The 56519-nt window shown below is 63.9% G+C and carries 52 protein-coding genes (1 of these 52 running past the window's edge); 22 read left to right on the forward strand and 30 right to left on the reverse strand.

From position 1 onward, the window contains the following. Positions 1–766: 766 nt before the first annotated feature. On the reverse strand, positions 767–1354 hold the full coding sequence (locus tag MRBLMU1_RS16185; protein ID WP_363503136.1) for a chromate transporter: 588 nt from the start codon (positions 1352–1354) through the stop codon (positions 767–769). Further along, the gene (locus tag MRBLMU1_RS16190; RefSeq protein WP_363503138.1) at positions 1351–1929 is read right to left on the reverse strand and encodes a chromate transporter; all 579 of its coding nucleotides are present in this window, start codon (positions 1927–1929) and stop codon (positions 1351–1353) included. Before MRBLMU1_RS16190 ends, MRBLMU1_RS16185 begins: the two co-directional genes overlap by 4 nt. 172 nt (positions 1930–2101) lie before the next feature. On the opposite strand from MRBLMU1_RS16190, the gene MRBLMU1_RS16195 reads away from it, so the two are divergent. Continuing rightward, positions 2102–2329, forward strand: coding sequence for a hypothetical protein (locus MRBLMU1_RS16195; protein WP_363503140.1), 228 nt, complete (start codon positions 2102–2104; stop codon positions 2327–2329). A 254-nt stretch (positions 2330–2583) separates the two neighbouring features. Here the strand turns inward: MRBLMU1_RS16195 and MRBLMU1_RS16200 are convergent, their stop codons facing one another. After that, positions 2584–3477 carry a PAS domain-containing protein gene (locus MRBLMU1_RS16200; RefSeq protein ID WP_363503142.1) on the reverse strand — a complete coding sequence of 298 codons (894 nt, stop codon included), beginning with the start codon at positions 3475–3477 and terminating at the stop codon, positions 2584–2586. Between the two features lie 332 nt (positions 3478–3809). Next, positions 3810–4193: a hypothetical protein gene (locus tag MRBLMU1_RS16205; protein WP_363503144.1), complete on the reverse strand. Its 384-nt coding sequence runs from the start codon at positions 4191–4193 to the stop codon at positions 3810–3812. A gap of 212 nt (positions 4194–4405) precedes the next feature. Between MRBLMU1_RS16205 and MRBLMU1_RS16210 the strand changes: the two genes are divergently transcribed. After that, positions 4406–7429 (forward strand): sensor histidine kinase, encoded by a 3024-nt coding sequence (locus MRBLMU1_RS16210; protein ID WP_363503146.1) that lies wholly within the window; start codon positions 4406–4408, stop codon positions 7427–7429. Here MRBLMU1_RS16210 and MRBLMU1_RS16215 read toward each other — a convergent pair. Continuing rightward, positions 7426–7839 carry a hypothetical protein gene (locus MRBLMU1_RS16215; protein WP_363503148.1) on the reverse strand — a complete coding sequence of 138 codons (414 nt, stop codon included), beginning with the start codon at positions 7837–7839 and terminating at the stop codon, positions 7426–7428. The genes MRBLMU1_RS16210 and MRBLMU1_RS16215 overlap by 4 nt on opposite strands. 135 nt (positions 7840–7974) lie before the next feature. Here MRBLMU1_RS16215 and MRBLMU1_RS16220 point away from each other — a divergent pair, with 135 nt between their 5' ends. Next, positions 7975–8661 carry a hydrolase gene (locus tag MRBLMU1_RS16220; RefSeq protein WP_363503150.1) on the forward strand — a complete coding sequence of 229 codons (687 nt, stop codon included), beginning with the start codon at positions 7975–7977 and terminating at the stop codon, positions 8659–8661. 183 nt (positions 8662–8844) lie between these two features. Here MRBLMU1_RS16220 and MRBLMU1_RS16225 read toward each other — a convergent pair whose 3' ends face one another. The 14 genes from MRBLMU1_RS16225 to MRBLMU1_RS16290 form a co-directional block, all read right to left on the reverse strand. Further along, positions 8845–9468, reverse strand: a complete 624-nt coding sequence (locus MRBLMU1_RS16225; RefSeq protein ID WP_363503152.1) for a response regulator transcription factor — start codon at positions 9466–9468, stop codon at positions 8845–8847. Then, the gene (locus MRBLMU1_RS16230) at positions 9447–10295 is read right to left on the reverse strand and encodes a sensor histidine kinase (RefSeq protein ID WP_363503154.1); all 849 of its coding nucleotides are present in this window, start codon (positions 10293–10295) and stop codon (positions 9447–9449) included. Before MRBLMU1_RS16230 ends, MRBLMU1_RS16225 begins: the two co-directional genes overlap by 22 nt. A 2-nt stretch (positions 10296–10297) precedes the next feature. Continuing rightward, positions 10298–10843, reverse strand: coding sequence for a Dps family protein (locus MRBLMU1_RS16235; protein ID WP_363503156.1), 546 nt, complete (start codon positions 10841–10843; stop codon positions 10298–10300). 225 nt (positions 10844–11068) lie between these two features. Then, positions 11069–11911, reverse strand: a complete 843-nt coding sequence (locus MRBLMU1_RS16240; RefSeq protein ID WP_363503158.1) for an alpha/beta fold hydrolase — start codon at positions 11909–11911, stop codon at positions 11069–11071. A gap of 90 nt (positions 11912–12001) precedes the next feature. Beyond that, positions 12002–12172, reverse strand: a complete 171-nt coding sequence (locus tag MRBLMU1_RS16245) for a hypothetical protein (protein WP_363503160.1) — start codon at positions 12170–12172, stop codon at positions 12002–12004. 31 nt (positions 12173–12203) lie between these two features. Then, positions 12204–13181 carry an MBL fold metallo-hydrolase gene (locus tag MRBLMU1_RS16250; RefSeq protein WP_363503162.1) on the reverse strand — a complete coding sequence of 326 codons (978 nt, stop codon included), beginning with the start codon at positions 13179–13181 and terminating at the stop codon, positions 12204–12206. A 91-nt stretch (positions 13182–13272) separates the two neighbouring features. Then, on the reverse strand, positions 13273–15591 hold the full coding sequence (locus tag MRBLMU1_RS16255) for a tetratricopeptide repeat protein (protein ID WP_363503164.1): 2319 nt from the start codon (positions 15589–15591) through the stop codon (positions 13273–13275). Positions 15592–15639: 48 nt separating this feature from the next. Then, on the reverse strand, positions 15640–16464 hold the full coding sequence (locus MRBLMU1_RS16260; protein WP_363503166.1) for an alpha/beta fold hydrolase: 825 nt from the start codon (positions 16462–16464) through the stop codon (positions 15640–15642). A 92-nt stretch (positions 16465–16556) separates the two neighbouring features. Next, a complete protein-coding gene (locus tag MRBLMU1_RS16265; RefSeq protein WP_363503168.1) occupies positions 16557–17060 on the reverse strand; it encodes a GNAT family N-acetyltransferase in 504 nt (167 codons plus the stop codon). Then, entirely contained in the window at positions 17057–17623 is a 567-nt protein-coding gene (locus tag MRBLMU1_RS16270; RefSeq protein ID WP_363503170.1) for a GNAT family N-acetyltransferase, read from the reverse strand. The genes MRBLMU1_RS16265 and MRBLMU1_RS16270 overlap by 4 nt, the downstream gene beginning before the upstream one ends. An 8-nt stretch (positions 17624–17631) precedes the next feature. Beyond that, positions 17632–18408: a class D beta-lactamase gene (blaOXA, locus tag MRBLMU1_RS16275; protein ID WP_363503172.1), complete on the reverse strand. Its 777-nt coding sequence runs from the start codon at positions 18406–18408 to the stop codon at positions 17632–17634. Between the two features lie 16 nt (positions 18409–18424). After that, the gene (locus tag MRBLMU1_RS16280) at positions 18425–20146 is read right to left on the reverse strand and encodes an Hsp70 family protein (RefSeq protein WP_363503174.1); all 1722 of its coding nucleotides are present in this window, start codon (positions 20144–20146) and stop codon (positions 18425–18427) included. A 50-nt stretch (positions 20147–20196) separates the two neighbouring features. Beyond that, positions 20197–20469 carry a hypothetical protein gene (locus tag MRBLMU1_RS16285; RefSeq protein WP_363503176.1) on the reverse strand — a complete coding sequence of 91 codons (273 nt, stop codon included), beginning with the start codon at positions 20467–20469 and terminating at the stop codon, positions 20197–20199. 36 nt (positions 20470–20505) lie between these two features. Next, positions 20506–21132 carry a response regulator gene (locus MRBLMU1_RS16290; protein ID WP_315217501.1) on the reverse strand — a complete coding sequence of 209 codons (627 nt, stop codon included), beginning with the start codon at positions 21130–21132 and terminating at the stop codon, positions 20506–20508. A 149-nt stretch (positions 21133–21281) separates the two neighbouring features. Here MRBLMU1_RS16290 and MRBLMU1_RS16295 point away from each other — a divergent pair, with 149 nt between their 5' ends. Further along, positions 21282–21548, forward strand: coding sequence for a UBP-type zinc finger domain-containing protein (locus MRBLMU1_RS16295; RefSeq protein ID WP_363503178.1), 267 nt, complete (start codon positions 21282–21284; stop codon positions 21546–21548). A gap of 14 nt (positions 21549–21562) precedes the next feature. Here the strand turns inward: MRBLMU1_RS16295 and MRBLMU1_RS16300 are convergent, their stop codons facing one another. Next, the gene (locus tag MRBLMU1_RS16300; RefSeq protein WP_363503180.1) at positions 21563–21967 is read right to left on the reverse strand and encodes a hypothetical protein; all 405 of its coding nucleotides are present in this window, start codon (positions 21965–21967) and stop codon (positions 21563–21565) included. 170 nt (positions 21968–22137) lie between these two features. Between MRBLMU1_RS16300 and MRBLMU1_RS16305 the strand changes: the two genes are divergently transcribed. The 11 genes from MRBLMU1_RS16305 to MRBLMU1_RS16355 all read left to right on the forward strand — a co-directional run bounded on the left by MRBLMU1_RS16305 (position 22138) and on the right by MRBLMU1_RS16355 (position 32087). After that, positions 22138–23583, forward strand: a complete 1446-nt coding sequence (locus tag MRBLMU1_RS16305) for an NAD-dependent succinate-semialdehyde dehydrogenase (protein ID WP_363503182.1) — start codon at positions 22138–22140, stop codon at positions 23581–23583. Between the two features lie 91 nt (positions 23584–23674). Beyond that, positions 23675–24205 (forward strand): hypothetical protein, encoded by a 531-nt coding sequence (locus MRBLMU1_RS16310; RefSeq protein ID WP_363503184.1) that lies wholly within the window; start codon positions 23675–23677, stop codon positions 24203–24205. A gap of 51 nt (positions 24206–24256) precedes the next feature. Next, positions 24257–24493, forward strand: coding sequence for a hypothetical protein (locus tag MRBLMU1_RS16315; RefSeq protein WP_363503186.1), 237 nt, complete (start codon positions 24257–24259; stop codon positions 24491–24493). Beyond that, positions 24484–24933: a PIN domain-containing protein gene (locus MRBLMU1_RS16320; protein WP_363503188.1), complete on the forward strand. Its 450-nt coding sequence runs from the start codon at positions 24484–24486 to the stop codon at positions 24931–24933. The genes MRBLMU1_RS16315 and MRBLMU1_RS16320 overlap by 10 nt, the downstream gene beginning before the upstream one ends. Positions 24934–25026: 93 nt before the next feature. Further along, a complete protein-coding gene (locus MRBLMU1_RS16325) occupies positions 25027–25239 on the forward strand; it encodes a hypothetical protein (RefSeq protein ID WP_363503190.1) in 213 nt (70 codons plus the stop codon). Then, positions 25236–26021, forward strand: a complete 786-nt coding sequence (locus tag MRBLMU1_RS16330; RefSeq protein ID WP_363503192.1) for a hypothetical protein — start codon at positions 25236–25238, stop codon at positions 26019–26021. The genes MRBLMU1_RS16325 and MRBLMU1_RS16330 overlap by 4 nt, the downstream gene beginning before the upstream one ends. A 119-nt stretch (positions 26022–26140) precedes the next feature. After that, the gene (locus MRBLMU1_RS16335) at positions 26141–26614 is read left to right on the forward strand and encodes an FKBP-type peptidyl-prolyl cis-trans isomerase (RefSeq protein WP_363503194.1); all 474 of its coding nucleotides are present in this window, start codon (positions 26141–26143) and stop codon (positions 26612–26614) included. A 198-nt stretch (positions 26615–26812) separates the two neighbouring features. After that, complete coding sequence (locus MRBLMU1_RS16340; protein WP_363503196.1) at positions 26813–27301, forward strand: RNA polymerase sigma factor; 489 nt, start codon at positions 26813–26815, stop codon at positions 27299–27301. Further along, complete coding sequence (locus MRBLMU1_RS16345; RefSeq protein ID WP_363503198.1) at positions 27298–28368, forward strand: FecR family protein; 1071 nt, start codon at positions 27298–27300, stop codon at positions 28366–28368. The genes MRBLMU1_RS16340 and MRBLMU1_RS16345 overlap by 4 nt, the downstream gene beginning before the upstream one ends. 72 nt (positions 28369–28440) lie before the next feature. Continuing rightward, positions 28441–30861, forward strand: a complete 2421-nt coding sequence (locus MRBLMU1_RS16350; RefSeq protein ID WP_363503200.1) for a TonB-dependent siderophore receptor — start codon at positions 28441–28443, stop codon at positions 30859–30861. Then, positions 30855–32087, forward strand: a complete 1233-nt coding sequence (locus MRBLMU1_RS16355; RefSeq protein WP_363503202.1) for a PepSY-associated TM helix domain-containing protein — start codon at positions 30855–30857, stop codon at positions 32085–32087. Before MRBLMU1_RS16350 ends, MRBLMU1_RS16355 begins: the two co-directional genes overlap by 7 nt. Positions 32088–32112: 25 nt before the next feature. Here MRBLMU1_RS16355 and MRBLMU1_RS16360 read toward each other — a convergent pair whose 3' ends face one another. After that, positions 32113–32763: a phosphohydrolase gene (locus MRBLMU1_RS16360; protein WP_363503204.1), complete on the reverse strand. Its 651-nt coding sequence runs from the start codon at positions 32761–32763 to the stop codon at positions 32113–32115. A 164-nt stretch (positions 32764–32927) separates the two neighbouring features. On the opposite strand from MRBLMU1_RS16360, the gene MRBLMU1_RS16365 reads away from it, so the two are divergent. Continuing rightward, positions 32928–36020, forward strand: coding sequence for an NAD(P)-binding protein (locus tag MRBLMU1_RS16365; protein ID WP_363503206.1), 3093 nt, complete (start codon positions 32928–32930; stop codon positions 36018–36020). Here the strand turns inward: MRBLMU1_RS16365 and MRBLMU1_RS16370 are convergent, their stop codons facing one another. The 3 genes from MRBLMU1_RS16370 to MRBLMU1_RS16380 are packed head-to-tail and all read right to left on the reverse strand — an operon-like array spanning position 36021 to position 37517. Next, positions 36021–36563 carry a GNAT family N-acetyltransferase gene (locus tag MRBLMU1_RS16370; RefSeq protein ID WP_363503208.1) on the reverse strand — a complete coding sequence of 181 codons (543 nt, stop codon included), beginning with the start codon at positions 36561–36563 and terminating at the stop codon, positions 36021–36023. Then, entirely contained in the window at positions 36563–37144 is a 582-nt protein-coding gene (locus tag MRBLMU1_RS16375; protein WP_363503210.1) for a helix-turn-helix domain-containing protein, read from the reverse strand. Before MRBLMU1_RS16375 ends, MRBLMU1_RS16370 begins: the two co-directional genes overlap by 1 nt. Positions 37145–37199: 55 nt before the next feature. Further along, positions 37200–37517 (reverse strand): hypothetical protein, encoded by a 318-nt coding sequence (locus MRBLMU1_RS16380; RefSeq protein WP_363503212.1) that lies wholly within the window; start codon positions 37515–37517, stop codon positions 37200–37202. 225 nt (positions 37518–37742) lie between these two features. On the opposite strand from MRBLMU1_RS16380, the gene MRBLMU1_RS16385 reads away from it, so the two are divergent. Both MRBLMU1_RS16385 and MRBLMU1_RS16390 read left to right on the forward strand, forming a co-directional pair. Continuing rightward, positions 37743–38825 carry a flavodoxin family protein gene (locus MRBLMU1_RS16385; RefSeq protein WP_363503214.1) on the forward strand — a complete coding sequence of 361 codons (1083 nt, stop codon included), beginning with the start codon at positions 37743–37745 and terminating at the stop codon, positions 38823–38825. 83 nt (positions 38826–38908) lie between these two features. Further along, the gene (locus MRBLMU1_RS16390; protein WP_363503216.1) at positions 38909–39313 is read left to right on the forward strand and encodes a DUF3597 domain-containing protein; all 405 of its coding nucleotides are present in this window, start codon (positions 38909–38911) and stop codon (positions 39311–39313) included. On the opposite strand, the gene MRBLMU1_RS16395 is transcribed toward MRBLMU1_RS16390, so the two are convergent. Further along, a complete protein-coding gene (locus MRBLMU1_RS16395) occupies positions 39310–42219 on the reverse strand; it encodes a hybrid sensor histidine kinase/response regulator (RefSeq protein WP_363503218.1) in 2910 nt (969 codons plus the stop codon). The two genes, MRBLMU1_RS16390 and MRBLMU1_RS16395, sit on opposite strands and share 4 nt — an antisense overlap. Before the next feature lie 170 nt (positions 42220–42389). Here MRBLMU1_RS16395 and MRBLMU1_RS16400 point away from each other — a divergent pair, with 170 nt between their 5' ends. Then, on the forward strand, positions 42390–43031 hold the full coding sequence (locus MRBLMU1_RS16400; protein WP_363503220.1) for a LysE family translocator: 642 nt from the start codon (positions 42390–42392) through the stop codon (positions 43029–43031). Positions 43032–43158: 127 nt separating this feature from the next. On the opposite strand, the gene MRBLMU1_RS16405 is transcribed toward MRBLMU1_RS16400, so the two are convergent. Further along, on the reverse strand, positions 43159–43887 hold the full coding sequence (locus tag MRBLMU1_RS16405; RefSeq protein ID WP_363503222.1) for a YceI family protein: 729 nt from the start codon (positions 43885–43887) through the stop codon (positions 43159–43161). A gap of 483 nt (positions 43888–44370) precedes the next feature. On the opposite strand from MRBLMU1_RS16405, the gene MRBLMU1_RS16410 reads away from it, so the two are divergent. Then, the gene (locus tag MRBLMU1_RS16410; protein ID WP_363503224.1) at positions 44371–45072 is read left to right on the forward strand and encodes a glutathione S-transferase family protein; all 702 of its coding nucleotides are present in this window, start codon (positions 44371–44373) and stop codon (positions 45070–45072) included. Between the two features lies 1 nt (position 45073). Continuing rightward, on the forward strand, positions 45074–45700 hold the full coding sequence (locus MRBLMU1_RS16415) for a glutathione S-transferase family protein (protein WP_363503226.1): 627 nt from the start codon (positions 45074–45076) through the stop codon (positions 45698–45700). Here MRBLMU1_RS16415 and MRBLMU1_RS16420 read toward each other — a convergent pair. From MRBLMU1_RS16420 to MRBLMU1_RS16435, 4 genes are all read right to left on the reverse strand, one after another. Beyond that, the gene (locus tag MRBLMU1_RS16420; RefSeq protein WP_363503228.1) at positions 45697–46719 is read right to left on the reverse strand and encodes a CheR family methyltransferase; all 1023 of its coding nucleotides are present in this window, start codon (positions 46717–46719) and stop codon (positions 45697–45699) included. The genes MRBLMU1_RS16415 and MRBLMU1_RS16420 overlap by 4 nt on opposite strands. An 8-nt stretch (positions 46720–46727) precedes the next feature. Further along, positions 46728–51644 carry a response regulator gene (locus MRBLMU1_RS16425; protein ID WP_363503230.1) on the reverse strand — a complete coding sequence of 1639 codons (4917 nt, stop codon included), beginning with the start codon at positions 51642–51644 and terminating at the stop codon, positions 46728–46730. A 4-nt stretch (positions 51645–51648) separates the two neighbouring features. Next, a complete protein-coding gene (locus MRBLMU1_RS16430) occupies positions 51649–53541 on the reverse strand; it encodes a putative bifunctional diguanylate cyclase/phosphodiesterase (protein WP_363503232.1) in 1893 nt (630 codons plus the stop codon). A gap of 236 nt (positions 53542–53777) precedes the next feature. Beyond that, on the reverse strand, positions 53778–55277 hold the full coding sequence (locus tag MRBLMU1_RS16435) for a CehA/McbA family metallohydrolase (RefSeq protein ID WP_363503234.1): 1500 nt from the start codon (positions 55275–55277) through the stop codon (positions 53778–53780). Between the two features lie 342 nt (positions 55278–55619). Between MRBLMU1_RS16435 and MRBLMU1_RS16440 the strand changes: the two genes are divergently transcribed. Beyond that, on the forward strand, positions 55620–56519 hold the 5' portion of the coding sequence (locus tag MRBLMU1_RS16440) for a CHASE domain-containing protein (protein ID WP_363503236.1). Its footprint extends 2313 nt past the window's final position; 900 of the gene's 3213 nt are visible here — the first part of the coding sequence; the start codon lies at positions 55620–55622; its stop codon lies off the right edge, out of view.

Raw genomic sequence — 56519 nt, forward strand, 5'->3', positions numbered from 1 at the left:
GCCTGCTTCAGGATGGCGATGATTTGGCTGTCGGTGAATCGGGAAGTCTTCATTGCAGAACTTTCAAAAAGCTAATTGAGAAAATTCTACTTCTGATGGCGATCATTTGCAGGGGGGATTACCATGGACCTATATTGTTCGAAAAGGCGCTTTCTAAATTTGACTGAGCGTCCGCTGCTGGCCGAACGCGGCCATCGGCCCCTAGCATAGCAGTTTGCCCTAGTACAAAATCCACCAATTCTCACAGCCGACGGATGGTGCCTGCGGATTCAATCGGTTGCCTCTAACGGCAGAGTAACTGCCGGCCCAGCGCTACCGCATCGTCCAAGGTCTCAAGAACAGAGGGCCCCTCCCACTCGCGCCAGCCCGCAGCTGTGCGCTCATAAACGGTGAGCCGATGTGAACCGTCACGGGGTTGCGTGGCTCTCGCAAAGCGCAACCCATCCGATGAATAGTTGCGACCACCGCTCAGGCTCTTTCCGGTTGCTGATGAACAGCGCGCTGCCGTGAATCTCGGTCCACATTTCGTAATCGCGCGAATCGACTCTCGCATCGAAAGCATGCGCGCCAGACGCACTTGCCCCGGCACGCCGCTCCGCCGCATCTGCTCTGATTTTAAGCAACCATCGTATGGGTTCATTTAGAATGAGCGTCGGCTTGATTTGTTTTCTAGAAGCGCAAAGCCATGGGCGACTAACTGCAGCATCTGCCTGATCGCTGTTGATTGCACGCCGACTCCTGGCCGGAATACGTCAGATAGATTAATTCACACCAGGCCATACCATCCCAGCGCGGCACCCGCGCCCAGCAGCCACAGCAAATGCAGCTTGGTGCGCCAGATGATCACACCAGCCACCACCGACAATAGCCACAACGGCCAGTCGGTGGTCCAGTTGCTGTTGGCGCTGCCCAGGATAATCCCCACCGACACCATCAATCCCACCACCACCGGCGCCATGCCTTGCTTGAACGCCCGCACGCCCAGCAGTTCGCGGTTGCGATGGCCCCAGCGCGCGGCCAGATAGGTCAGCGTGGTGCTCGGAAGCATAATGCCGAACATCGTCACCGCGACCCCGGCGAATGCCGCCGTATAACTGCCGGCGTTCAACCCCACATTCCATCCCATCAGCGCGACGAACAGCACGTTCGGTCCCGGTGCCGCCTGGGCGATGGCGATCGAGTCGTTGAATTGCGATTGGGTCAGCCAATGATGCTCCTCGACCAGAAAACGGTGCATCTCCGACGTGGTCGAAATCGCGCCGCCGATCGACAACAGCGATAGCAGCATGTAATGGCCGAACAGGTTCAGCCAGTCGGTGAAGCTCAGGACGATATGGATGGGCGCCGCGCTCATGGCCGCTTTCCTTTCATGGTGCGGTAGGTCAGCGTGACGGCGATGCTGCCGAGGATCAGCAAGGTATAGGCCAGCGGCAGGCGCATGACCACGACAAAGCCGACGCACAGCAGGGCGATCAGGCCGGTCAGCCACATTGGCAGCGGATGCTTGCGCAGCGCCGAGGCCAGCTTCACGCCGGTCGCGGCGATCATGCCGGCCGACACCGCCGCCATGCCGCGCAGCGCGCCCGCCACGCCCGGATGGTTGGCGTATTGCGCATGCAGCAGCGCCAGGCACAACACGACGATCATCGGCACCGTCAACATGCCCGCCAGCGCCGTCATGGCGCCGCGCAGGCCGTAGTAGCGGCCGCCGATCATCAGGGCCAGGTTGACGACGTTGGGGCCCGGCATGATCTGGGCGACCGCCCAGTCCTCGATGAATTCTTCCTGCGTCAGCCAGCGCTTGCGCTCGACCATCTCGCGCTGCACGACCGCGAGCACGCCGCCGAAGCCCTGCAAGGCCAAAATGGTGAACGATAGGAACAAATCAAACAGCGAAGTGGGGCGGGGGAGCGGCGTCTCTGTAGTCATCCGGTCATTATCGCCCCGGTTATTGCCTCGTGTCCATTGCGTTCAATACAGGCAACATTTTAATTCCGGAATGATAGGAACCTGACATTGACTTTGGATCGCTGTCGCTCATACTCTCGTTGCACGTCACTTTGATCGGGATCAAATATCCCTCAACCTCTTGCGAAGGATCATGATGAACGCACTCCTATCCCCCCGTCTGGAATCCGTTCCGAAAGCCGAGTTGAATCAGCAACGACAGGATGAGCAAAGCAGCGCCGTCGTCGAACGTGGCATTACCGTGCAAGCGAGTTTCAATACGATTTGCGCGATCGAGTACATGAAGTCCCATAACGTCGCCCCGCAAGTGATCGAACGCGTGTTGCTGCATCCTGAGCAACGTCGCAAGGAGCATCACTGACCTGGGGGAATGAACCGAGTTTGTGTTTAGTTATGCACACATCATGTTGACAAGAATTTTTTTTAAATAAATTCATGTAACAATCGATGTAACCGTAAGTCGTTGATTTCCAAGGGGTTTAATTTTGCCTTTTGGATGGGCAGTTTGTAGAAAACCGCGTCGTTACAGGCTTCCCGCATTGTCAATGGGGTGTTGTCCACATAGATATCCACAGAGGCTGTGGATATCCGAAAAAGTGCTTAACAATCCGTAGCTTAGAAGGATTTTTTGAGCGGTTGCAAAACGCTGGCCACCATAATGTATGGCGTGGCCGGTTCTTCGAGCGGGCTGACTGTCACCCGCAAGCGCACCTCCTGGCCGTCGCGGCGCCAGGCGGTGACGACGTCGGTCCAGCTTTCCCCCTCTTTGACCGCTCGCAAGGCGTCGGCCAATTGATCCTGCGGGTACGGCGGCGGATGCAGCAGGCGCAGGTCGGCGCCGATCAGTTCGTCGCGGGTGAACTGGAAGACGTTGCTGAACTTGTCGTTGACCGTGGCGATTTTGCCGCGCTGGTTCAGCGTCATGATGATGGCGTGCTGGTCGACGGCGGCCAGCAACCGCTGCGCATGGTCCAGCTCCTTCCGCAATGCCACCGTCTGCCGGTGCGCTTCTTCCAAACCGTTGTAGGCGCGCAGCGAAGAGATCACCGTCGTGAACAGCTTGCGCGTGGTCAGGTCGGTCTTGCACCAGAAATCGTTGATGTCGTAATCGAGGATGATGCTGTGTTCCAGCGCCTGTCCCGGCTGGCCGGTGCGCAGGACGATGCGCACCAGCTGGTTATGCAGCGCGTCGCGGATCTGGCGCGCGACGTTGAGGCCGGCGTCGCTGGTTTCCATGATGACGTCCAGCAGCACCAGCGCGATGTCCGGGGTGTTGCGCAGGGTATTCAGGGCTTCCTCGCCGCTGTAGGCATGCAGGAAACTGAGCCGCCGCCCCAGGAAACACACATTACTAAGCGAAAACTTGGTGACCACATGGACGTCGACGTCGTCGTCCACGATCAGTACCCGCCATGGCGGTGGCGCCGCCGACGCTCCCGCCTGCGGCGCGCCGACCGGAGCTACCTCGTCCTCTATCATCCAATCCGTGTCATCATCATTCTGGTTCATGCATCATTCCCGAGGCGAGTCTAAGAAGGCCATGCGTACCTTCAGAGCCACACTATTCCTCACACGTACTTTTGTCAAAGGATTCCCCTGTGCGTCGTGACATAGTTGTCTTCGACCTTACTTATGCACAGAAAAATATATTTCAAGCGACCTCAAAAAGGCTGGCCGTCAAAAAAATTGATGTTGTAAGTGGTTGATTTTATTGGGTAAAAAATCTGCCTGCGGATTGGGCATTTTATTAAAACCCCCGCCGTTAAAGGCGTTCTCGGCTGTCAAGTGGGGGTTATTCACAACCTTATCCACAGTTGGTGTGGATATCTGCGAAATCCGCTTTAAATACGCTGGCTTACCGCTGTTTCTTGAGAAACAGCGTAGGCTGCGCCCATCAACACGGCCCAGACCAGCAAAGCATGCAACGCCAGGGCGCCGCCGACCACCGCATCGGCCTCGCCGCCGGCCAGTGTCATGTAGGCCAGCAGCGCGATCGCCGGTGGCGTACTGTAGGTGATCAGGCGCTGGGTATGATGAGGCGTACGCCTCGTCAGCATCCGGAGCACTGTCCTGCCGTCCGCCATCATCCACATGAGCGCGCCCACCGCGAATAAGGCCCACCCCAGCATCTCGAAGCCCAGCACGCCCACGGCATAAGCGAGCGCCAGCAGGATGCCGCTGAGCGGAAGAGGACGGACCGACGGGGCTGGCGTGGACTTGTTCATGATCATACTCTTTTACTTGGGTAGGAGTCGTCAGAGTACCGGATGATGGGTGATTGGTATATTTTATTGTTTCTATGATTTCGATAGTTGTTGCCATTGCCAATGCCGCCGATGTGGCTGTCAGGAAAATCGCCTATCATGGCGGGTTGTTAATTTTCCTCTGGGGTATGAATTTTATGTTGCTGTTGCTACGTCGGGTAATGGTGTTGTGCGTGCTCGCGTCGGCACACGCGATGGCGCTCGACGGCAAGGTTCCCCTGGACGAGCTGCATCACGATATCTGGACCGGCAAGGATGGCGCCCCGGCCCAGGTGTCGTCCATGGCGCAGACCACCGATGGCTGGTTGTGGATCGGCAGCGTCGACGGCTTCTACCGCTTTGACGGCATGCGCTTCCGCCGGTTCGAGGCATTGAACGGCGAGACCGCGCCCAAGCGTCCCGTCACCGCGCTGACGGCGCTGCGCGACGGCGATTTGCTGATCGGTTATCTGTTCGGCGGGCTTAGCCGGCTGCACGGCGGCCACATCACCCATTACCCGGGCATGGTGGGCAAGGCGCCGATAGGGCCGGTGACGAGCGCGACGACCGACGAGCGCGGCGAGCTGTGGGTCGCCACCACCAGCGCGCTGCTGCAACTGCGCGGCGGCGCCTGGCACAACGTCGGACCGGAGCTGGGTTTGCCTGCGGGCGAGGTGTCGAACGTGGTCGCCGACCAGTACGGACAAGTCTGGGTCGCCGTCGGCCACGCGCTGTATGTGATGCCCGCCGGTGCTAAAAGCTTCCGGCAGGTGCAGCGACAGGATGTGCATACGGTCAACCTGATCGAGTCGCCCGATGGCCGGCTGTGGCAGGACCTGCACGACAGGCTGATACCGGTGCCGCCCCAGCATCGCGGCCCGCTGACGCCGCGTCCGGCCTGGCTGGCGCAATCGCAGGGTCAGGAAAACGGGTTGTTCGACCGCGACGGCAATTTCTGGTCGCTGGCCTGTCCGGTCGGCGTTTGCCGGACCGAAGGCGTGGGCGCCATGCCCAGCCGCCTGATGACACCCAACGCCGGACCGCGAAGCCGGCTGGACCAGCCTTGGCAGCTCAGCAGCCTGACCGGCAACATCCTGTTCGAGGACCGCGACGGCAGTGTCTGGATCGGCACCCAGGCCGGTGTGGAAAGGTTCCGCCACAACCGCCTGGCGCCGGTCAAGCTGGCCGGCGGCGGGCGCGCCTTTAAATTGGCGCGGGACGATTCCGGTCATGTGCTGGCGCTGAGCCTGCCGTCGGGGCAAGTGTGGCGCCTGCGGGCCGACGGCGCCCGCCCCATCGATGAACATTACCCGCCGGGCAATGTCGGCGCCGTCGGCAACGCCCGCGACGGCGCCTTGCTGCTGGCCCGCCCGGACGCGCTCGAACGGCGCTATCCGGACCGCTCGGAGCGTATCGCCTATCCGCCGGACCCGGTTGACACGGGCGACCCGGTGGACGTGGCGCGCGTGTTCGATGACGGCGTCGGCTTGTGGGTGTCGATCGCGCGGCGTGGTTCGTTCCGGCTGGTGGACGGTAAATGGACCAATCAGGTCGCGCTGGGTTTGCCTCCTGGTAACTTCGTGGCCGAGGCGGGCACCCGCATGGGCACGCTGTGGCTCTGTTACGACGATGGCGCTATCGTATATTTCGATAATGGCCGCGTCACGCGGTACCCGGCGTCAGCGGACAACGACATCGGCCCGGCCACCCATCTGCACGTGGCCGGCGACGAGGTCGTGGCGGGCGGCATCGGCGGCCTGGCGGTGTTGCGCGACGGCGCGTTCCATCGCCTGGCCGCCGCCGATCCCGATGTGCTGGCCGGTGTTTCCGGCACCGTGGTGGGCGCCAACGGCGACCGCTGGCTCAACGGCAGCAAGGGCGTGGTCCACGTCAAGGCGGCGGACTGGAAAGCTGCAACGGCCGCGTCTGGCGTACAGCTGAAATACATCCTGTATGGCGTGCTGGACGGCTATCCCGGTTTCGCCGATACCAGCACCCGCCGGCCCTCGGTCCTGGGCGACGTCGACGGCCAGCTGTGGTTTGTCGGCGCCACCGGCATGGCCCGTCTGGACACCACCAAATCCTATCCGCCGCCGCATGCGCCGCGGGTGCTGGTCGAAACCCTGGTGGCCAAGGGCAAGCGCTACCTGGACTTTTCGAACACCGTGCGGCTGGAACCGGGCACGACTTCGTTCCGCATCGAGTTCACCGCCCTCAGCTACAGCATGCCGGAGATGGTGCGGTTCCGGTACCAGCTGGAGGGCGTCGACGCCGACTGGCAGGAATCCGGCAGCCGCCGCGCGGTGTCGTACACCAACCTGGGGCCGGGCGACTACCGCTTCCGCGTCGCCGCCGTCAACGAGCTGGGGCAGTGGAACGAGCGGGACACCTCGATCGCGCTGACCATCCTGCCGACCTTTAGACAGACGCCGTTGTTCTACGGCCTGTGCGTGCTGGCGGCGGCCGGCGTGCTGTATCTGCTGTACCGGCTGTGGGCGCGGCAGGCGACCTTGCGCATCGCCGCGCGCATGGCCGAACGCGAGCGCATCGCCCGCACCTTGCACGACACCTTCCTGCAAAGCGTGCAGGGGCTGGTGCTGGGCTTCCAGAATGCGATGAGCGCGTTGCCGGGCGACTCGTCCACCCGCGCGCGGCTGGAGCGCATGCTGCTGCTGGCCGACCGCGTAATCGAGGAGGGACGCGACGAGGTGCAGGACCTGCGTTCGAGCGCGATGAGCGACGGCGATCTCGAGCGCGGGCTGACGATCGTCGGCGAGGTGTTGCAGGAGAGCCACCACGGCGTCTTCACCCTGCGCAAGGAGGGCGGCGCCATGGAGTTGACGGAAGAGGTCAGCTGCGAGGTCTACAGCATCGGCCGCGAGGCGCTGATGAACGCCTTCCGCCATGCCGACGCGAAGTCGATCCAGGCGACCTTGAGCTACGGCGCCGACCAGTTTGTGATGCAGGTGGCCGACGACGGCAAGGGTATTCCCGCCGAGATTCTGTCCAGCGGCAATCGCGCCGGCCACTGGGGTTTGCCGGGCATGGCGGAGCGCGCCGCGCGCATAGGCGCTAGCTTGATGATCGACAGCCCGTCGATCGGCACGCGCGTGAGACTGACGATTCCGGCCGCGCTGGCCTACGTCGGCCAGTCGCGGTGGAAGCGTCTGGTGCGGCGCTTGCGGCGGCGCGGCGGGGTGGAGTCAAACGCAGGCTAAGCGGCCGGCGCCGTGCCGATCGCGCCCAGCAGCTTGCGCACCGCGCCGTGCGCCATGACCACTTCCGGCGCGTCGTGCAGCAAGGCGTTGTACTTGGCGCGGAATTCCATGTCGCCTTCCTCGGACGGGCCGATCAGCGCCTCCACCGCGCGGCGGAACACCAGCGCGTCGGCAACGGCGACGGGTTCGGGTTCGTCGAGCCGTTCATCCATCTGCGCCATCAGGCCGGACAGCTTTTGCAGCCAGGCGAAATGTGGATGGTTCGTCACCAGCTGCAACAGCTCGAGCGGACTGCCGACCGCGCCGAAGTACTGGGTTTCAATGTGCAGCAATTGCTTATGCAGGTCGCGCAATCCGCGCGCCAGCGCGGTCAGCTGCGCGCGTTGCGCGGTGTCGTCCGGAGTGGTCATGTCAGGTCCATTATGTGATCTTCAGCGGCAAGCTTAGCAGACTTGCCACGTCGCCGGCGCCTACATTTAGATAGTGGTGCCCGTCCGTTTCAGCGCCTAACATGATCGTTCCCCTTACACACTATGGAAGCCATCATGATGAATCCAAAACTCGAAGTCCTGACCCCGACCAACTGCCAGCTGATCTTCATCGACCAGCAGCCGCAGATGGCGTTCGGTGTGCAGTCGATGGACCGCCAGGCACTCAAAAACAATACCGTCGCGCTGGCCAAATCGGCCAAGATCTTCAACATTCCGACCATCATCACCACCGTCGAAACCGAATCGTTCTCGGGTCATACGTATCCGGAACTGCTGGACGTGTTCCCAGGCAAGGACATTCTGGAACGCACGTCGATGAACTCGTGGGACGACCAGAAAGTGCGCGACGCGCTGGCCGCCAACGGTAAGAAGAAAGTGATCGTTTCGGGCTTGTGGACCGAGGTGTGCAACAACAGTTTCGCGCTGTGCGCGATGCTGGAAGGCGGCTACGAGATCTACATGGTGGCCGATGCGTCGGGCGGCACGTCGAAGGAAGCGCACGATTACGCGATGCAGCGCATGATCCAGGCTGGCGTGGTGCCGGTGACCTGGCAGCAAGTGATGCTGGAATGGCAGCGCGATTGGGCGCACCGCGAGACCTATGATGCCGTGATGGCCGTGGTGCGCGAGCATTCGGGCGCGTATGGCATGGGCGTGGATTACGCTTACACGATGGTGCACAAGGCGGCACCGCGGACCACCAGCGACCACAAAACGCTGGCGCCTATCGCGGCCAAGTAAGAAGATTTACCAGGGGGATACATAGGGCGGATTGGGCGGAACGCCGTAATCGGCCATTGAGGAGCCGTCGGCGGCGCATACATGGCCGATTACGGCTTCGCCTAATCCGCCCTACGTGTATCCTCGTTGTTTTTGAGGTTGATGGCCGGGTGGGTTTCCCCGAGCGATGGATTGGCGCGGTGGTCAGAACACGCTGAGCAGGCCGCGCCTTGCCGCGACCGTCGCGGCCTCCGTCCGGCTCGCAACATTCAGCTTGGCCAAGATATTGTTGACGTGGAACTTAACCGTCCCCACCTCGATCTCCGCACTGCGCGCGATCATCTTGTTGCTCTTTCCGGTGGCCAGATGCGCCAAGATCTCCAGTTCCCTGCGCGACAGCCTGGTCGTCTCGGCCCGCTCGGCCAGTTTGCCCGCCACCTCCGCCGGCAAAAACTTCTGCCCGGCCGCCACCGTCCTGATGCACGTGGCCAGCTGCTCCGAACCGCTATCCTTCAACAGATAAGCCCTCGCTCCCGCGCGCAAGCCACGATACACATCCTCATCCCCCTGATACGTCGTCAGGATCACAATACGCGCCTCCGCATCGAAGGCGCGGATATGCCCGATGGCGTCGACGCCGTGCATCTCCGGCATGCTCAAATCCATGATCACGACGTCCGGCCGGTGCTGCCGGTACAGCTCCACCGCCTGCAGGCCGTTGGCCGCCTGCGCCACCAGCCGGAACTCCGGCATCGAATTGATCAGGGCGCTAAGCCCGGCGAGGATGAGAGGATGATCGTCGGCGATCAGGATGGAGATGGTGTCCATGGCGGATTTCCCTTCAGGCTGATGTGAAAAGCGGTGCCGTGCGGCTGGCGCGAGGTGCTCCAGATGCGCCCGCCGTGCGCGTGGATGATCGTGCGGCAGATCGACAGGCCCAGGCCGGTGCCGCCGGGCTTGGTGGAGAACAGCGGGTCGAACAGCCGCTCGGCCAGCTTGGCGGAGACGCCGACGCCGTTGTCTTCCACACTGATGCGCAGGGTGCCTGAGATGTCGGCCAGCGCCGAGCGCAGTTCCAGCTTGCGGGGACGGTCGTGCACGTCCTTCATCGCTTCGATGGCGTTGAGTACCAGATTCATCATCACTTGCTGCAACTGGACGCGGTCCGCGGACAGTTGATGTTCGCCCAGCGCCAGGCCGTCGCAGACTTCGATGCGGTGTTTATGTAACTCCGCGCGCAACAGGCGCAGCACTTCGCGCAGCGCGTCATCGACGGCGAACAAGGTCGGCACAGGGTTGGTCTTGCTCGACATGCCGCGGATGCTGCGGATGACGTCGCCGGCGCTCGCGCCGACGTGCATGATTAGTTTCAAGGCGTCGCGCGCCTGCTCGGGCTGCGGCGGATTTTGCGTCAAGGCGTTGAGGCCGACTTCCGCGTGCAGCACCATCGCCGCCAGTGGCTGGTTGACCTCGTGCGCGATCGACGCGGCGAATTCGCCCATGGAGGTGATGCGGGCCAGCCGTGCCAGTTCTTCCGTGGCAAGCTGCAGCGCTTGCTCGGCTTGCAGCCGGCGCGCCTTCTCCTCCTGAAGGTGGCGGTACAGCTGCTCGTTGTCGAGCGCCGGTACCGCCGCGTTATCCATGGGCTTGGGCATCGCTATTTGGCGGACTGCGTCTGCGCCGCCAGGTGCTCGCCGATGAACCAGCTTTGCAGCTCGTTGCTGCGCACCACCTGGCTGACGATCAGGTCGTTGGTGCCGTCGTCGCCGGCCTCGGCGGCCGCGCGCGCCAGCGGACGCGCTTCGACCAGGATGGTTTCGTGCGAGTCCAGCAGGCGGCTCAGCTGGGCCTGGGCCGACTCGCGGCCGCGCGGGGCGGTGCGCGAGATGGTCGACTCGTCGGCGATGTCCTGCGCCAGCGCGAAGGTCACGCCGCCCAAGGTTTGCACGCGTTCGGCGATGGCGTCCATGATCGCGACCTGTTCGGTGTAGTGCTTGTCGAACAGCAGGTGCAGCTGATGGAAGGTGGCGCCCGAGGTTTGCCAGTGGGCTTTCTTGTAGGCGTCACGCATGGCCATGGTGTGGGCCAGCAGGCGGTTCAGCGCGCGCACGCCTTGCGAGCGCACTTCCGCGCTCAAGCCGATGCGCACGTTGGCCAGCGCGCCGAAGTCTTGCAGGATGTCGGAGGATTTTTCGTTGCTCATGATGTGCTTTCAATAGTTTGAATTCTGGCGTCGTCTACATCACGTGATGCGGATTGGCGGGAGAGGCCCGCCAATCCGCACCACGTGCTTTCGAGGTATTCCGAGGTATTCGTTCAATGGTTTCATTATCCGGCGCGCGGCCGGATAGTCTCATATCCGAAAGAGTGACCCGGAACGTTCATTGGGGAGGGGGGCGGCTAACCCCTTAGGGTTAGCCGGTGACCATCAGGACTTGAGGAAGTCCAGCAGATCGGCGTTGAGCTTGTCCTTGTGGGTGGTCGGCAAGCCGTGCGGCGCGCCTTCGTAGATCTTCAGCGTGCCGTTCTTGACCAGCTTGACGGCGGCCTTGGCGGCGGCGTCGATCGGGACGATCTGGTCGTCGCTGCCGTGCACGAACAGGGTCGGCACGTCGATCTTCTTCAGGTCTTCGGTGAAGTCGGTTTCCGAGAATTGTTTGATGCAGTCATAGGCGTTCTTGATGCCGCACTGCATGCCTTGTGCCCAGAAGGTATCGCGCACGCCCTGCGAAGGCTTGGCGCCGTCGCGGTTGTAGCCGTAGAAGGGCATCGTTAAATCCTTGAAGAACTGCGAGCGGTCGGCCAGCACGGCGCTGCGGATGCCGTCGAACACCGACATCGGCAAGCCGTTCGGGTTGCTGTCCGACTTGACCATCTGCGGCGGCACGGCGCCCACCAGCACCGCCTTGGCGACGCGGGCGGTGCCGTGGCGGCCGATGTAGCGCGCCACTTCGCCGCCGCCGGTGGAATGGCCCACCAGGGTCGCGTCCTTCAGGTCCAGCGCGTTGATCAAGGTGGCCAGGTCGTCGGCGTAGGTATCCATGTCGTTGCCGTTCCATGGTTGGCTCGACAGGCCGTGGCCGCGGCGGTCATGGGCGATGACGCGGTAGCCGTTGCTGGCCAGGAAGATCATCTGGTCTTCCCATGCGTCGCCTTGCAGCGGCCAGCCGTGGCTGAAGACCACGGCCGGGCCGGTGCCCCAATCCTTGAAATGGATGCGGGTGCCGTCTTCGGTGATGACGCTGTCGACTGAGAGTTTGCTGTTAGACATTTGAAGCTCCTTGATGGGTGGGGGGATGCTGCCATAGCAGTGTAGTCAGCGCATCGAAGTAACGCTCCTGCCAAAAGGCCAGTCCGCGGCTCAGCGTTTGGGTGGGCGTTCCTCTTTGGTGATGGTGACGGCGATCGGATCGCTGGAGGGGAAGGTCTCCTCCAGCGCCTCGTCGAGTACGTCCTCCTCGTGGGCGGCCGGGCTGTCGGCCGGCGCCGGCGGGGCGGGGGATGGGGGAGGCGGGGCGTCTGGCTTGCTCATGGTTGTCCTTTCAGGTGGCGATTCACTGCGCTCATTGTGCTACCGCGTTGGGTGCCGGCGCGCCGTCGTAGTTCACGGGCAACCAGTCGTAGCTGCCGCCGCGCTGGCGGATGTGGCCGAGGCCGGGGAAGGCGATATGTGCCGCGCCTACGATCATGGGCTTGCTGGCGGCCATTTGCAACAGGCGCACGCGTGTACCGTGCGCGTCGTCCTCGCTGCTGTCGTATTTGACGGTCGCTTCCGGGTTCGGCAGCTGGATGGCGGAGACGTGGACGATGTCGCCCCAGATCAGCAGTTGCTGGTTTTTGTTTTGCACCAGATACATTGCGTGCCCCGGGGTATGGCCGGGCGCGGGCAGCGCCTCGATGCCGGGTTCGAGCTGGCCGAACTTGTCGTAGGGCTGGTAGCGGCCGGTGGCCTGGTAGGGCGCGACGGCGGCCTTGGCGGCGTCGAAGAAGGTCGACAGGAATTCCGGCGCCTTGGCCTTGTTGGCGGGCGTCAGCCAGTAGTCGGCCTCGGCTTGCGACAGCCGCAGCACCGCGTTGGGGAACGCCGCCGCGCCTTGCGCCATGATGCCGCCGGCGTGGTCCTTGTGCAGATGGGTGATCAGCAGCTCGTCGACCTGTTCCGGCCGGTAGCCGGCGGCGCGCAGGTTGGCCAGCAGTTTGCCGCAGCAATCGCCGTACAGCGCGCCGGCGCCGGCGTCGACCAGGATCAGTTTTTTTCCGGTGTTGATCAGGAAGGCGTTGATCGAGCCTTGCACCGGTTGCGCCAGGTCGGCGTCGGCCAGGTCCTGTTTGATCGCGGCCGGCGCGATGTGCGTCATCACGGTGTCGATGGGAAAGACGTGGCTGCCGTCGGAGAGGGCGGTGATTTCGTAGTCGCCCAGCATCATCCGGTAGTAGCCGGGCGCCTGGGTACCGACCAGCGGCGCGGCAGCGTGGCCGGCCGGGGCCAGCAAGCTGCAAGCGATGGCCAGGGTCGCGGCCAGTAACGTTTTGCGGTTCATGGGGAGTGTTCCTGTATCAACGATGGGTGCGTTGATGCTAGCGGAACACAAGCCGCGCGGCCCCTGTCTTAGTGCAGGGTATGGCCTGGGCTTAAGGCCTCATGCCCATTGCGGCAAATTCGGCGTCGATATCCGGCTGGACCGCGCGCGCGGCCTTCAAGTCGGTGTCGTCGGAGGCCCGCTGCCCGGCGCGCCGCTTGGCGATGCCTCTTCCGAACAAGGATTGGGCTAGCTTGGGCTGGAGTCTTAACGCCTCGTCGTATTGTTCAATCGCCTCACGGTATTGTCCCAATCGCAGCAAGATGAATGCCTTGCTGTCAATTGCGGCGTAGTAGTCGGGCTCTTTCTCCAGCGCTTCGTTGATGATCGACAGCGCGGTGGGCAGTGCGACATTCCGGGTGGCCATTTCCCAGGCCACGCTGTTCAGTTGCGTCGCGGTCTTGGCGGCCTTCCGCGCCTGCTCGAAATCCGCGTTTGCAAGCGGCTGGTTGCCCATTTTTATGTGGACCACACCGCGATCCACCAGCACCAATGTTGGCGGCCCGTATGCTTTGTTGTCCTTGAGGATGTTGGTCAGCGTGGCGAGCGCGTCGTCGTACCTGCCATTGTCCGCCTCCAGTTCGGCGCGCAATCTGTTGGCATAGACGGAGTGCGGCGCCAGCGCGATTCCCGAGTCGATATCTTGTTGCCGGCCAGGTTTGTCGGAGCGCGGCCGCACTTCGGCCCGATACAGGTAGATGGCGGCGTCCGGCGCGGCCACGACGCCGCGATCAAGTAGCGTCCGCGCCAGCTCGCGCTGATTCAGACGCATGTGCAGCTCGGCCGCTGCGATATACGCATCGGTGTCTGCCGGGGCCGCGGCCAGCATCGGTTCGATTTGCGCGAGTGCCCTGGCGTCATTGTTTTGTTTTGAAAATATCTTCATGCGCAGCATATAAGGCGCCGCGCCGGGCTTCTTGGACACCTTCAGCGTTTCATCGATATCGGCGAGGGCTTTGTCCAGCTCGCCGATGCTGGTATACGCTTGCGCGCGGCTGAGCAGCATCATGTCGTGGTTCGGCGCCAGCTCGAGCGCCCTGGTGAAGGCATCGATGGCCTCGTTGTAATGGCCGGTACGTAGCGCTAACACGCCTCGCAAACGGTCCAGCAAGGGATTTTTAGCGTCGAGCGCGGCCATCTTTTCGATGTCCTCTGACGCCAGCCGATCCTGGCCGGTAGCCAAATAGGCGGCGGCGCGATTGCCGTGGGCCTGTGCATCGTCGGGCTTGAGTTCGAGCACGCGGGTGAAGTTGGCGATGGCGCCGGTGGCGTCATCGTTGTTTAGCTGTTGTGTGCCGTGATTGAAGTATTTGCTTGCCTCGTCCGGCCTGGACGCGTCGTCGCCGCCATCGTGCGCCAGGAAGCGGATCAACGCCACCAAGCCCAGCACGATCACCCATCCCCAATTGATGGTGCTTTTTTTCTGGTGCTCGTAGGAGTGCCCGGCCGGCTTGCGCACGCCGGTGAAGGTCAATTGGCGCCGCCATGGCGGCAGTTTGTCGTTCTGTTCGCGCCAGCGCACGATGTTGTCGACGTCGGTGATCAGCGCCAGCCAGGTCGGAAAGCGGGCGATCAGGGTTTCCAAGGTCGCGCTGTTGCGCACCAGCTCGCGCGTGCCGGGTGGTTTCGGATCGCGCAAGCGCTCGATCAACCGGCGCTGATCGTCTCGTTGGGCATCCGGTTGCAGGTCGAAGGTCGCGCGTTCGTCGATGGCGGCGTCCAGTATCGCGCCCGAGCGGCCGAGGCTGAACACCCGCCGCCGGTCGCCGGACCAGCCGAAGGTGTTCACCGCCGCTACCAGCAGCGCCTCAAGGCCGGGCCGCCAGCCGGAGACCAGCAGATCGGCCACGCGCCGCTCGAACGTCTCGCGCGCGACGATGTTGATCAGCCGAGGGTCGTCCAGGCTGGCGCGCAGTTCGCGTTGCCATGGCAAGTCCGGGGTGATGGGGCGCTCGTGCGCGATGGCGGCGGCGCGCCGCAGGAAATCGGCGAAGACGGCCTCGGCCAGCGCATCATGGTCGGTGTCCAGCCGTTCCCGGGGCGGGTTGGCGGGGGGATGATCGGCGGCCGCGTAATCAGGCGGCCGGGGAGCGGGGACCTGGATTGGCGCTGGTTGCGCCAGATCCATCCCGACGGCGGCCTCAAGCTCCGGCTGCGTGGGGGCGTCCGCAAATTCCTCCGCTACAAACTCTTCCTTATGACGCGCCCAGTACAGTGCCGTTTCATAGGCTTCGCGCAGGGATTGGAAACCAGCGGGATCGGCTTCCTGATCGATCAGTTTAAGTTCGCGGGCGTAGGCGCGGCGAATGGCGCGTTCGTCGGCGTCGCCGCTCAGGCTGAGCCGTTGGAGGAAAGTGAATTCGGTGGTCATATCGTTATATGGAGAAATCGGCGCAGCCGCTCCGGCCTCTGTCTGCCGTTACTGGCGGATCGCGCCTAGCGCGTCAAGCACGCCGAGCACCGCGTCGATGATTGCCGCCGGTTGTCCTTCCTTCACGTCGACGACCTTGATATCGCCGAAGGGCTTGCGGGCGGTACGCAGCTGGTTGGCGCTGGTCTCAAGGCCGTCCCACTCGGACGCACGGGCACGCCAATAGGCGGGTTTGGCCGCTTGCGCCGCCTGGGCGGCCGCCAGCGCCGGACCAATTTCTCCGTTGATGGTGGTGGTCGGGTAGACGCAGGTCGAGTCGGCCTTGCCCTGTTCGATCGAGCTCAGACAGGCCAGCGCGCCATCGAGCTGGGCGGCGCGGTCCGCCGGCAGCGCATCTTCATGCATGGGTTGTACCAGGACCAGGCCGGTGACGGCCGCGCCGCGCGACCGCAGCGCGAAATGTTGCGCCACCATGGCACCGTAGCCGGCGCCCACCACGACGAAGGGTGCCTCGAGCCGCGCGTTCTTGATCAGGAAGTTCAAATCCTTGCTAGCGTTGGCCACGGTGGAGGCGCGGATGATCGGATCGCTCGAACCCAGCCCGGCGCGGTCGTAGACGCAGGCGCGGGTGTGTTTGGCGACCTCCGGCAACACCGCCGACCAATCCCATCCGGCACGACCGGCATCGGCCTCAAACAGCACGGTCGGCGACCCCCTGCCGACGCAATACATATTCAGTTTGCGCCCACCCACATCGACCTTGATCTTGGGGCCGGCGAGGGCATCCTGTCCTGCTGGCGGCGCGGCAAGGCTGTTGGCGGCGGCCAACAGGAGGGCGGAGGCGACGATGGCCGGGAGAGTGAATTTGGTCATGGATGAAAATGTGAGTGTTGAAAAAATCCGGGGTCAAGTCTGACATTCGGACACAAGCTCAGGAGCTACTTGGCTGGGTTCGTGTCCGAATGTCAGACTTGACCCCCGCTATTGGTTGCTACGGTGAATAACGGGCCTTGCCAGTGTTCGTCGTTCATTGTCACCGCGTGCTCCTGGCCGGGCCAGTTTACCTGGATGATGTTCTGCCAGAAGACAAACGCCGCCGGATTTTCCTGTATCACCTTGATCTCCCAGCGGCCGGGATGGGCGCCCAGGATCGCCTTCGCCGCGTACTGGCCGACGCCATGGCGACGGTATTTTCTCATCACAAAAAACTCGACGATCGCCGCCGAGTTGTCAGGATTTAACACCTCGTCATTGACCAAGACAAATCCGGCCCATTTTTCGTCCACTTTGATAATGAACGCAGAGAAGTTCGGATTGATCCAGAAGCAGTCGAGGTCGTAGTAGCCATACTGGCCGTGCTCGTCGAGGTCGGTGCCGTCATACTCCGAGAAGTCGTGCTGATACAGCTCCATCATGTGGCGGACCACGAGGCGCTCACTGGTGTGCGCCAGTCGTACGTCGATGTTCATAAATTTTCGACCGGGTTAATTAAGGAGGTCAGGATGTGATCAGCCCAGTGGCCGTTTATCTTGAGATATTTCTTTGCTAAACCCTCTCGTTCAAATCCTAACCGGCACAGTAATTTTGCGCTCCGATGGTTGTTTGGCTGGTAATTCGCCATGATACGGTGCAGCTTTTGGGCTTCAAAAATATGCGATATGGCGGCCGCGAGCGCTTCGTGCATGAGGCCCATCCCTTGGTATTTGCTGCCGAGCGAGAAGCCTAGATGGCAGGCTTGAAAAGGGCCTCGAATAATATTGGTGAAGCCGCACATACCTAAGATTTCTTCACGATCATTTGCATGTATTAGCCAATAAACCGCCGATCGGTCTTCAACCTGTCTTTGCATGTCGCGCAGTTGGTCCTCGACCGCCTGAGTGGCATAGAAGCCTGGCGCACGCTCCGGCTCCCATGGTTGAAGGTGTGGGCGATTCAGTTGGCGATAGGCCAGCATGCCCGCGCTCATGTCCGGTGCCGGGCATCTAAGTATCAGACGCTCTGTTACTAGGAGATCTGTTTTTTGATTTGCCATCCTCTGTGTCACTTTGCCAAGGGCGCCATGATCGCGCCGAATTCCGCGATCAACGCGTCGCGCGCCAACACGCCTGCGGGGATGTCTTTGGGCTGCGTGTCGTCCTTTTGAATCAGCCGCGCGAAGACCAAGGTGCGCGGCCCTTTCGACGCCCAGCCGACGTACCAGCCCCAGCCGGCGGCGGCGCCGGTTTTGCCGTGCAGCTCCCAGTCTGCTGGTGGCTGCGGGAATTTCGTCAGTTCCGCCGTCATGTCGTAGGCGCGCTGGCTCACGCCAAGCCGCCGATTCACGACGTTTGTTAAAAACGCTAGTTGCTCCAAAGGCGAGATCTTTAATGAGGAATTTATCCATGACAGCGTCAATCCGTCATTTTCCGCGTCACCGGAGACATCGGCGTTCCCGAACTGGAATTGCTTGGTGTAGGCGGCGAAGCGCTCTTTCCCCAGCGATCGCGTCACCTGCTGCGAATACCAGACCACCGATTCCCGCATCCATTTGTCCGGCGCGGTCGGATGGCGCCAGGATTCGCGCCAATCGACATAACCCTCCCGGAACGGCAGCAGCGGCGTCCGCGTGTCCTTTAAAAAGCCGGAGTCGTACCCCATCAGGCTGATGGCAATCTTGAACGTGGAGGCCGGCGTCACTTGCCGCGCGCAGTCCCCGCGCTCGACAAGAACTTCGCCGGTGGCCGCATCGGCAACAGCTGTGCAAATATCGCGGCCATGCGCCGCCGGGATGCTCGCGACGGCGCTCAAAACGACGAAAACTATGCTGCGTAAATTCATTTTTTTAAGCGGTTTGTTAAAGCGGGTCGTTGAACGGCAAGGTAAAGCTATCCTGCTCGATATCGTTGAGCGTCGCCTCGAACTGCGCCCGCACCGGGTCGATCACGCGCTTGTCCTGCGTTTCCAGCGCCTGTTCGAAGGCGACGATCCGGCCGCCGAACCATTCCCGGCCCTGTCCGCGCAGTTGCTGGTACAGCCGTTCCGCGCGCGCCAGCAGGGTGCGATGTTCGATGCGGTCGCGCGGGTGGATTTTTAGTTCCGACAACGTGATGAAGCGCGCCGCGATCTCCGCCTCGGACAGCATGCCCGGATTGCCCTCGATTACCAGCGTGTGCGTTGCCTGCGTCCTGACGACGGTGGCCTCGACCTGCAACAAGCCGTTGACGTCGTAGGTGAAACGGATATCGATACCGCTATCCTCGATCGCCAGGGTAGGCAGGGCGATCTTCAGGCTGCCCAGGCGGATGTTGTCGCGCGCCATGCGCGCCTCGCCCTGGTAGACATTCAGTTCCAGATATTTTTGATTGTCGCTGACCGGGTGGTAGCGCTTGACGCGGCTGACCGGCACCGGCGTGTTGCGCTCGATGATGGGGTCGAAGTGGCCCGATGAATAGCTGCGGTCGCCCAATTGCATCGAGACTTCGATGCCGAGCGAGTAGGGCGAGACGTCGGTCATGACGACCTCGTCGAGCGCGGCGTCGCGCATCTTCAGGCCGGCCTGCACGGCCGCGCCCAGCGCTACGACCTCGTCCGGATTGATGTCGCAGGCCGGGAAGCGGCCGAACATGCGCGCGACCAGCCGCCGCACGACCGGCATGCGGGTGGCGCCGCCGGCCAGGATGACATTGTCCAACTCGGTGATGCGCAGGTTGGCGTCGCGCAAGGCGCGCTCGACCGGGTCGCGCAGGCGCTGCAGCAGCGCCGCGCAGACGCGCTCGAGCGCCGCCTCGTCGAGGCTCATCGCATACTCGGTGTCGTTGTGGGCGATCTGGATCGTGGCCGACGGCGAGTCGCTGAGCGCGCGCTTGGCGCGCTCGGTGGCGGCGATCAGGCGCTGCATGAAGTGGGCGTCGCTCTTGAGACCGAGCGGAATCTTCTGCTGCTCGAAGAAATGGTTGATCAGGCACAGCACGAAATCCTCGCCGCCGAGCATGTTGTCGCCGGCGGAGGCGCGCACTTCCATGACGCCCTCGAACAGGTCGAGCACGGAGACGTCGAAGGTGCCGCCGCCCAGGTCGAATACCAGGAAGCGCGTCTCGGCGTCGCGCAGATTGATGCCGTAGGCCAGCGAGGCGGCCGTCGGTTCGTTCAACAGCCGGTCCACGCGCAGCCCGGCGAGTTGGCCTGCGGCGCGGGTGGCCTTGCGCTGGGCGTCGGAGAAATAGGCGGGGACGGTGATGATGGCCTCGGTGACCGGATGGCCGAGGGCGGCCTCGGCGTCTTCCTTCAGCGAGCGCAGGATCAGCGCGGACAGTTCCTCGGGACGGAACTCGCGGTTGCCGAGGCGGATCTGCTTGTCGCTGCCCATGTAGCGCTTGAACACCGAGGCGGTGCGCGCGGGATGGGTTTGCAAGCGTTCACGCGCGGCGCGGCCGACCAGGATGCTGCCGTCTTCGTCGAGGCTGACACAGGACGGCGTCAGCTTCTCGCCCAGGCTGTTTGGAATCAGCCGCGGCGCGCCATCCTCCCACACCGCGATCAAACTATTGGTCGTACCCAGGTCTATCCCGACAATCATTTTTTCTTCCCGGAAAAATTGATTATTTTATCACGGGATTTGGCGCGGGCTTACAGGTCGGTTTCCGCCTCGGCGATGGTCTCGCGCACCTCGTCGGCGAAGCCGAACTGCACCTCGTGGCCGCCGGGGCCGTCCTCGTACATGAAATGCACGGGGCCGTCCTCGTCGGCGACGATCCAGGCGTCGACCTCGGCGCGCTGGTGCGGATCGGCCAAGCTGGCCACATCGATTTTTTCCCGCATGCCAGGCCGCAATTCCTTGACGACGGCCTTGGTCCGTTCCGTGCTGACCGGAATATAAGTTGCTGCGTGACGATCTATCATGATGCCTCCTTGTTGTTGACTATCCAGTCTACCCGATCACGCCAAATGCACCAGTCCGCGACGCGCGGCGACCATGGCGGCTTCGGTCCGGGTGCAGACGTTGAGCTTGGACATGATGCTTTTGACGTGGAATTTGACGGTGCCGACGCCGATGCCGGCCGCGCGCGCGATGACCTTGTTGCTCATGCCGGTGGCCAGGTGGCCGAGGATGTCGCGCTCGCGCGGCGTCAGCTGGTTGCCGTGGATGCGGCTGGCCAGTTTGAGCGCCAGTTCCGGCATCATGTATTTTTTACCGGACAGCACGGTATGGATGCAGGCCATCAGGTCGTCGAGCGGGGCGCTTTTGAGCATGTAGGCGCTGGCGCCGGCGCGCATGCCGCGGTCGGCGTCCTCCTCGCGCTCGTGGCCGCTGAGGATGATGATCTTGGCGTCCGGGCGGCGCGCGCTGATGCGGCCGATGGCTTCGATGCCGTCGCAGTCCGGCATGTTCAGGTCGATCAGCAGCAGGTCGGGCTGCAGGCGTTCGCACATTTCAACCGCCTGGCTGCCGCTGCTGGCCTGGCCCAACAGTTTGAAGTTGTCCTCCGATTCGATCAGCGACGCCATGCCGGCGCGGATCAGCGGATGAACGTCGGCGATGACGATGGATGCGGAAGTGTTCATGTCGAGCTCCTCTGTGTTGTTGATGAGCTCATTTTGCGCAACATTGCGCGGCGCCGATAGTTATACCTTGGTATGGTGCCCGCCAAAAGACCAGGAGGCGGACGGCGGCGGCGCGCGGTAAGATGGCCACATCTTAAGGAGGAGCCACCATGGGCAACAGCTGCGCACACCTGAACCTGATCCACACACGCGGCGCCAACACGTCCGGCTGCGAGGAATGCCTGAAGACCGGCGACAGCTGGGTACACCTGCGGGTGTGCATGATCTGCGGCAAGACCGGTTGCTGCGACGACTCGAAAAACAAGCACGCGAGCAAACATTTCGCGGAAACGGGCCACCCCATCATGCGCTCCAAGGAGCCGGGCGAGACGTGGGGCTGGTGTTATGTCGACCGCAAGATGTTCGATCCGATCTGACGATCACGCCGGCGCTACGTCAGCTTGGGCACGTTGTCGCGCGTTAGCACGACGCCTTGCGGCATCTGATCGGCCGAAAAGAACAGCCAGTCGTGGTTGCCCAGGCTGATGCTGACGCCGGGGACGTGGAAGTGGCCGCTGTAGTTCGCCGTGAAGAACAACTGCGGGCTGTCGTCGTATTTGGCGTTGACCAGCGCGACGTACAGCGACGAGCCGCCGGCGTCGATGTTCAACGCGGTCTCGCTCAGCGCGGTGATGCGGCCGTGCCCGGTTTGCATCAGGCCGCCCAGCGAACGCATATAAAGAAAGGAGAGCAGGGTGCCGGCGCGCTGCCATTCGCGCAGGCTGGCCAGGGATTCCTCGGCGCGGCTGATGGTGGGAAGGGCGGCTAATTTCAGTGTCGCAACATTGGAGTTCATGGTCGGAAAGTCCTTTCACGCGATGGCTCCATTTTGCGCCAAGGACCTGTCCACGGTCCACCAGAATCGGAATGGCAAGCGGCGGGATACCGAGTTGTCGTATTTCTGGCAAAGTAGAGGGTGGAGCGGGCGACCGCGGCACTTATTCATCACCTGATTGGAGATTATCAATGACCAATGCAAGCTATCCCGACGTCCGCCTTCTGATCGACAACGAATGGCGTGAAGCCGCCGGCGGCAAGACCATTCCGGTATTGAATCCGGCCACCGGCCAGGCGATCGGCAATGTCGCCCACGCCAGCATCGCCGACCTCGACCACGCGCTGGCGGCCGCGCAGCGCGGCTTCGACGCCTGGCGCAGGGTGCCGGCCTTCGAGCGCACCGCCATCATGCGCCGCGCCGCCGGCCTGCTGCGCGAGCGCGCCGGCGACATCGCCCGCCTGCTGACGCAGGAGCAGGGCAAGCCGCTGGCGCAAGCGCGCGCCGAGGCGCTGGCCGGCGCCGACATCATCGACTGGTTCGCCGCCGAGGGCATGCGCGTGTACGGCCGCATCGTGCCGTCGCGCAACCCGGCCGCGCAGCAGCTGGTCTTGAAGGAGCCGGTCGGCCCGGTCGCCGCCTTCACCCCATGGAACTTCCCGATCAACCAGATCGTGCGCAAGCTGGCGGCGGCGCTCACCACCGGCTGCTCGTTCCTGTGCAAGGCGCCGGAAGAGACGCCGGCGTCGCCCGCCGCGCTGATGCAATGTTTCGTCGACGCCGGCGTGCCGCCGGGAACCGTCGGCCTGGTGTTCGGCGACCCGGCTGAAATCTCCGGCTACCTGATTCCGCATCCGGTCATCCGCAAGGTCACCTTCACCGGCTCGACGCCGGTCGGCAAGCAGCTGGCGGCCTTGGCCGGCGCCCACATGAAACGGGCGACGATGGAGCTGGGCGGCCACGCGCCGGTCATCGTGGCCGAGGACGCCGACGTCGCGCTGGCCGTCGCGGCCAGCGGCGGCGCCAAGTTCCGCAACGCCGGCCAGATCTGCATTGCGCCGACACGTTTCCTGGTCCACAACAGCATCAAGGCCGAGTTCACCCGGGCGCTGGTGGCGCACGCCGAGAGCCTGACCCTGGGCGACGGCATGGCCGACGGCACCACGCTTGGTCCGCTGGCCAACGCGCGCCGCGTGGCCGCGATGAGCCAAGTGGTGGAGGACGCGCGCAGCAAAGGGGCCGAGGTGGCCACCGGCGGCCAGCGCGTTGGTACTTCCGGCAACTTCTTCGCGCCGACGATTTTGGCCGACGTGCCGCTCAACGCCATGGTATTCAACGACGAACCGTTCGGTCCGATCGCGGCGGTGCGCGGCTTCGACACGCTGGAGGAGGCGATCGCCGAATCGAACCGTCTGCCGTTCGGGCTGGCGGGCTACGCGTTCACGCGCTCGATCAAGAACGCGCACCAGCTGATGCACAACGTCGAAGTCGGCATGCTGTGGATTAACCAGCCGGCCACGCCGAGCGCCGAGTTGCCGTTTGGCGGCGTCAAGGATTCGGGCTACGGCTCGGAGGGCGGTCCGGAGGCGCTGGAGGCGTATCTGAACACCAAGGCGGTGTCGATGGTGGGCGTGTAAGGCTGTAAGGTTCCCGGCGTCGGTGCGGTGCTGTTGGCGGTTTCCGCCGCCGGGGACCGGTTTCGCGAGAGTTGATACGTAAAGAATGCTTATGGACAGATGGGCGCAATACTTGTTTGAACAGCATTCCGAGGCCGAACTCCGGTCTTGGGCGCGACGGCTCAAGTTTTTTCGTTTTTTTCGGGCTTTCGGCGGGCATGCAAATGACGGCGATTCGCTCGATGCAGCGTTTGCGTACCAGACGACGCCGCAACTGGAATCGTGCTTGAAAGACCTTGGCGTCGAGATCGTGAAGTTCGACAGCCAGCCGCCGCAACCGGAGCTTTGGGTATCCTACCGGGGAGACGAGTTTTCCCGGTTTCCATCTTTAGTCAGTGGCACGACCTGGATGAAGCAACCGGGCCGCTGCAAAATAATGGACGTTGACGCCTTTGTCTGGTGCGGAGCGGACAGGATTAAAATCTCCGTCAGCGAAGGCTATGCGGTCACTGAAAAAAATGTCATGGATGCCGAGAAAATCGAGACGGCGCTGGCCCGGCTTGCCCTCGAGCGTATCGACCCGCCCAGAGACACAAAAAACTGCATTTGTCCGAAATACTATCCAGACTATTTCAATAGCTAGTCGGTGATCATCGATCAAAGTCTGTCCTGCCAAGGGGACAGAGGCTTCAGATTGAGCTACACTAACAATCAAATTGAGTATTTGGTGGTGAAAATGGACACTCCAGCAAAGGCCGGTGAGCAGCCCGGACCAGATGTCAAGACGGACCTTGCCTTGGGCCTGTTAGAAGAGCGTCGCAAGCGGCGGTTGGCTGCGCTGAAGGCAGCGGAAGGTCTGTGGAAGCATCGTACCGATATTCCTCAAGATGGTGCCCAATATCAGGATCAGTTGAGAGCCGAATGGCCTTGATCCTTTTTGACACTAATATCTTCATCGACATGCTGAGTGGCGTCCACGAAGCGACTGTTGAGCTTGGACGTTACGATGATCCGGCAATAAGCGTAATTACATATATGGAGTTGCGCTCCGGCGAGTGGTTGCGACCGCAGGACAAATCTATACTCGATGCAGTCCTCGCCGAGTTCACGGTGCTTCAACTAGAGAGACATGTCGTTGAGGCATCGATCGCTGTTCGCGGTGCTGGGCTAGCGGCGCCACCTAAGATTAAGCTTCCTGACGCCATCATAGCTGCGACCGCGCTTTCACACGGAGTCCCACTTGTCACCCGCAACGGGAGGGATTTCGTCAGGGTGCCGGTGACAATTCATACGCCATATGATTATGACTCCCTTACAGGCGCGGTTTCCAATGTAAGGGCGCCTTTTCACCAGGGTATCCCAGGTGGTTGAACTGGCGAGCAGCGGGGGCAGGTCTGACTAGTCTGAGACGGGCTCAGCTATACAATGGCTAATCCGATAGCCTGACGTTTTCTTAATGAGCCTATGCAAGATCGATTTCGCGCCGATGTGCTGGCCAACCGTAACAATAAGGCCATTCTGGCCCGCTGGGCCGCGTTGGCGCTTCCCGACGGTTGGTTGGTCGCGGGCATATTGACAAGCAATCCGCTGACGCCCTACATCGATCTTTTCGACCAGAAGGCGGCGTCGTACTGCACCCGGTGGCCATCGCTGCGGGTCGTACGGGGCGATGTATGAGAAATTCCGTCGATCATAGCCGCGTGGTGAAACTGATGCAAGAAAGCGCGTCGCATGAGGCGTTGTCTGTGCTGGAGCGGTTGTTTAGGGCCGCAGAGCTTGCCGTCGCGCCGACAACGTCGGATATTTTTATGACGATGTTTCAATTGCAACTGCTGGCCGAACAATACGAGCCGGCGCGCGTTTTTTTGCGAAGCATACGTGCTACGCAAGCAGAGCGTCTACTTGCCGGAGATATCCACTTTGGTCTCGATGGCGAGCCGGCCGTGGAAGAGTATCGCCGCATCCGACGCTTTTCGCTGATCGTCGAAATCAACCACATTTTGGAGGACCACGCGTCAACCTGCGAAGTGTTCTCGCAGCTCGATAGCGGTCATAGAGAGTTGGCGCGGCAATATGCCTGGGCAGCGCTTCCAGCCCTGGTGGCGGAAGGACACTTCGAACTGGCCGATCGCTATCGCGATGATCCGTTGAAGTTGCTTGATGTGGTGAACGAAACAGCGCTCGCGCTTCCGTTGTATCCACCGCTACGTCAAGCGCCGAGGCTGGCCGCCGAGTTGAGCAGTCTCGTTCGTGATGTGCGAATCGGCATGGCGGTTTTACGGGGCATGGGAGATAACGGCAAGGCCGACGTGCTGGGTGAAGCACTGGTGGCCGGGCTCGATTCGGATGAACTGAAGGCGCTGGCGCAGCGCGAGCTCGACGCGCCGGGAACGGTCATGCGCGAGGTCGGCGATCGACAAATGGCGCAGGAGGCGGCTGGCGCCCAACCACCGAGCTAAGTCGGCGGTGTCAACTGCGGCCGCCATCCGTTGCCGCCCGCGCGGCTTAGGGTGTTGGCATCCGCCCGCGCGCAATGTATGCTGCGCCATCCCGCACCACAACCACACGAAAGAATCACATGAACAAGCTGTTTTCCACCTGCGCCATCGGCCTGACGCTCACGCTGGCGCTGGCCGCCTGTGACAAGGCCAAGCCGCCGCAGCCTGCCACCACCGAAACCGTGCCGAACGCCGCCAATGTCGCGCCGGCCGTCGTGGCCCTGCAAAAGATCGATACCGTCACCGGCACCGGCAAGGACGCCGTGGCCGGCGCCACCGCCGTGGTCCACTACACCGGCTGGCTGTACGAGCCGAATTCCCCGCAACAGCACGGCGCCCAGTTCGACTCGTCGAGCGGCCGCTCGCCGTTCAGCTTCCAGCTTGGCGGCGGTCAAGTCATCAAGGGGTGGGACGAGGGCGTGCAGGGCATGAAGGTCGGAGGCAAGCGCACGCTGATCGTTCCCGCCGCAATGGGCTACGGCGACAGCGGCGCCGGTCCGATTCCGCCCAACGCCAACCTGATCTTCGACGTCGAGCTGCTCGACGTGCAATAAATCCGCGCGCCCCACGCCATGCCGTGATGGCACTCCCCCCGGCGCCCATTTTGCGCGCCGGGGACTCGACATTCGGCGCGCAGCTCTGCATAATGAGAATGTTTCCCATTCGCAAAGCATCAACAGATCAGCCGCCGCTACGTCTGCCCACCGCATGCTGACAGGGCCCGCAACCGACTTCATGGCTTCGCTTGAACTGTGCTTGAGCGCTATTACCGAGAACTGCTGAATTTTTGCGCGCGCATGGTTAGGGACCGTGACGCGGCCGCCGACCTGGTGCAGGAAAGTTATGCGCGCGTGCTGGCGGTGCGCAATTCGGGCCAGGCGATGCCGGAGCCGCGCGCCTTGCTGTACCAGACCGCGCGGCGCCTGATCATCGACCGCCATCGCCGACAGACGGTTCGCCTGCACGACGATATCGACGATCTGCCCGAGCCGATCCACCCGGCCGCGCCGGCCCATCTGGAGCCGGAGTCGGTCTACGCGCACGAGCAGACGGCGCGCGCCTTCGTCGCGGTGATCGAGGCGTTGCCGCCGCGCTGCCGCGAAGCGTTCGTGCTGAACCGCTTCGAGGGGTTGTCGCATCAGGAGGTGGCCGACCGCATGGGCATATCAAAGAATATGGTGGCGCAGCACATCACCCGCGCCATGCTGGCGTGCAAGGCATGCGAGGATGCCATCCTATGAACCCCTCCCAATCGACACCCATGCCGCCCTTGTCCGACGACGCCCTGTACGCCGAGGCGGCGCAATGGCAGGTGCGGCGCCATGACGGCTTGACGGCCGAGGAAGAGGCGCAATTCCAGGCCTGGCTGGCGCTGGGCGGCGGACGGCAGGCGGCGTACGCGCGCTTCGACACCGTCTGGAATGGCCTGGGTGAATTGCCCACGCAAGCGGTCGCCCGGCTGACCGCGCCGCTGCAGCCCGCGTCCATCCGGCCTGCGCCACCAGCACGCCAGCCCATGCCGCGCGGCTGGCTGTCCTGCTGGTTCGGCCTGGCGCGGCCCATGGCCACGGCGGCGCTCGTCATCACCGTGGCCGGCGGCGGATGGCTGGGCTGGAACCACTGGCAGGCGCAACCGGTCTTCACCGAAACCTTCGCCACTGCGCGCGGGCAGCAGTTGAACGTCGAGCTACCGGATGGCAGTATGCTCGGGCTCGATACCGCCACCCGCGCCGAGGTCACCTTGTACCGCGACCGGCGCGAGGTTCGCCTGCCGGAGGGCCAGGCCCTGTTCGCGGTCAAGGCGGATGCCGCGCGGCCTTTCCACGTGTTGACGGACCGGATGCTGGTGACCGTGGTCGGTACCCGTTTCTCCGTACGCAATACGCGTACCGGGCTGGCGCAGAACGGCGTCGGCGTGCAGGTGGAGGAGGGCCGCGTGCGCGTGAGCATGCTGGACCATGGAAACCCCGCCGGCGCGGCGGTGTTGTTGACGGCCGGACAATGCGTCCAGTCCGACGCGGCGGGACGCTTGGCGCCGATGGCGCCGGCGCCGGCGGGCGCCATGCCGTGGCGCGAGGGAAGGGTGAATTTCGACCGCACGCCGCTGGGCCAGGCGGTGGCCGAGTTCGAGCGCTACGGCGCCACCGGGCTGGTGATCAAGGACCCGGCCGTGGCCGCCTTGCGGGTGAACGGCAGTTTCGACCTGCGCCAGGCCGACGCCTTTAGCCAGACCCTTCCGCTGGTGTTGCCGGTGCAACTGCGGGCGCGCGGCGGCGAGACCGAAATAATTGTGAAAATTTCGAAATAGCACCTCAAGTAGCCTGAATGTGATGCGTCTTCATTGGTAATAGTTCTTATTTACCATTTTGGAGATCTCTGCATGCAGCATCCGCGTTTTTATCCGGCCCCCGTGGTCCTGGCCCTTGCCACCGTGTTCGCCGGCTCGGCCTCCGCCGATCTGTACGCCCAAACGCCAGCGACGGCGACCGCCAACGCACCGTTTTCCGTGTCGCTGCCGGCTCAGCCGCTAGGGCCGGCGCTGAATGAACTGGCGCGCCAGGGCCGCTTTCAACTGATGGTGCATCCGGACCTGGTGTCCGGCAAGTCGGCGCCGGCGCTGTCCGGCACGTTGACGGCGCAGCAGGCGCTGGAGCGTTTGTTGTCCGGCTCCGGCCTGGTGCCGTCGCAGCAGGGCGGGGTGGTGATCATCAGGGCCGCGCCCAAGGACGACGTGAAGGTGTTGGCGCCCGTGACGGTGACGGCCGGCGCCGAGCGCGAGACGCCGACCGGCCCGGTGTTCGGCTACGTCGCCAAGCGCAGTGCCGCCGGCAGCAAGACCGATACCGCCATCATCGACACGCCGCAGTCGATTTCCGTCGTGACCAATGACGAGTTGCGCAACCGCCAGGCCGAAACCCTGTCCCAGGCGCTGAACTACACGCCGGGCTTCACCAGCCAGCCGACCAGCTTCAACCGCACGGCCGACCGCTTCCGCATCCGTGGCATGGACGTCGAGTCCGCGACCAGCGGCTCGATGCGCGATGGCCTTCGCCTGCAAAGCAACTCCTACGACGGCACCCAGGAGCCGTACGGCCTGGAGCGCGTCGAGGTGCTGCGCGGTGCCGCCTCGGTACTGTACGGCCAGTTGTCGCCGGGCGGCGTGATCAATGCGGTCAGCAAGCGGCCGATCCACGACGGGCTGCACGAGATTGCCGTTCAAGTGGGCAATGACAACCGCAAGCAAGTGATGGCCGATCTGAGCGGGGCGGTGCCCGGCTCGGAGACGCTGGACTACCGCATCACCATGCTGGACCGGAAAAGCGACACGGCGCAGCGCTACATTAACGACGACAAGCTGTACATCGCGCCGTCGCTGACCTGGCGTCCGAACGCGGACACTTCGCTGACCTTGCTCTCTTTCTACCAGAAGACGCAGACCCGCTTCTCGGCGCCGCTGCCGTACCAATTGGTGGAAGGCGTCGGCACCGGCCCGGTGCGCATCGGCCGCGAGGACTTCATCGGCGAGCCGGCCTACGACAAAATGAACGGCGACATGCACGCCTTCGGCTACGAGCTGGCGCACCGCTTCAGCGACAACGTCAAGCTGGGCCACAAACTGCGCTACTTCGAGGCGGACGTCAGTTGGCGCTATCTGCAGGCCCAGACCACGGCGGCTGCAATACTGGCCGCCGGCCAGCGCGGCGTGCTGGCGCGCCAGTACAGCGACCGCCGCGAGCGCGCGCGCGGCATCGTCAGCGACACCAGCGTGGAATCGACCTGGCAATGGCTCGGTATGCGCCACACCGTGCTGACTGGTGTGGACGCATACCACACCACCTACGATTCGACCAATTTCCGTGGCAACGCGCCGTCGCTCAATTTGATGACCTATAACTATGGCCAGCCGGTCGTGGTTAATCGGGCCGCCAGCGCCGATCGCGGCTCGCGCATCGAGACCTTGCAAAAGGGTATCTATGTGCAGGACCAGATCGACATCGGCGAGCGTTGGACCGCGCTGCTGGGCGCCCGCCACGATTGGGCCAGCCAGGACCAGTCGATGCACCGCAATCTGGCGACGCTGGACAAGGACGACGAGGCGACCACCTGGCGTGCCGGCGTGGTCTATAAAACGGAAGCCGGACTGGCGCCGTATGCCAGTTACAGCGAGTCGTTCTTCCCGGTCGCCGCGGCGGACGCTGCTGGCCAATCGTTCAAGCCGACCCGCGGCAAGCAATATGAGGCCGGCGTGCGCTACCAGCCGGCCGGCAGCAATATGCTGCTCAGCGCCGCCGTGTACGACCTCAAGCAAACGGACGTGTTGAAGTATGACGCCGCCGAGGATACCTATCGGCAGGCCGGCGAAGTCCATTCGAAGGGATTCGAGCTGGAGGCCAAGGCCGAGTTGAGTCGCGCGCTGAGCATGATCGCTTCCTACGCCTACACCGACGCTCGCACCACGCGCAGTACGATCGCCAGCGAAGTGGGGCAGCGCAGCGAAGACACGCCATTTCATCAGGCGGCGCTGTGGGCCGACTACAGCTTCGCCGCGCTCGGCCTGCCGCAGCTGAAGACCGGCGCGGGCGCGCGCTATAAGGGATCGACCCAGCCGTCCGGCATGCCTGTGGCGATGCCGGGTTATACGCTATTCGACGCCATGCTGAGCTATCGCTTCAGCCGCAACTGGGAACTGTCGGCCAACCTCAGTAATTTGAGCAACAAGAAATTCATCTACTGCGAATTCGCGATCTGCCGCTATGGCGATGAGCGCCGCGCCACCGCCACCTTGACCTACCAATGGTGACAGGGGGACGATTTTCCGGGCGCGCGGTGCTGCTGCCGGCGCACCGCTATGTCGGGCTGGTCCTGGCCTTGTTCCTGGCGATCGCGGGTTTGACCGGCAGCCTGCTGGCCTGGAACGAGGAGCTGGAGGCGGCGTTGAGCCCGCGATTGTTCCGGGTCCAGCCGCCGTCGCCCGGGGCGGAGCGGCTCGATCCGGTGCTGTTGCACGAGCGGGTGCGGCTGCGTTATCCCGACGCGTTCGTCGCGCGTGTGCCGCTTGAGCAAATCGAGGGGCGTTCGCAGTTGTTCGCCTTGCGGTCTTTAAAGGGCGGCAAGGCCAGGACGCTCGCCAACGATCAAGTGTTTGTCGATCCCTACACCGCCGCGATATTGGGCGAGCGCAAATGGGGCGACATCAGCCAGGGACGCAAGAACCTGATGCCGTTCATTTACCGCCTTCACTATTCGCTGGCGCTGGACGGCGTCGGGACGCTGGTGTTCGGCATCGTCGCCTTGCTGTGGACGATCGATTGCTTCGTCGGCGCTTGGCTGACGATGCCCAGGCGGCGGGGCGATGGCGGCCCGCGCGCCTCGTGGCCAGTGCGCTGGTGGTCGGCCTGGAAGCTGCGTACCGGCAGCGCCTACAAGGTCAGCTTCAACTTGCACAGGGCCGGCGGCTTGTGGACATGGGCGATGCTGTTTGTGCTGGCCTGGAGCAGCGTCGCCTTCAATTTGCCGCAGGTGTACGAGCCGGCGATGAAATCCCTGTTCGCGCACCAGCGAGGGCTGGAGAGCATTCCAAAGTTGCCGAAGCCAAGGCTGGCGCCGGCCATCCCCTGGGGGCCGGCCTTGACCGCCGTGCGGGCGCACATGGTGGGGCAGGCGCGAGCGCAGGGTTTCGTGGTCGATGCGGAAAAGGCCCTGCTGTACGATCCGACGCGCGGCGTGTATCGCTATGACGTGCGCACCAGCCATGACATACGGCATCGTGGCGGCCACACGCGCCTGGTCATGGATGCCGATACCGGCGCGTTCATAGGACTGTGGCTGCCGACAGGCGCTGCCAGCGGCGACACCGTCTCGACTTGGCTCTCAACATTGCACATGGCCGCGCTGGGCGGCCGGCCGGTGCAATTGTTGATCTGCTTGATGGGGTTGGTCGTGACGATGCTGAGCGTGACCGGGGTGGTGGTTTGGGTGAAGAAACGCCAGAGCGCTTCGTCCACCGCCGTTTTGGGCGGTGATTGACGCAACGGTGGTCCGCCTGTGCCGTCTACGCGCTCAGCGCCTTCAGCCGGTCCAGCTCCTTCAAGAACCGCTCGGCGGCCAGTGGCGGCGCCCACGGCTCCCACGGGGTGCCGCCGTAGACCGCGTGCAACGGGTCGTCGCTGAGCGGCGGCACGGTGATCTTCAGCGTGTGCAGCACCTCCTTGGCCGACCAGCCGACCACGTGGACCGCTTCGCTGGCGGCGGCGAGCCGGTCCGCCAGCTTGTGGGCCGCGTGTTCCTTGTCCGTCCAGTGCGGCAGGCCGTAGCGCAGGAAGACGGCGTTCTCCAGCCGCACCGTCAGCGCGCGGAAACCTTCCCCGAGAAATGGCTTGAGCGGCGACACGCAGTCGAAGCCCAGCAGACCTTCCTCGGCGTCGTGCAACAGCTCGCGCAGGGCGGCCACCGGCGCCAGTTCGACGCCGACCGCCTTGCACGCGGCCGCGCGCAGATGCATGACGGTGAGCGAGTGTTGCGCCACCGATAGCGGTCGCGGCCACGCCGAATGGCCGCCCCAGCGGTAAGTGCGCGCCAGCCCCAGCGCCAGGTCGGAGTCGTCCCAGTCGAACGGCGTGGGGTCAAGCAAATCCAGCCGCCGTTCCGACGGCATGCGCACCCAGGCGCGGTTCGGCTGATTCCGGTGATCGTCGCGGCCCATCCAATGTCCTTTTTTGTGGCGTAGACGCCATCGTACACCCTGGGAGACGAATTATTTTTAGGCAACACGCGCGCGTTTGTCATACACTAAAAATCTGTTCATCTTTTGACATTAATCAAGCTATGGCGACGCGTCCTTCATATATCTATCAGGGTGGCTCGGTGATGATGCATTCACCGCTGCAATTGAAAAACGCCGAGATGTACGGTTACTTCGTGCGGGGCGATCTGGCCAAGCTGCAGGCCACGCTCGACGGCACGCTCAACCAGGTGGCCGGCCGGCGCATGCGCTTCAAGGCCATCTCGCCGTACGTGTTGCTGACGTTCACGCGCGTCAACCACGCCGACTCGGCGGTGGCGGTCGACCAGAACAAGGGCTGGATCACCGAGATCGACATCGTCACCTGGATCATGGTGGGGGCGATGGACGAGGAGGGCGAACTGGCCCACATCTATTACTACCCCGCGCATATCTTCGTCGACGACGCCATGGCGCTCATCAACGGCCGCGAGCTGTTCGGCTATCCCAAATACCTGTGCGAATACGAGATTCCCGCCGCCGGCACGGAGCCGCTGCGCTGCTCCGTCGCGGCGAAGGGCTTCCATCCGTTCTCGCCGGAGACCAAAATCGCCATGCATCCGCTGCTGGAGGTGAACGCAACCCAAAAGACCGGCATCGACACGCCGGTCCACAGCCTGTTCGATCTGATCGAAGAGGCCATCAAGCTGTTTTTGTCCATCCCCGATTTTTTCAACCTCGACGCCGCCGGCTGGGACGACATCATCTCGCTGCTGCGTAATCCGCGCATCGATCAGATCTTCCTCAAGCAGTTCCCGGACAGCGCGGGGCTGAAGGCGGTGTACCAGGCGATCCTGGCGGCTCCGGCCACCATCGAGAAGATCCACGGCGGCTCGCTGCTCGGCTACGAATACGAATGCGTGCTGCACGCCTTTGACAGCTTCCCGCTGCACGAGACGCTCGGCCTGCAACTGGGGCCGCAGCAGGCGATCCTGCCGTACAAGCTGAATTTCGATTTCACGGCGCAGCCGGGCGAGGAGTTGATCGACAATTCCAGCGTGGCGCCGAAGAAGGTCGCCATCCTCGGCGGCGGCGTGGGCTCGATGACGGCCGCCTATTACCTGAGCGACCAGCCGGGTTGGCAGAACAACTACGACATCACCGTCTATCAGCAAGGCTGGCGGCTGGGCGGCAAGGGCGCCAGCGGCCGCAACGCCCAATACGGCCAGCGCATCGAGGAGCATGGCCTGCATATCTGGTTCGGCTTCTACACCAACGCCTTCAAGATGATCAAGGATGCCTACACCAGCCTCGATCGGCCGGCCGGCGCGCCGCTGGCGACCTGGCGCGACGCCTTCAAGCAGCACGATTACGTGGCCTTGTCGGAGCAGGTCGGCGAGCGCTGGCACAACTGGTCGATCGTGTTCCCGTCGCTGCCCGGAGAACCGGGCGAGGGTGACCAGGAGATCTCGATGTGGCAGCTGGCCGTGGCGATGATGGGCTGGATCGAACAATGGATCAACAGTATCGACGAGCTGACGGCGACGCTGGAAGTGGACGAACCGCCGCACCACGGCGGCGTGCTGCCGGACTGGCTGCACCGCCTGGCCGAGGGCGTGGCCAACACGGTCAACGAGCTGGCCGACGACATCACCTTGGCCGCCAGCGCGCTGACCGGCATGGTGGCGAACATGTCGGCCGATACCGGCCTGCATACGGAGGTCGAGCACCACGCGCTGGCGGGGGTTCTTGGCGGCGTGCGTGGCCGGCTGCGCGCGCGCTATCGCGGCCTGGCCGAGCGCGCGCACGCCGATGGCGACGTCCTCGACGACATCCGCCGGCTATTCATCTGCCTCGACCTGGGCATCACCGTGATGAAGGGCGTGTTCGACGACGGTGTGCTCAAACACGGCTTCGATGTCATCAACGATATCGATTTCCGCGACTGGCTGCGCAAGCATGGCGGCGACGAGGATCTGTGCGTGAATTCGGCGCCCGTGCGCGGCTTCTACGATCTGGTATTCGCGTATGAGGGCGGCGATTTCACCAAGCCGAACGCCGAGGCGGGGACTTTGCTGCGGTCGATGGCGCGCATCGGTCTTTGCTACAAGGGCGGCATCATGTTCAAGATGCAGGCGGGGATGGGCGATACCGTCTTCACGCCGCTGTACGAGGCGCTGCTCAAGCGCGGCGTCAAGTTCAAGTTCTTCCACAAGGTCGAGGAGCTGGTGCCGGACGGGCGCGAGATCGGCGCCATCCGCATGACGCGCCAGGTCGATCTGGCGGGCGCGGAGTACGATCCGCTGGTGGACGTCAAGGACCTGGCGTGCTGGCCCAGCCAACCGAACTACGATCAGATCGACCCCGAACAGGCGGCGCTGCTGCGGGAGAAGGAGATCAATCTGGAGTCCTACTGGAGCGACTGGCCGCGCGTGTACCAGGAGCGCTTCGACAAGCCGCTGCCGGCGCTGACGCTCAAGCGCGGCGTCGATTTCGACCAGGTGGTGTTCGGCATTTCGGTCGGATCGCTGCCCGCCCTGTGTCCGCAGCTGTTGGCGAAAAGCCCGGCGCTGCTGGCCACCTCCGAGCAGGTCAAGACGGTGGCGACGCAAGCCTACCAGGTCTGGCTGGACAAGGATCTGGCGCAGATGGGCTGGAGCATCCAGCCCAACGGCCAGCAGCCGGTGCTGAGCGGCTTCACCGAGCCATACGATACGTGGGCGCCGATGGACCAGCTGCTGGTGCGCGAGGATTGGCCGGCCGGGCAGGAGCCGCGCAACACGTCCTACTTCTGCAGCGCGCTGACGGTCGACAGCTATCCGCCCGCCACCGATACCGACTTCCCGAAACGGATGGCGGCACTGGCGAAGAAGGGCGCGGTCAACCAGCTCAGTCAGCAGATCGCGTCATTGTGGCCGGCGGCCGGACCAGCGGGGGCGTTTCCGTGGCAGTGGCTGACCGATACGAGCGAGGGCACAGGGGCGGAGCGTTTCAACGCGCAGTACTGGCGGGCGAATGTCGATCCGTCGGAGCGCTATGTGATGTCGGTGGTCGGCAGCACCAAATACCGTTTGCAGACCGACCAATCGGGCTTCGACAACCTGTTCCTGACCGGCGACTGGATCAAGACAGGGTTGAACGCCGGTTGCGTCGAGGCGGCGGTGATGGCCGGCATGCAGACCTCGCGGGCGATGAGCGGCCATCCGCGAATGATCGACGGCGAGACTGATTTTATTTAGTCAGGCCAGATGTTTGTAAAAGAAGGTGGTGCCGCAATAGGCACCATCGGGCATCAATGCGTATTTCGGCACCGTGCCGGCGCTCTGCCAGCCGGCGCGCTGGTATAGCCGTTCGGCGTCGCCGCCGGTGACCGTGTCGAGCACCAGCACGCTTTTGCCGACCTCGCGGGCCGCTTCGTCGACGGCCGCCATCAGTAATCCGGCGACGCCGCGCCGGCGCACGTCCCGGTGCACCAGCATCTTGGCGACGTCCGCCCGGTGCGGCTGGTTGTCCGGCAGCGCCGTGATCAGCTGCACCGTGCCGACCACGCGCCCGCCCGTGTCTTCCGCCACCAGCAGCACGCGCTCCGCGCGCGTGACGCCTGCCAGCACACCGCGCCAGAATCCCAGCGCCTTCTCGCGCGGCAGCGGCAGCATGAAGCTGACCGAGGCGCCGCCCTCCACGCAATCGATCAACACATCGGCCAGCGCCTGCGCCAGCGCTTCGCCGCGCTCCCTGGCTTCGCCGGCGTCGACGCGGCGCACGGTGATTGAATCGGACATCAGTTTCTCCTTGTCGCGGGCTGCGAGGTCAGCGCGACCAGATAGCGCGCGCGTTCATCGGTGGGATTGAAGTAGACGATGTGGCGTTCGAGCCGCATGGCGAGCGTGTCGCCCGCTTGCAGCCGCCATTGCTGGTCGCCGACGCCGATTTCCATCGTGCCTTCGATGATCCAGATTTGCTGGTGGATGTCGGCGCCGTGCGGTGCGCTGTCGTAGGCGACGCGCTGCCCGGGCGGGAAGACCACGTCGACCAGTTGTATCGGGGAGGGGGCGGCGGGCGAGAGGCTGCGCCGGGTGTAGCCGGAGGCGGGATCGGTCCATACCGGCTGCTCGGCCACGCGCGCCACCGGCGACGGTTGTTCCGCCGGCGCGGCCTTGTCCTCGAACAGGCTGGCGAGGGCGACGCCGAGCGCGCTGGCCAATTTATCCAGGACGGCGGCGGTGGGGCTGCTTTCGCCGCGTTCGATCAGCGAGATGGTCGAGCGGCTGACATTGCTGCGCGCCGCCAAGGCGTCCAGCGACAGGCTTTGCGCATCGCGCAATTCCCGCACACGGCGGGCAATCAATAAGTTGATATCCATGGATTTCCATTTTACAGGAAATCCATGTCCAGTAAACTGGAATCGACGCCGGCAACTAGCGGTTGGTGTCGGTGCTGTTGTCGCCCCGGGCGCCGGCGGCGCGGTCACGATGCGTGGTCTGGGCGGAAGCGGCCGCTGCGTCCTGTTTGCTGTCCTGGTAACTCCGGCTCAGGTTGCCTTGGCGCAGGCTCTGCTCGGAACGGGCCGGCGCGCGGCCGTGCTGCTCGTTCACGTGCGGCGTGTCGTTGCCGGGATGACCGACGGCGTGGTTGCCGCTCTCCGACATGCCTTCCCGCTCGGGATCGTAGCCGTCGTGGGGCATGTTGGCGCCGGGTTTAAATCCTTTTTCGCTCGGTTTGTTAGGTTGGCTCATGATGCTTCTCCTTTGAAAGAGGAGGAACCATTGTTCTTCCCCGAGTGCCTATCCTAAGCCGCTCCCGGGGTTCGGTGAGTAGGCGCACATGCCGAGCCGATGTAGGAGTGTGCGTAGGGGAACTTTCGACATGCGAGGCACTACATGCCTGGTTGCGGAGGGTTCGTGTCCGCACTGAAGAGTTTCCCGGTGGGTGGGAAACTGTGCACTTGCCAGGAGACGCAGATGAGCGACAAAGTACCCGAAATCCGCACCGGCCAAGCCCCGCCTTCGCTGGGCCGCGACGAGTTCCGCATTCAGTTCATGCGTTCTTTTTACGATCCCGCTTTCGGTGCGGTGTCGGGGGCGTTGGCGCAGGTCGAGGAGGTCGCGTGGAGTAACTACCATGCCGGACGCAAGGCGCCGGTGACGCAAAAGGCCGGCGGCGGATTCGCCGATCCCGACTACGACCTATCGGTCGAGTGGAAGGCCACGCGCGACAGCTTGCTGGCCGCCGAGAGGAAGCAGAAAGATCCGCAGACCCGTTCCCGCGTGCTGCTCATCAACGGGTCGGCGCGCAACGACGGCACCTGTCCGGGCGAGATCTCCAAGACCCATCGCATGACGCAGTGGGCGCGCGAGACGCTGGCCGAATCCGGCATCGAAGGCGATGTGCTGGACTTGAGCCTGCTCACGTCCAGCTACGACTTGCATATCCATCCGTGCAAGGGCTGCGCGTCGACGGCGATGCCCCTGTGTCATTGGCCGTGCAGTTGCTATCCGAACCACGGCGAGCGCCAGACCAACGACTGGATGGCGGAGATTTACGAGAAATGGGTGGCCGCGCACGGCGTCATCATCCTGACGCCGACCTATTGGTATCAGGCGCCGTCGGTGCTGAAGCTGATGATCGACCGGCTGGTGTGCGCCGATGGCGGCAATCCCGATCCGACCACCACGCACGGCAAGAAGGCGGCCGAGGCCAAGGCGCTGGAACTGGCCGGCTGGGACTATCCCAAGCATCTGGCCGGTCGCGCCTACGGACTGGTGGTGCATGGCGATGTGGCCGGCATCGAGGGTTTGCGGCGCGGCCTGGCGGACTGGCTCGACTGGATGGGACTGATCGATGCGGGCAAGCAGTCGGCGCTGGACCGCTATGTCGGCTACTATGAGTTGTACGCGGAAAGTCATCAGGCGCTGGACCGCGACGAGTTGTTCCAGCAGGAGGTGCGCAACGTGGCCGCCTCGGTCGCGGCGGCGGTGGGGCAGTTGCGCGCCGGCACCTTGACCAAGCCGGATGCCGGCGTGCGTCCGGCAAGGCCGAAGTAGAACCGACAGCAGGAAGCACAAGCAGGACGGAACGGATGGCCGCGAACGCGGTCTATATGTGATCAACCTTGAAAGGATCTACCATGGGCATACTCAGCAATATCTTCCACAAAATTTTCCCTGGCTCGAAACCGGAGGCGGCGCAACCCGCCGCGCCGGCTCCGGCCGCCGCGCCCGCTCCAGGCGCCGCGCCCGCGCCACAGCCGGCCGCCGCCACACCCGTGACGCCGCTGGTCGATGTCGAAGCGATCCTGATCACGATGCAGCAGCAGAATGCGCAGCCGCTGAACTGGCGCACCTCCATCGTCGACCTGCTTAAACTGCTCAACCTGGACAGCAGCCTGGCCGCCCGCAAGGAACTGGCCGACGAGCTGCATTACACCGGCGACAAAAACGATTCGGCGTCGATGAATATCTGGCTGCACAAGCAGGTGATGATCAAGCTGGCGGAAAACGGCGGCAAGGTGCCGGCCGAGTTGAAGGACTAAAGTGACGCCTGCGCGCTGCTGACGTCGGGCGCCCTGGCGTTGTCGACGGCGGTGCGCAGGTCGCGGCACGCCTTGTGCAGCGCCGCCTCGACATCCGGCAGCATGTCGGCCACCTCGACCAACTGGCCGGCGGTGGCCGCCGATTCCATTTCGCTGCACAGCGTGTGCAGGTGCGTCGAACTGAGGTAGCCGGCGCTGCCCTTGAGGGCGTGGATGGCCGCCGCCGCCGCGCTGGTATTGCCGGCGATGACGGCCGCGCGCGCCGTTTCCATGCGCCGGGGCGCTTCCTCAAGGAAAGCTTGCGTGATGCGCTGCATGTGTTTGTGCGACATGCCGGCCAAGGGCAGGATCTGCACCGCCGCCGGGTCGTTCCGCAGCCCGCCGTTCGCGTCCGGGCCGACGTCGAACTGCTGGTCCAGCGCCTCGTTGCGCGCCGTGGCAAGCCGTGCAGCGTCGGTGGCGCGCAGCGGCCGCCCCAGGCTCAGGTGCACGGCGATGATTTTCTCGATCTGGTCGTACAGCAGGCGCTCGTCGACCGGTTTGCTGAGGAAGCCGTCCATGCCGACCGCCAGATAGCGCGCGCGATCGTGGTCGCTGGCGTTGGCCGTCAGCGCGATGATGGGGATGTCCGGATCGAGCACGCGGTAGTCCTCGCTGCCGCCGCTGCGGATCAGGCGCGCGGCCTGTTCACCGTCCATCATCGGCATGCGGCCATCCATCAGCACCAGATCGTAGGCGGCCGTGCTGAGCGCGTGCAGCGCCTGCAGGCCGTTTTCGACGATGCGGATGTCGTGGCCCATGTTCTCCAGCAGGGTGCTGACGATGATCTGGTTGGTGCGCACGTCCTCGGCGCACAGCACGCGCAGGCGGTAGGCGTGGTGCTCCTTGCGCGGCAGGCTGAACGGATCGATGGCCGGTTCCGCCCCCACCGCCAGCGGCAACGTCACGCTGAAGGTGGAGCCGACGCCGACCCGGCTTTGGGCGCCGATCGAGCCGCCCATCAGCTCCACCAGTTCCTTGCAGATGGCCAGGCCGAGGCCGGTGCCGCCGTAGCGGCGGGTGGTCGAGTGGTCGGCCTGTTCGAACTTCTGGAACAGGCGCGGCAAGGTGTCGGCCGGGATGCCGGGGCCGGTGTCGGTGACGTCGAAGCAGATGGTGGCGCGGCCGTCGGCGTTGAGCATGGCCGAGGCGTCGAGCCGCACTTCGCCACGGTCGGTGAACTTGATGGCGTTGCCCAGCAAATTGAGCAGGATCTGGCGCAGCCGGGTCGGATCGCCGCTGACGTAGCGCGGCAGGTCCAGCGCCAGGTCGCTGCGCAGCAGCAGGCTCTTGGCGTCGGCCTGGCCTTGCAGGATGCCGATGGCGTCGTCGATCAGCGCGATCAGGTCGAAATCGACCGTCTCGATCGACAGGCGGCCGGCGTCGATCTTGGAAAAGTCGAGGATGTCGTTGAGGATGGCCAGCAGCGACTCGCTGTTTTGCAGGCCGATGCGCAGATATTCCTCGGTCCGCCCGCGCACCGACTGGTCGCGCATGGCGAACTTGATCATGCCGATCACGCCGGCGAGCGGGGTGCGGATGTCGTGGCTCATCGCCGACAGGAAATCGATGCGGTGGCGGCTGACCACCTCGGCGTGTTCCTTGGCCTCGGTCAGCTGCGCGGTGCGCTCCTGCACGCGCTGCTCCAGCGTGTTGCGCAGCAGCCGGATCTGGTCGGCCAGCGCAAAGGCCAGCAACACGCCGTCGAGCGTGCCGCCCAGCAAGGTGAACAGCTGGGCGTTGGTGACCATCGCCGGGATCAGGCCGACGTTGGCCGGCAGGATCAGCAGGCCGGGCACCATCAATGCGACGAAGCCGAGCACGAAGAAGCGCGCCGGCTGGTAGCCGCGCCGCCACACCACGATGCCGCTGGTGAGCGCCATCGTCATCCAGATCGTGATGACGATGGTGGCGATGGTGTGGGCGTAGCTGAGGGCCAGGAAGCAGCTCGGCAAGGTGAGCAGCGGCAGCACGATGTTGACGCGGCTGAGTTTATATAGGCGCGGCGCCTGTTCCTTCAGGCGCAGGAAGGTGGTGTAGAACAGCGTGCTGAGCACCGGCAGCAGGAAGAACGGCACGTAATGCCAGTGCAGGTTGTGCCAGTTGAACAGGTCGGCCGACAGGTGGAACGTCATGCCCCAGGCGACCGCGTAACACAGCACGTACAGCGAGTAGTACAGCGAGGAGCGGTCGCGCGTGATCGAGTAGATGAAGAAGTTGAACACGGTCAACGCGAGCAGGGCGCCGATGGAGCCGATGATCAGCACGTTTTCGCGCGCCACCAGCTGCTGGTAGGCGGTGCGCGGCATCACCGAGAACACCGGCGTGCGCGCGTAGTACGGGCTGGAGAAGCGGATCAGCACATGGTAGCGCTGGCCGGGCTCCAGGTCGATGTCCTTGCCGTAGTGCAGCAGGTAGGAATGCGGCTGGCGGTAACCGGTCAGCATCTGGCGCACGCTGCCGTCCTCGCCGTAGATCTGGATGTCGACCATGTCGATCAGCGTGTCGTTCGGATCGATGACCCAGGCCGACTGGCGGCTGTCGTTGCGCAGCTCGGCGACCAGCCAGTAGCCGCCGCCGAGCAGATCGACTTGCTTGGCCGGCTTGAGGCCGGCCAGCAGCGCCGGCAGGCCGCCCGCCGAGGGCGGGTAGGGCTGGCCTTCGTCCACATAGAGTTTGCCGACTTTGGCGAGGTCGATGCCGCTGCCTTCGATGGCGGCGGTCAGGCCGATGGCGGGCGCTTCGGCGGCGGCAACGGATCGTGCCAGGCAGAGACAAAACACGCTCAGCAGCAAGAGCAACGCACAGCGCCCGGCCTGGCGGGCCGGTGCGGTAAGCGCGTGGTAGGTCTTGCTTGCTTTACTCATTGGTGTTCCGAGGGCCGCCGGTCTGGAGGATAGTTTTTTGCTCATTTTAAACGAGAACATGTCTGCCTAAGACAAAATTTGCCCCGTCGCCGCAAGCAACTTTGTTGGCAATATTGCAGCTGGGATATCAGGCGGTTTATGATGGTGCCTTTTGCATCGGGACAATACCAGTGTTAATTGCGCCAGAACAATTCTTCGGATTCCTCAGCGCCGCGCTGTTGATCACCATCTCGCCGGGGCCGGACAACCTGATGGTGCTCAGTGTCGGCATGTCGCGAGGGCGCCGCCAGGGCATGGTTTTCGGGCTGGGGTGCGCGCTGGGCTGCCTGAGCCACACGGTGCTGGCGGCGTTGGGCGTGAGCGCGTTGATCAAGGCATCGCCGCTGGCCTTCGGCGCGCTCAAGCTGGTGGGCGGCGCGTATCTGATCTGGCTCGGCGTCGGCGCCCTGCGCAGCCGTGGCGGCGCGCGCGTGCAGGGAGCCGGCGCGGGAGCGGGCTTGCCCGATGAAAGCCTGGGCAAGCTGTTCGCCAAGGGCCTGTTCGCCAACGCGATCAATCCCAAGGTGGTGCTGTTTTTCCTCTCGTTCCTGCCGCAGTTCGTGGTGGCCGAGCGCGGCGACGCCAGTTGGCAGACCGCGCAACTGGGCTTGCTGTTCACGGCGCAGGGCGTGCTGGTGTTTGGATTGCTTGGGTATTTTTCGGGCACGGTGGGCGCGTGGATCAACCGCCATCCCGGCGCCGGCATGTGGATGGACCGGGTGGCGGGCGTGATTTTCGTCGGTCTCGGCTTAAGGCTGATCGTCGCCCGATAAAAAAAGATTGTACATGCGGGCGGTTGTCATCATGGCGTCATGCGGCGTTGACATACTGGCCTTGCTCTTTCAAGTCTCTCCCGATTTGAAACCTTCGGCCCGCGCTCCTTGTCGCGGGCCTTTTTTTTTATTTTGCAACCAGGGTGAAGCGCAGCTCCATCTTGTCCTGTACAGCCATGGCGCCGCCCATCACCGAAAATGGCACGAGGCCGAAATCCGTTTGGTTCAGGTCGACCGTGCCGCTGACCGTCATGACGCCGTTGTCCTCGCGCAGATCGGCCGGAATGGCGTAGTCGCGCGTGACGCCGTGCAGCGTGATCGCCACGCGCAGCGGTTCGCCGGCCGCGCCACGCGCGGCGCGCACCGAGACGAGCGGATAGCGCTCGGCGTCGAGCACCTTGGTCAGCATATTGGTCCGCGTGCCGTCGATGGCGTCGACGGACGGCTGCTTTTCGAGGCCGGCCACGCGCCGCAGATCCGGTTCGTCCACCGTGAGCTGGTCGAGTCGGAACTGGAAGTCGGCGCGGTTTTGCGCCGGCGCGACCGTGCCGGTGACCGTGTGGCTGGCCACGACGTGGTCGTGCCCCAGCCGCGCCAGCACGCCGCCGCGCCGCACGGTGACGGCGATCAGCGAGTTTGCGCTGTCGATGCGCAGGACGGCGGCATTCGGTGCTGAAGTTGTCGTCGGCGGGGCGGCGGTGGTCGCTGTCGCGGAAGGCGGCGGTGTCGGGGCCGTGGCGTCCGGGGCCCGCAGCTGCGAGCACGCTGCCAGCGCGCATAACAATGCGCCCCCCAGCGTGGTTTTCAATCGAGTCTTCGGTGCGCGCTGCGAGTGCGTCATTTGTATGTGCGTCATTTGGCCGTCATATTGTAAGATTATTATGCGTTCGCTGGTCCCAGCGTGCTCCTACTGGTCGCCGTACCCAAGCAGGTGCGGGATTTCACAAAGCATGACTCAGCAGGCTCGCCGGTGGCCTGAAACACCGGCACCATCCTACCTAAGTTTTCATCTCTTTTTCAAACTTAATGAAGTTCTAAGCCTGACTTTGCCGATAGCTGGCAAAGTACTACCCATAGCGCGCGGTTAAGCCGAGCGCCCGGTTGCCGGACCCCACAGCCCGGCACAAATTTCGTTCAGGCGGCACGATCGCCGCCGGATACCGTCCATCCCCACGCTCTCGAGCGTTTTACGACCAGTTTCATCTCACGATGACGCTGGTTTTTTTTTGCCCTTGCGGTTGGCGCTTCGGGTTGTCTTATTTTTATCATTGATGGCGGCACCATTTTTCGAATCGGGCTATCATCCCTTTAGACAAACTACAAACAAAGGCAGAGACAAATGATCGACCTTTACACCGCCGCCACGCCAAATGGCCATAAGATCTCTATCGCGCTCGAAGAACTGGAGCTGACCTACACGCTGCATGCGCTGGAGCTGTCGACCAATGAGCAGAAGCAGCCGTGGTTCCTGGCGATTAATCCGAACGGCCGCATCCCGGCCATCATCGACCGCGCGGAAGATAATTTCGCCGTGTTCGAATCGGGCGCCATCCTGATCTACCTGGCCGAGAAGACCGGCGAGTTGATGCCCACCGATTTCAAGGGCCGCTCCAAGGTGCTGCAATGGCTGATGTTCCAGATGGGCGGCGTCGGCCCGATGATGGGACAGGCGAACGTCTTCTACCGCTACTTCCCGGAGAAGATCCAGCCCGCGATCGACCGCTATCAAGGCGAGAGCAAGCGCCTGTTCCGCGTGCTCGACCGCCACCTGGCCGACAATGAATACCTGGCCGGCGACTATTCGATCGCCGATATCGCCAATTTCGCGTGGGTGAACATTCATAACTGGACCGGCATTCCGGTCGACGATTTGCCGCATCTGCAGCGTTGGCTGGCGGCGATCCGCGAGCGGCCCGCCGTCAAGCGCGGCTTGATACTGCCGCCGCGCGTGGAGCGCAGCACGCCGGAGGAGCTCGAGCAAATGGCGGTCGAGGCGCGCAAGATGCTGGAGACCGGGCAGTCGCGCACCGGAGGCGTGTGAGATGAAGTTCTACACGTCGAGCCGGACGCCCAATCCACGCCGGGTCGCCATGTTCATGGCCGAGAAGGGCCTGGCGGATGTCGAGCAGGTGCAGATCGATCTGGCTACGGGCCAGAACCGGGGCGCCGAGTTCCTCGAGAAGAATCCGTTCGGCCGCGTGCCGGTGCTGGAATTGGACGACGGCCGCTTGCTGAGCGAGACGCGCGCCATTTGCAGCTGGCTCGAAGGCTATGCGCCGGAACCGAATCTGATGGGGGAGGGCTACGATGAGCGCGCCTTCATCGAGATGGCCGATCGCCGGGTGGAGCTGCATCTGTTCTTCGGCATCGCCAACTGCGTGCGGCATACGCATCCAGGACTGGCGAAGCTCGAGCAGCCGCAGTTCGCCGATTTCGGCGCGTCGCAGGGCGAAAAGATGCGCGAGACGGCGCGCTGGCTGGACCGCACGCTGGCCAACCAGCCGTTCGTCGCCGGCCAGCGTTTCACCATCGCCGACATCACGGCGTTCTGCGCGCTGGATTTCGCGCGCGGGTTGATGAAGTTCCGGCCGTCCGCCGAGGGGATGCCGCATTTGCAGGCGTGGCGCGACCGCATCGCGGAGCGCCCCAGCGCCTCGGTAAAATTCTAAGCCACGCGCTTGTACCAGGGCTGGTGCGGGAAGACCTGCTTGTACTGGCGCGCCAGCGGCTCGCCGTCGCCGAACGGGCGGTCCAGCACCAGCATGCCCGATTGCGCCAGGCTGTCGTCGAACAGCCGCAGCACGCGCTCCCTGAGCGGGGCGCCGAAGTCCGGCAGCGCGCGGGCGGCCAGTATCATCTGGAACTCGTTGAACGAGGCGTCCGTCACCAGGTTGTACTGCGCCCACGTGATGCGCTCGCGCAGATGCGGCAGCAGCACGGCGCGCGTGCCCTCGGCGTTCACCTCGAAATAGTCGATCAGGCGGCCGACGCCGCCGCTCTTGATATAGTTACCCTGCAATTCACCCAGGTGCGACATCGGCAGGCTCGCTTGCAGCGCTTCCGTCAGCAGGACGTCGCTGGCGATGGTCGCATAAATCTCCGTGCGTGCGCCCAGCTGCTCCTGCTCCAGCAGGATGGCCAATGTCCACGCTTGCTCGGCGCCGGCGCAATCGGCCAGCCAGACGCGCGGCAACGCGGCGCCGTGCAGGCACACGCCCAGCGACATGCGCAGCAGCGCGATTTCCGATGCGTCGTCGAACATCCGCGCCGGTTCGACATACATCGCCTTGAGGAAGGCGTCGCAGGAAGCCGGGTCGTGCAGCACCCTCGCTTGCAGCGCCGAGATGCTGGCCGTGGACAGTTCGGCCATCAGCCGCCGCACCTTGCGGCGCACCAGGTCCCGCTCATAGCCACGGTAGTCGTAGCCGTGGCATTGGAACAGGGCTTCCAGCAGCAGCTCCAGTTCCAGCTCCTCGAGCGAGGACGGGGAGTGGCGCCGCGCCGTCCCGACGGCCGGGTGGCCGCCCCCTTGGCCGTTGCCTTGGACGCGGCCCTGGCCATCGGCCGCCGGAGCGCCGGAGGGCGGCGCGGCGGCTGGCGCTGCGGCCTCAACGCCGCCGATTTCGTTGAGCTCCGCCTCCTGCGTCGAGCGCAGCGCCGATTTCAGGGTCGCCAGCAGTGTCGTCATGCCCCCCATCAGTGCAGCCACACGCGCATCAGCGACAGCAGTTGCGCCACGTCGACCGGCTTGGTGATGTAGTCGGACGCGCCGGCGGCGATACACTTGTCGCGGTCGCCCTTCATCGCCTTGGCGGTCAAGGTGATGATCGGCAGCGACTTGAATTTCGGGATGCGCCGGATCGCGCGCATGGTATCGTAGCCGTCCATCTCCGGCATCATGATGTCCATCAGGACGATCTCGATGGTTGGATCTTTTTCGAGCACCTCGATGCCGTCGCGGCCATTCTCGGCGAACGACACCTGCATCTGCTGGCGCTCCAGCAGCGACGACAGCGCGAAGATGTTGCGCAAGTCATCGTCGACGATCAGCACCTTGCGCCCGGCCAGGCCGCCGTCGGCCGCGTGGATTTCCTCGAGCATGCGGCGTTGCGCCTCCGGCAGGCTGGCCTGGGAGCGGTGCAGGAACAGGGCAGTCTCGTCGAGCAGGCGTTCCGGCGAGCGCGCATCCTTGATGACGATGGTCTTGGCGTAGCGTTTGAGCTTGGCCACTTCCTTGCGGTTCAAATCCTTGGCGGTGTTGATGACGATCGGCAGGTCGCGCAACGATTCGTCCTTGCCGATGATGTCGAGCAGGTCGAAGCCGGAGATGTCCGGCAAGGTCAGGTCGAGCACCATGCAGTCGAAGCGCTGTTCGCGCAGCGCCTCCAGCGCGGCCTTGCCGTTGTCGACGGCGACGATGTGCAGGTCGGCGTCGCCGATCAGGGCGACGATGGAGTCGCGCTGCGCCGGTTCGTCGTCGACCACCAGCAGGCTGCGTTTTCCGCCCAACAGGAATTTCTGTATCCGCGCGAATTCCTCCTGCAACGTCGCCTTGTTCACCGGCTTGTTCAGGTAGGAGATCGCGCCCAGGCGCAGCGCGCGCTCGCGTTCGCGCAGGCTGGACATCACATGCACGGGGATGTGGCGCGTGCTCGGGTCGCGTTTGAGGCGGTCGAGCACCGTGAAGCCGTCGATGTCCGGCAGGTCGAGGTCGAGCAGGATCGCCGAGGGCAGGTAGTCGCGCGCCAGGCTCAGGGCGGAATCGCCCTGCATGGTGACGACGCCCTTGAAGTTCTTCTCGCGCGCGAAGCCCAGCACGATCTTGGCGAAGCGCTCGTCGTCCTCGATGATCAGCACCGACGGGTCGCCCGGCGCCACCAGGCCGCGGTCGTCGCTGGTGCTGTACTCGCTGATATCGGCATCGAGCTCGCCGGCCGCGGCGGCGGCGGCATCGTGCTCCGGCATCGACAGCTCGCTGTAGTGCGGCGCCGAGTAGACGATGTTCGGCGCCGGCGTGGCCGGCATCGGCAGGCGCACCTGCGGCTGGCGGCCCATGTCGTAGTTGATGAAGCCTGCGCGGTTGTAAGGCAGGAACAGCGTGAACGTGGAGCCGTTGCCGACCACCGATTCGACGCGGATTTCACCGCCCAGAAGCCGCGCCAGCTCGCGCGAGATCGACAGGCCCAGGCCGGTGCCGCCGTACTTGCGAGCGGTCGAGCCGTCGGCCTGCTGGAACGCCTCGAAGATCAGCTGCAGCTTGTCGGCGGCGATGCCGACGCCGGTGTCGCTGACGGCGAAGGCCAGCACCGCGTCGGCGTGGATCAGGTTGGGGTGGTCGTTGGAGAAGCCGCTGTTGACCAGGCTGATGACCAGCGAGACCTGGCCGTGCGTGGTGAACTTGAACGCGTTCGACAGCAGGTTTTTCAGCACCTGCTGCAGGCGCGTGGTGTCGGTCATCATCGCGGTCGGCAGGTTTTCGCGCAGGTCGACCGAGAAGCCGAGGTGCTTGGCTTCGGCCATGTGGCGGAAGGTGCGGTCGACGTAGTTCCGGAGATTCTGGAAGCGGTATTCCGAGACGTCCAGCGTCACCGTGCCCGATTCGATCTTCGACAGGTCGAGAATGTCGTTAATCAGCGTAAGCAGGTCGGAGCCGGAGCCGTGGATGGTCTTGGCGAATTCCACCTGCTTGCCCGACAGGTTGCCGTCCGGGTTGTCGCCCAGCTGCTGCGCCAGGATCAGCAGCGAATTCAATGGGGTGCGCAGCTCGTGCGACATATTGGCCAGGAACTCGGATTTGTACTTGGACGACAGCGCCAGCTGGGTGGCTTTTTCCTCCAGCGCCAGCTTGGCCTGTTCCACCTCGCGGTTTTTACGTTCCACCTCGATGTTCTGCTCCGACAGCAGGCGGGCTTTCTCGGCCAGTTCCTGGTTGGTCTGTTGCAGTTCCTGCGCCAGCGATTGCGACTGCGTCAGCAGCGATTCGGTGCGGCTGTTCGCCTCGATGGTGTTGAGCACCACGCCGATCGATTCCATCAGCTGGTCGAGGAAGGACAGGTGGGTTTCGGTGAAGCGGTCCAGCGAGGCGATCTCGATGACCGCCTTGACCTGCTGCTCGAACAGGATGGGCAGCACGACGATGTTGGTCGGCGGCGCCGCGCCCAGCCCGGACGAGACGACGATGTAATCGCGCGGCACGTCGGTCAGCCAGATGCGCACCTTCTCCAGCGCGCACTGGCCCACCAGGCCTTCGCCCGGCAGGAACGAGGTGGGCAGCTTGCGGCTGGAACGGTAGCCGTAGCTGGCGATCATGCGCAGGCGGGCGTCCGATTCCTGCGAGTCCATCATATAGAACACGCCGTGGTGGGCCGACACCAGCGGCGCCAGCTCCGACAGAATCAGCTTGGTCACGGCCTGCAAGTCGCGCTGGCCCTGCAACAGGCGGGTGAAGCGCGCCAGATTGGTCTTGAGCCAATCCTGCTGCGCGTTCTTGAGCGTCGTGTCCTTCAGGTTGCGGATCATCTCGTTGATGTTGTCCTTCAGGTAGGAGACCTCGCCGCGCGCCTCCACCTGGATCGAACGGGACAAGTCGCCGCGCGTCACCGCCGTCGCCACCTCGGCGATCGCGCGCACCTGGTTGGTCAGGTTCGCCGCCAATTGGTTGACGTTCTCGGTCAAGTCCTTCCACGTGCCAGCGACGCCGGACACGTTGGCCTGGCCGCCCAGCTTACCCTCGGTGCCGACCTCGCGCGCCACCCGCGTCACTTCCGACGCGAACGAGGACAGTTGGTCCACCATGACGTTGATGGTGTCCTTCAGTTCCAGGATCTCGCCCTTGACGTCAACCGTGATCTTTTTCGACAGGTCGCCGCGCGCCACGGCGGTGGTCACCGCCGCGATGTTGCGCACCTGGCCCGTCAGGTTCGACGCCATGAAGTTGACGTTGTCGGTCAAGTCCTTCCAGGTGCCGCCGACGCCGGGCACGTAGGCCTGGCCGCCCAGCTTGCCCTCGGTGCCGACCTCGCGCGCCACGCGCGTCACTTCCGACGCGAACGAGGACAATTGGTCCACCATCACGTTGATGGTGTTTTTCAGCTCCAGGATCTCGCCCTTGACGTCCACCGTGATCTTTTTCGACAGGTCGCCGTTGGCCACGGCGGTGGTCACGTCGGCGATGTTACGCACCTGGCCGGTCAAGTTGCCCGCCATCGAGTTCACGCCGTCGGTCAAGTCCTTCCACGTGCCGGCGACACCGGGCACGTTGGCCTGTCCGCCCAGTTTACCCTCGGTGCCGACCTCGCGCGCCACGCGGGTCACCTCGGAGGCGAAGGAGTTCAATTGGTCGACCATCACGTTGATGGTGTTTTTCAGTTCCAGGATCTCGCCCTTGACGTCGACCGTGATTTTTTTCGACAAGTCGCCGTTGGCCACGGCGGTGGTCACGTCGGCGATGTTACGCACCTGGCCGGTCAAGTTGCCCGCCATCGAGTTGACCGAGTCGGTCAAGTCCTTCCAGGTGCCGGCCACGCCCTTCACCTGCGCCTGGCCGCCCAGCTTGCCCTCGGTGCCCACCTCCCGCGCCACCCGCGTGACCTCCGACGCGAACGAGGACAACTGGTCCACCATCACGTTGATGGTGTTCTTCAGCTCCAGGATCTCGCCCTTGACGTCCACCGTGATTTTCTTCGACAAGTCGCCGTTGGCCACCGCCGTCGTCACCGCCGCGATGTTACGCACCTGGCCCGTCAGGTTGGACGCCATGAAGTTGACGTTGTCGGTCAAGTCCTTCCAGGTGCCGCCGACGCCCGGGACGTAGGCCTGGCCGCCCAGCTTACCCTCGGTGCCGACCTCGCGCGCCACCCGCGTCACCTCCGACGCGAAGGAGCGCAACTGGTCCACCATGACGTTGATGGTGTCCTTCAGTTGCAGGATCTCGCCGCGCACGTCGACCGTGATCTTCTTGGACAAGTCGCCGTTGGCCACGGCGGTGGTCACCTCGGCGATGTTACGCACCTGCGAGGTCAGATTGCCCGCCATCGAGTTGACCGAGTCGGTCAAATCCTTCCAGGTGCCGGCCACGCCTTTCACCTGCGCCTGGCCGCCCAGCTTACCTTCGGTGCCAACCTCGCGCGCCACCCGCGTGACTTCGGAGGAGAACGACGACAGCTGTTCCACCATCGTGTTGGCGGTGGTCGCCGCCCGCAGATACTGGCCCTTGAGCGGATGGCCGTCGACCTCCAGCGCCATGGTCTGCGACAGGTCGCCCTTGGCGACGGCGCCGATGACGCGCGCCATTTCGGTGGTCGGGCGCACCAGATCGTCGATCAGCGCGTTGACCGCGCTGATGATGGTGGCCCAGCCGCCGGCCATGTTGGGCACTTGCGCGCGCTGGGTCAGCCGGCCTTCGCGGCCGACCACGCGGCTGACGTCCGTGACGACGTGGACCATCTTTTCCTTGGTCTCGATAATGTCGTTCAGCGTGTCGGCGATCTTGCCGGACATGCCGGTCCAGTCGGAGGGCATACGGGCGGAGAAGTCGCCTTTTTTCAGGGCCATCAGCGTCGCCAGCAGGGTCTTCAGATCCAGCTGTTCGCCCAGGTCGGTCATGTTGTTCATCGGCTTAATCCTCGTTGTTCAGGAGGGAATGGGTAGTGGTTGAAAGGGGGAAGGGCGCGCCTGGCGCGACATGCCGCAGCACCTCGCCGGGCGGCTGCGGCGGCGCAAAGAGCTCGCCCTGGCAGCTGTCGCAGCGCAGTTTGCGCAGCACTTCAAATTGTTGGCGCTGGTCCACGCCGAGCGCCACGACGCGCATCGACAGGGCGCGCGCGAGGTGGATCACGGCGGCGACGATGTCGGTGCCGCCTTGGTCGTTGCCGATGGCGTGGATGAACACCGGGTCTATCTTCAGCACGTCGAGCTGCCATCGCTTGCAGGCGGCCAGTGACGAGCGCGCGCTGCCGAAATCGTCCAGCGCGCCGCGCACCCCCGCCTCTTGCAGCTGCGCCAGCACCTGCTCCAAGGGGCCGGTGGCCCCCTGCAGCAGTTTTTCATTGAGTTCGACGCCGATGCTGCCCGGCGCCAGGCCGTGCATGCGTATCGCCGGCAGCAGCACTTGCAGCAGTTCGCCGTGCAGCTGCGGCGTGGCCAGATTGATCCAGATGCACAGCGGACCGGCCGCCTGGCCATCGTCGGCCGCCACCGCGCGCTGCCACAGCGCCGACTGCGAACAGGCCTGGGCGATGACCCACACATCGATCCGGTCCAGCAGCACGCGGTCCTGCACGTGCGGCAGAAACTGCGCCGCCTCCAGCACGCCGCGCGCCGGATGGTGCCAGTACAGCCGCGCCTCGGCGGCGACGGTGCGGCCGCTGCGGATCTCGATCTGCGGCTGGTAGCGCAGTTCCAGCTCGCCGCCGGCCATCGCCTGGCGCAGCTCCTCGGTCCACCGGGCCCGTTCGCGCTCGCGCACGTTGAGGCCCTCGTGGAAGAACTGCACCGGCGCCGCCGGATTCTGCTTGGCGTGGTACATCGCGGTGTCGGCGTGCTTCATCAGCAGTTGGGCGTTGGCGCCGTCCTGTGGGTACAGGGCGATGCCGATGCTGGCCGCCGTCTTCAGGCGTTGGCAGCCTATCTCGAAGGGCAGGGCGCAGGCCATCTCGATCTTGCGCGCCACGCGGGCGGCGTTGGCCGAGGCGGCGCGGCCTTCGATCAGCACGACGAATTCGTCGCCGCCCAGGCGCGCGACGATGTCGGCCACGCGCACCGCCGCCGACAAGCGCGCAGACACCTGGCGCAGCAGCTCGTCGCCGGCTTCATGGCCGTAGTTGTCGTTGATTTGCTTGAATTTGTCGAGGTCCAGGAACAGCAAGGCGAAGCCGATGCCGTTGCGGTCGGAGACGGCGACGGCGTGTTCCAGATGCTGGATCAGCGCGCGGCGGTTGACCAGATTGGTCAGCACATCGCGCGTGGACAGGTCGTGCGCGCGCTGTTCGGCCACCTTGCGCTCCTTGATCTCCAGTTCCAGCTCGCCGTTGATGCGCTGCAGATCCTGCATGCGCTGCACCCGCAAATCCTGGTTGAGGCGCACCAGTTCCTCGGTCTTGCTTTGCAACTGCATGTTTTTCACCGCCATGTCGACGAACACCCCGACCTTGGCCTGCAAGATCTGCGGGATCACCGGCGTAAACAGGTAGTCGGCGGCGCCGGTCTGGTAGGCGCGCAGCCGGTTCATTTCGTCGGCATAGTGGGCGGTAATGAAGATGATGGGCACGCCGGCCGAGCGCGGATGCGAGTGGATCGCCTCGGCCGTCTCGAAGCCGTCCATGCCCGGCATGCTGACGTCGAGCAGAATCACGGCGAATTCGTGCAGCAGCACCTGGCGTAGCGCCTCCTTGCCCGACCCTGCGGTGATCAGCTCGTGTATCTGCTGTTCGACCGCATTTGTTAGCAAGCTTTCCAGCGCGTACAAGCTTGCCGGATCGTCGTTGACGAGAAGAACTTTTGGGATCTGCACGGCGGGCTGTATGGTTGTCAGGTTACGGTCCGGTGGAATCAGTCTGGAAGGTAAAAGATACTCCTGTGTGTCTGGGAGTCAAGCAATATTGTGCAATGCCGCAACATGGCAGTTTCGGTTATTGTAACGATCTGACAAGGTAGTTAGCAACGTTTTCACCCGGCTCGTAGAGTACAGGAAATATATGTTTCTACGCGCACGTTAGCCCGTGTTTGTGCCGCATAACAACGCGCGCGTTATCGACGCCGCTGGTTGATCCAGATGGGCGCGCTCCACAGCATTTTCCCGTCGTTCTGCGTCACTCTCGCATAATAAAAATGCGCGCCGGCCGCGGGGGTGAGCACGGTGCTGGCCTTGCGGCTGAGCAGCGCCACCTCGCCGTTTCGTCCGGGCACGCCGGCAAACAGATTGATGGCGGCCGGCCGCTGGCCCCGCTTGCCGGTGTAGCGCACCCGCAGCGTCAGCGTGCCCTTGTTGTCGAAGCGTTCGCCCATCATGCGGCCGTTGGCCGTCAAGATCAGCTCGGCGTTCTTGTCCATGGTCGCATACACGCGGCGGGCCTTGAGCGCGGCCAGGAAGGTGTCGCCGTCCAGCGCTTCGCCACGCCTGATCAGTACGCCCGTGCGGTTGCCGTACGACGCGCCCCAGTTGGCGCAGTGGTTGTCCTGGTTGCTGCTGAAGGCGACGTGGTAGCCGGCTTCGAGCAGCTTGTTGCAGCCGGCTTCATAGTTGCCGTGCTGCGACTCGGATTCGTCGGTGCGGACGGAGAAAGCGTTGCTGTTCATTACCTCGCACAACACCATCGCGGCGTCGCCGTCCGGCGTCCAGGCCAGCGGCTTGCCGTCGATGGCGAACTGGTCGGCCCTGGGGTGGTTGAACTGGCCAAGCCAGCCGCGCTGGCGCATCAGCGCGTACAGGGTGGCGTAATCGTTTTTGGGTGTGGCGGTGTCGGCCAGCAGGTCGCCGGCGGCGTTGCGTTCCCATCCGAGCAGGTCGCCGCTGTTGAGGATGTTCAGGTGGCCGCCGTTGTTGATCACGCCCCATTCCTGGCCGTACATGGCGAGAAAGCCGGAATGCGACAGGTTCCAGGTGTTGGCCGCGCGGATGCCGCTCTGGTAGAGCGCCTTGGCGGCAGCCGGGTCGGCGTCGGCATTGGTGCCGTCGGACCCGTCGAACATGTGGTTGTGTTCGGACGTCATCAGAAAATCCAGGCCGTGCCGCTGCGCGAAACCGTAGGCCTCGGTCGGGCCGAACGCCGCGCTCTGCGGCGCCTGCGAGCCGGTGCAGTGGGCCAGCGCGCCGCCGCCGTCGCTGTGGTTGGTCTGGCTGTGCAGATTGCCGAGGTAGACCGTGTAGGGTGTCGCGCGCGGGCTGGCCGGCGCCGGCGCGGTGGACAATGCCGGCCGACGGGCGATGGCCGGCGCCGGGCGGGGCAGGCCGACGGCCACGTCCCAAGTTTGTTCTAGATCAATATTGTTGTCGATAGTTGGGCCGCCCGCCTCGATACCGGCGCGCAGCCGCAGCCGGTAGATGCCGGCCGGCAGGCTGGCCGCCCGCCCGCCGCGCGTGGCGGTGCTCCAGCGGATCGCCACCTCGACCGGCGCGGCGGCGAGCGCCTGCCGTCCTTTCCAATGCTTCAGTACGCGTCCATCGTCACGCAATAATTCCAGCCGCCAACGCACTTGTTGCGTTTGCTCACTATCCGGGTAGTTGAAATGCAGTGTAATAGTCCGCATGCCCCTGCTGTCGGCGTGAAATGGCGTCTGTAATGCGGCCTCGAATTCGCGGTGGTCCGACTCCGAGGCTTTGCTGTCCCCCGGCATGGCCCCGCAGGCGCAGCAAATAACCGTCAGAAGAGTGGCAGATACAACAGATGGGGCAGGCATGACGCGCTCCTTCGATGAGGTCTTTTACAAGCTCATCAATTAGAGCGCCCGTTGTGGCATAAGGTTCCGTTAAATCTTCACCAAATCTATCAAATTCTTTCGCTGGTTACTCGACGGCATTAATAGTATGCTGCTGTGATGCAAAAGTTTTTATGATTTGTTGTCTATCCCGAAAGAATTGAGTGATGGCGCATGCTTAAACCCGCTAACAGCAGAAAGTCCGCCGTCAGGTCGCGCGCGCTGTTCTGGGCGGCGGGCTGGATCCTCGCGATGGCGATGGGCGCGACCTTGTACGGCGTCGCCACGCGCATCGTCGAAGCCGACGCGGGCCAGCGTTTCGAGAACCTGGCCCGCAGCACCCAGTACGCGATCTCGGCGCGCATCAAGTCTTATTCGGATTTGACGCGCGGCTTGGTCGCGCTGTTCCAGACCAGCGACAACCTGAGCCGCCAGCAGTTCCACCAATATGTGTCGGGACTCGATTTGCCGCGCCAGTTTCCGGCCATCGCGATGCTGAGCTGGGCGCCGGTCGTCACCGACGCCGAGCGCGACGCCTTTGTCGCTGCGGTGCGCGCCGACCGCAGCCTGTCGCCGCAGGGCTATCCCGATTTCGACATCCGGCCGGCCGGGCGCCGCCCGATGTACGCGCCGTTGACCTACGTCGAACCGGCCAACTTGATTGACGAAAAACTCGGCCTCGATCTGGCGACCAGCCCGGTGGTCGACAAACTGAACGCGGCGGCGCGCGACAGCGGCCAGGTCAGCGCCTCGGGCCAGCCCTTTATGATCGAGCAGCCGCAGCGGCAGGTCGCGCTGGGCATGCGGCTGCCCGTGTATCGGCGCAACATGCCGCTGGCCGACGTCACCGAGCGCCGCGCCGCCTATCTGGGGTCGGTGGGGCTGGGATTCAGCGTGGCCAAGCTGGTGCAGGGCGCGATCGACGAGATGACGGTGCGCCAGGTGCATTTGAACTTGTACGCGGACGGCAGCACCGACGTCGAGCAGCGCCGCCTGGTCATCGAAAAGCAGGACAGGTTGCTGTTCAACGACACCGGCGCGACCACGGTGACGCCGCTGTCGGCGGCGGAGCGC

Source organism: Burkholderia sp. LMU1-1-1.1, assembly GCF_040675865.1.
Classification (GTDB): domain Bacteria; phylum Pseudomonadota; class Gammaproteobacteria; order Burkholderiales; family Burkholderiaceae_D; genus Rugamonas.

Excerpts from the sequence above, each read along its gene's own strand:
- MRBLMU1_RS16185 (WP_363503136.1), bottom strand. The coding sequence starts at position 1,354 with ATGAGCGCGGCGCCCATCCATATCGTCCTGAGCTTCACCGACTGGCTG.
- MRBLMU1_RS16190 (WP_363503138.1), bottom strand. The coding sequence starts at position 1,929 with ATGACTACAGAGACGCCGCTCCCCCGCCCCACTTCGCTGTTTGATTTG.
- MRBLMU1_RS16195 (WP_363503140.1), top strand. The coding sequence starts at position 2,102 with ATGATGAACGCACTCCTATCCCCCCGTCTGGAATCCGTTCCGAAAGCC.
- MRBLMU1_RS16200 (WP_363503142.1), bottom strand. The coding sequence starts at position 3,477 with ATGAACCAGAATGATGATGACACGGATTGGATGATAGAGGACGAGGTA.
- MRBLMU1_RS16205 (WP_363503144.1), bottom strand. The coding sequence starts at position 4,193 with ATGAACAAGTCCACGCCAGCCCCGTCGGTCCGTCCTCTTCCGCTCAGC.
- MRBLMU1_RS16215 (WP_363503148.1), bottom strand. The coding sequence starts at position 7,839 with ATGACCACTCCGGACGACACCGCGCAACGCGCGCAGCTGACCGCGCTG.
- MRBLMU1_RS16220 (WP_363503150.1), top strand. The coding sequence starts at position 7,975 with ATGATGAATCCAAAACTCGAAGTCCTGACCCCGACCAACTGCCAGCTG.
- MRBLMU1_RS16225 (WP_363503152.1), bottom strand. The coding sequence starts at position 9,468 with ATGGACACCATCTCCATCCTGATCGCCGACGATCATCCTCTCATCCTC.
- MRBLMU1_RS16230 (WP_363503154.1), bottom strand. The coding sequence starts at position 10,295 with ATGCCCAAGCCCATGGATAACGCGGCGGTACCGGCGCTCGACAACGAG.
- MRBLMU1_RS16235 (WP_363503156.1), bottom strand. The coding sequence starts at position 10,843 with ATGAGCAACGAAAAATCCTCCGACATCCTGCAAGACTTCGGCGCGCTG.
- MRBLMU1_RS16240 (WP_363503158.1), bottom strand. The coding sequence starts at position 11,911 with ATGTCTAACAGCAAACTCTCAGTCGACAGCGTCATCACCGAAGACGGC.
- MRBLMU1_RS16245 (WP_363503160.1), bottom strand. The coding sequence starts at position 12,172 with ATGAGCAAGCCAGACGCCCCGCCTCCCCCATCCCCCGCCCCGCCGGCG.
- MRBLMU1_RS16250 (WP_363503162.1), bottom strand. The coding sequence starts at position 13,181 with ATGAACCGCAAAACGTTACTGGCCGCGACCCTGGCCATCGCTTGCAGC.
- MRBLMU1_RS16255 (WP_363503164.1), bottom strand. The coding sequence starts at position 15,591 with ATGACCACCGAATTCACTTTCCTCCAACGGCTCAGCCTGAGCGGCGAC.
- MRBLMU1_RS16260 (WP_363503166.1), bottom strand. The coding sequence starts at position 16,464 with ATGACCAAATTCACTCTCCCGGCCATCGTCGCCTCCGCCCTCCTGTTG.
- MRBLMU1_RS16265 (WP_363503168.1), bottom strand. The coding sequence starts at position 17,060 with ATGAACATCGACGTACGACTGGCGCACACCAGTGAGCGCCTCGTGGTC.
- MRBLMU1_RS16270 (WP_363503170.1), bottom strand. The coding sequence starts at position 17,623 with ATGGCAAATCAAAAAACAGATCTCCTAGTAACAGAGCGTCTGATACTT.
- blaOXA (WP_363503172.1), bottom strand. The coding sequence starts at position 18,408 with ATGAATTTACGCAGCATAGTTTTCGTCGTTTTGAGCGCCGTCGCGAGC.
- MRBLMU1_RS16280 (WP_363503174.1), bottom strand. The coding sequence starts at position 20,146 with ATGATTGTCGGGATAGACCTGGGTACGACCAATAGTTTGATCGCGGTG.
- MRBLMU1_RS16285 (WP_363503176.1), bottom strand. The coding sequence starts at position 20,469 with ATGATAGATCGTCACGCAGCAACTTATATTCCGGTCAGCACGGAACGG.
- MRBLMU1_RS16290 (WP_315217501.1), bottom strand. The coding sequence starts at position 21,132 with ATGAACACTTCCGCATCCATCGTCATCGCCGACGTTCATCCGCTGATC.
- MRBLMU1_RS16295 (WP_363503178.1), top strand. The coding sequence starts at position 21,282 with ATGGGCAACAGCTGCGCACACCTGAACCTGATCCACACACGCGGCGCC.
- MRBLMU1_RS16300 (WP_363503180.1), bottom strand. The coding sequence starts at position 21,967 with ATGAACTCCAATGTTGCGACACTGAAATTAGCCGCCCTTCCCACCATC.
- MRBLMU1_RS16305 (WP_363503182.1), top strand. The coding sequence starts at position 22,138 with ATGACCAATGCAAGCTATCCCGACGTCCGCCTTCTGATCGACAACGAA.
- MRBLMU1_RS16310 (WP_363503184.1), top strand. The coding sequence starts at position 23,675 with ATGGACAGATGGGCGCAATACTTGTTTGAACAGCATTCCGAGGCCGAA.
- MRBLMU1_RS16320 (WP_363503188.1), top strand. The coding sequence starts at position 24,484 with ATGGCCTTGATCCTTTTTGACACTAATATCTTCATCGACATGCTGAGT.
- MRBLMU1_RS16325 (WP_363503190.1), top strand. The coding sequence starts at position 25,027 with ATGCAAGATCGATTTCGCGCCGATGTGCTGGCCAACCGTAACAATAAG.
- MRBLMU1_RS16330 (WP_363503192.1), top strand. The coding sequence starts at position 25,236 with ATGAGAAATTCCGTCGATCATAGCCGCGTGGTGAAACTGATGCAAGAA.
- MRBLMU1_RS16335 (WP_363503194.1), top strand. The coding sequence starts at position 26,141 with ATGAACAAGCTGTTTTCCACCTGCGCCATCGGCCTGACGCTCACGCTG.
- MRBLMU1_RS16345 (WP_363503198.1), top strand. The coding sequence starts at position 27,298 with ATGAACCCCTCCCAATCGACACCCATGCCGCCCTTGTCCGACGACGCC.
- MRBLMU1_RS16350 (WP_363503200.1), top strand. The coding sequence starts at position 28,441 with ATGCAGCATCCGCGTTTTTATCCGGCCCCCGTGGTCCTGGCCCTTGCC.
- MRBLMU1_RS16355 (WP_363503202.1), top strand. The coding sequence starts at position 30,855 with ATGGTGACAGGGGGACGATTTTCCGGGCGCGCGGTGCTGCTGCCGGCG.
- MRBLMU1_RS16360 (WP_363503204.1), bottom strand. The coding sequence starts at position 32,763 with ATGGGCCGCGACGATCACCGGAATCAGCCGAACCGCGCCTGGGTGCGC.
- MRBLMU1_RS16365 (WP_363503206.1), top strand. The coding sequence starts at position 32,928 with ATGATGCATTCACCGCTGCAATTGAAAAACGCCGAGATGTACGGTTAC.
- MRBLMU1_RS16370 (WP_363503208.1), bottom strand. The coding sequence starts at position 36,563 with ATGTCCGATTCAATCACCGTGCGCCGCGTCGACGCCGGCGAAGCCAGG.
- MRBLMU1_RS16375 (WP_363503210.1), bottom strand. The coding sequence starts at position 37,144 with ATGGATATCAACTTATTGATTGCCCGCCGTGTGCGGGAATTGCGCGAT.
- MRBLMU1_RS16380 (WP_363503212.1), bottom strand. The coding sequence starts at position 37,517 with ATGAGCCAACCTAACAAACCGAGCGAAAAAGGATTTAAACCCGGCGCC.
- MRBLMU1_RS16385 (WP_363503214.1), top strand. The coding sequence starts at position 37,743 with ATGAGCGACAAAGTACCCGAAATCCGCACCGGCCAAGCCCCGCCTTCG.
- MRBLMU1_RS16390 (WP_363503216.1), top strand. The coding sequence starts at position 38,909 with ATGGGCATACTCAGCAATATCTTCCACAAAATTTTCCCTGGCTCGAAA.
- MRBLMU1_RS16395 (WP_363503218.1), bottom strand. The coding sequence starts at position 42,219 with ATGAGTAAAGCAAGCAAGACCTACCACGCGCTTACCGCACCGGCCCGC.
- MRBLMU1_RS16405 (WP_363503222.1), bottom strand. The coding sequence starts at position 43,887 with ATGACGCACATACAAATGACGCACTCGCAGCGCGCACCGAAGACTCGA.
- MRBLMU1_RS16410 (WP_363503224.1), top strand. The coding sequence starts at position 44,371 with ATGATCGACCTTTACACCGCCGCCACGCCAAATGGCCATAAGATCTCT.
- MRBLMU1_RS16415 (WP_363503226.1), top strand. The coding sequence starts at position 45,074 with ATGAAGTTCTACACGTCGAGCCGGACGCCCAATCCACGCCGGGTCGCC.
- MRBLMU1_RS16420 (WP_363503228.1), bottom strand. The coding sequence starts at position 46,719 with ATGACGACACTGCTGGCGACCCTGAAATCGGCGCTGCGCTCGACGCAG.
- MRBLMU1_RS16425 (WP_363503230.1), bottom strand. The coding sequence starts at position 51,644 with ATGAACAACATGACCGACCTGGGCGAACAGCTGGATCTGAAGACCCTG.
- MRBLMU1_RS16435 (WP_363503234.1), bottom strand. The coding sequence starts at position 55,277 with ATGCGGACTATTACACTGCATTTCAACTACCCGGATAGTGAGCAAACG.